The organism is Pseudomonas sp. KH_050, from assembly GCF_057838875.1.
The window spans coordinates 6,385,645-6,440,140 of record NZ_CM174478.1; the positions used below are offsets into that span (position 1 = coordinate 6,385,645).

Annotated in this window: 56 protein-coding genes, 1 other RNA gene and 1 pseudogene (2 of these 58 running past the window's edge); 23 read left to right on the forward strand and 35 right to left on the reverse strand. The window is 60.0% G+C overall.

What is annotated here, in order from left to right; translation table 11 throughout:
• From AC3IUA_RS29385 to AC3IUA_RS29405, 5 genes are all read right to left on the reverse strand, one after another.
• A protein-coding gene (locus AC3IUA_RS29385; RefSeq protein ID WP_489358279.1) for an extracellular solute-binding protein crosses the window boundary here: on the reverse strand, positions 1-823 show its 5' portion. 179 nt of this gene lie to the left of the window's left edge; only the first 823 of its 1,002 coding nucleotides appear in the window; its start codon is at positions 821-823; the stop codon falls past the left edge of the window.
• A 176-nt stretch (positions 824-999) separates the two neighbouring features.
• Complete coding sequence (locus AC3IUA_RS29390; protein WP_489362519.1) at positions 1,000-2,217, reverse strand: 2-octaprenyl-3-methyl-6-methoxy-1,4-benzoquinol hydroxylase; 1,218 nt, start codon at positions 2,215-2,217, stop codon at positions 1,000-1,002.
• A gap of 115 nt (positions 2,218-2,332) precedes the next feature.
• Positions 2,333-3,520 carry a 2-octaprenyl-6-methoxyphenyl hydroxylase gene (ubiH, locus tag AC3IUA_RS29395; protein WP_489358280.1) on the reverse strand — a complete coding sequence of 396 codons (1,188 nt, stop codon included), beginning with the start codon at positions 3,518-3,520 and terminating at the stop codon, positions 2,333-2,335.
• Complete coding sequence (gene pepP / locus AC3IUA_RS29400) at positions 3,517-4,851, reverse strand: Xaa-Pro aminopeptidase (protein WP_489358281.1); 1,335 nt, start codon at positions 4,849-4,851, stop codon at positions 3,517-3,519. The genes ubiH and pepP overlap by 4 nt, the downstream gene beginning before the upstream one ends.
• Before the next feature lie 27 nt (positions 4,852-4,878).
• On the reverse strand, positions 4,879-5,433 hold the full coding sequence (locus AC3IUA_RS29405; RefSeq protein WP_489358282.1) for a YecA/YgfB family protein: 555 nt from the start codon (positions 5,431-5,433) through the stop codon (positions 4,879-4,881).
• Between the two features lie 183 nt (positions 5,434-5,616).
• Between AC3IUA_RS29405 and AC3IUA_RS29410 the strand changes: the two genes are divergently transcribed.
• From AC3IUA_RS29410 to AC3IUA_RS29425, 4 genes are all read left to right on the forward strand, one after another.
• Positions 5,617-5,826, forward strand: a complete 210-nt coding sequence (locus AC3IUA_RS29410; protein WP_489358283.1) for a TIGR02449 family protein — start codon at positions 5,617-5,619, stop codon at positions 5,824-5,826.
• Entirely contained in the window at positions 5,823-6,140 is a 318-nt protein-coding gene (locus AC3IUA_RS29415; protein WP_150806133.1) for a cell division protein ZapA, read from the forward strand. Before AC3IUA_RS29410 ends, AC3IUA_RS29415 begins: the two co-directional genes overlap by 4 nt.
• Before the next feature lie 30 nt (positions 6,141-6,170).
• Positions 6,171-6,349, forward strand: a non-coding RNA gene (ssrS, locus tag AC3IUA_RS29420) — 6S RNA.
• Between the two features lie 92 nt (positions 6,350-6,441).
• The gene (locus AC3IUA_RS29425) at positions 6,442-7,047 is read left to right on the forward strand and encodes a 5-formyltetrahydrofolate cyclo-ligase (protein ID WP_489358284.1); all 606 of its coding nucleotides are present in this window, start codon (positions 6,442-6,444) and stop codon (positions 7,045-7,047) included.
• Between the two features lie 35 nt (positions 7,048-7,082).
• On the opposite strand, the gene AC3IUA_RS29430 is transcribed toward AC3IUA_RS29425, so the two are convergent.
• The gene (locus tag AC3IUA_RS29430) at positions 7,083-7,229 is read right to left on the reverse strand and encodes a hypothetical protein (protein ID WP_489358285.1); all 147 of its coding nucleotides are present in this window, start codon (positions 7,227-7,229) and stop codon (positions 7,083-7,085) included.
• A 194-nt stretch (positions 7,230-7,423) separates the two neighbouring features.
• Here AC3IUA_RS29430 and AC3IUA_RS29435 point away from each other — a divergent pair, with 194 nt between their 5' ends.
• Positions 7,424-7,873 (forward strand): EVE domain-containing protein, encoded by a 450-nt coding sequence (locus AC3IUA_RS29435; protein WP_489358286.1) that lies wholly within the window; start codon positions 7,424-7,426, stop codon positions 7,871-7,873.
• A 73-nt stretch (positions 7,874-7,946) separates the two neighbouring features.
• Here AC3IUA_RS29435 and AC3IUA_RS29440 read toward each other — a convergent pair whose 3' ends face one another.
• A complete protein-coding gene (locus tag AC3IUA_RS29440) occupies positions 7,947-8,354 on the reverse strand; it encodes a flagellar basal body-associated protein FliL (RefSeq protein WP_489358287.1) in 408 nt (135 codons plus the stop codon).
• A 158-nt stretch (positions 8,355-8,512) separates the two neighbouring features.
• Between AC3IUA_RS29440 and AC3IUA_RS29445 the strand changes: the two genes are divergently transcribed.
• Positions 8,513-9,490: an NADPH:quinone oxidoreductase family protein gene (locus tag AC3IUA_RS29445; RefSeq protein WP_489358288.1), complete on the forward strand. Its 978-nt coding sequence runs from the start codon at positions 8,513-8,515 to the stop codon at positions 9,488-9,490.
• 69 nt (positions 9,491-9,559) lie between these two features.
• On the opposite strand, the gene AC3IUA_RS29450 is transcribed toward AC3IUA_RS29445, so the two are convergent.
• Entirely contained in the window at positions 9,560-10,177 is a 618-nt protein-coding gene (locus tag AC3IUA_RS29450; protein ID WP_489358289.1) for an energy transducer TonB, read from the reverse strand.
• 329 nt (positions 10,178-10,506) lie between these two features.
• Between AC3IUA_RS29450 and glpT the strand changes: the two genes are divergently transcribed.
• Positions 10,507-11,856 (forward strand): glycerol-3-phosphate transporter, encoded by a 1,350-nt coding sequence (gene glpT / locus AC3IUA_RS29455; RefSeq protein WP_489358290.1) that lies wholly within the window; start codon positions 10,507-10,509, stop codon positions 11,854-11,856.
• Here glpT and AC3IUA_RS29460 read toward each other — a convergent pair.
• From AC3IUA_RS29460 to AC3IUA_RS29485, 6 genes are all read right to left on the reverse strand, one after another.
• The gene (locus AC3IUA_RS29460; RefSeq protein ID WP_489358291.1) at positions 11,832-12,500 is read right to left on the reverse strand and encodes a gamma-glutamylcyclotransferase; all 669 of its coding nucleotides are present in this window, start codon (positions 12,498-12,500) and stop codon (positions 11,832-11,834) included. The genes glpT and AC3IUA_RS29460 overlap by 25 nt on opposite strands.
• 229 nt (positions 12,501-12,729) lie before the next feature.
• Entirely contained in the window at positions 12,730-13,698 is a 969-nt protein-coding gene (locus tag AC3IUA_RS29465; protein ID WP_489358292.1) for a CDP-6-deoxy-delta-3,4-glucoseen reductase, read from the reverse strand.
• The gene (ubiD, locus tag AC3IUA_RS29470; protein ID WP_489358294.1) at positions 13,698-15,164 is read right to left on the reverse strand and encodes a 4-hydroxy-3-polyprenylbenzoate decarboxylase; all 1,467 of its coding nucleotides are present in this window, start codon (positions 15,162-15,164) and stop codon (positions 13,698-13,700) included. Before ubiD ends, AC3IUA_RS29465 begins: the two co-directional genes overlap by 1 nt.
• A gap of 143 nt (positions 15,165-15,307) precedes the next feature.
• On the reverse strand, positions 15,308-16,567 hold the full coding sequence (gene rho / locus AC3IUA_RS29475) for a transcription termination factor Rho (RefSeq protein WP_019694195.1): 1,260 nt from the start codon (positions 16,565-16,567) through the stop codon (positions 15,308-15,310).
• Between the two features lie 247 nt (positions 16,568-16,814).
• A complete protein-coding gene (gene trxA / locus AC3IUA_RS29480) occupies positions 16,815-17,144 on the reverse strand; it encodes a thioredoxin TrxA (protein ID WP_489358295.1) in 330 nt (109 codons plus the stop codon).
• A gap of 122 nt (positions 17,145-17,266) precedes the next feature.
• On the reverse strand, positions 17,267-17,974 hold the full coding sequence (locus AC3IUA_RS29485; protein WP_489358297.1) for a FadR/GntR family transcriptional regulator: 708 nt from the start codon (positions 17,972-17,974) through the stop codon (positions 17,267-17,269).
• A 254-nt stretch (positions 17,975-18,228) separates the two neighbouring features.
• Here AC3IUA_RS29485 and AC3IUA_RS29490 point away from each other — a divergent pair, with 254 nt between their 5' ends.
• From AC3IUA_RS29490 to ppx, 5 genes are all read left to right on the forward strand, one after another.
• Positions 18,229-19,014, forward strand: coding sequence for a transporter substrate-binding domain-containing protein (locus AC3IUA_RS29490; RefSeq protein WP_489358298.1), 786 nt, complete (start codon positions 18,229-18,231; stop codon positions 19,012-19,014).
• 21 nt (positions 19,015-19,035) lie between these two features.
• A complete protein-coding gene (locus tag AC3IUA_RS29495; RefSeq protein ID WP_489358299.1) occupies positions 19,036-19,704 on the forward strand; it encodes an amino acid ABC transporter permease in 669 nt (222 codons plus the stop codon).
• Positions 19,701-20,351 (forward strand): amino acid ABC transporter permease, encoded by a 651-nt coding sequence (locus AC3IUA_RS29500; protein WP_489358300.1) that lies wholly within the window; start codon positions 19,701-19,703, stop codon positions 20,349-20,351. Before AC3IUA_RS29495 ends, AC3IUA_RS29500 begins: the two co-directional genes overlap by 4 nt.
• Complete coding sequence (locus tag AC3IUA_RS29505; RefSeq protein WP_489358301.1) at positions 20,338-21,075, forward strand: amino acid ABC transporter ATP-binding protein; 738 nt, start codon at positions 20,338-20,340, stop codon at positions 21,073-21,075. The genes AC3IUA_RS29500 and AC3IUA_RS29505 overlap by 14 nt, the downstream gene beginning before the upstream one ends.
• A 314-nt stretch (positions 21,076-21,389) precedes the next feature.
• Positions 21,390-22,892 (forward strand): exopolyphosphatase, encoded by a 1,503-nt coding sequence (ppx, locus tag AC3IUA_RS29510; protein ID WP_489358302.1) that lies wholly within the window; start codon positions 21,390-21,392, stop codon positions 22,890-22,892.
• Between the two features lie 233 nt (positions 22,893-23,125).
• Here ppx and ppk1 read toward each other — a convergent pair whose 3' ends face one another.
• Together ppk1 and hemB are read right to left on the reverse strand one after the other, a co-directional pair.
• On the reverse strand, positions 23,126-25,345 hold the full coding sequence (gene ppk1 / locus AC3IUA_RS29515; protein WP_489358303.1) for a polyphosphate kinase 1: 2,220 nt from the start codon (positions 25,343-25,345) through the stop codon (positions 23,126-23,128).
• Between the two features lie 18 nt (positions 25,346-25,363).
• Positions 25,364-26,377: a porphobilinogen synthase gene (gene hemB, locus AC3IUA_RS29520; protein WP_489358304.1), complete on the reverse strand. Its 1,014-nt coding sequence runs from the start codon at positions 26,375-26,377 to the stop codon at positions 25,364-25,366.
• Between the two features lie 207 nt (positions 26,378-26,584).
• Between hemB and AC3IUA_RS29525 the strand changes: the two genes are divergently transcribed.
• Positions 26,585-27,208 (forward strand): DedA family protein, encoded by a 624-nt coding sequence (locus AC3IUA_RS29525; protein ID WP_489358305.1) that lies wholly within the window; start codon positions 26,585-26,587, stop codon positions 27,206-27,208.
• Here AC3IUA_RS29525 and AC3IUA_RS29530 read toward each other — a convergent pair.
• Positions 27,189-28,424 (reverse strand): sterol desaturase family protein, encoded by a 1,236-nt coding sequence (locus AC3IUA_RS29530; protein WP_489358306.1) that lies wholly within the window; start codon positions 28,422-28,424, stop codon positions 27,189-27,191. The two genes, AC3IUA_RS29525 and AC3IUA_RS29530, sit on opposite strands and share 20 nt — an antisense overlap.
• 114 nt (positions 28,425-28,538) lie before the next feature.
• Here AC3IUA_RS29530 and elbB point away from each other — a divergent pair, with 114 nt between their 5' ends.
• Positions 28,539-29,207 carry an isoprenoid biosynthesis glyoxalase ElbB gene (gene elbB / locus AC3IUA_RS29535; RefSeq protein WP_489358307.1) on the forward strand — a complete coding sequence of 223 codons (669 nt, stop codon included), beginning with the start codon at positions 28,539-28,541 and terminating at the stop codon, positions 29,205-29,207.
• Positions 29,208-29,288: 81 nt separating this feature from the next.
• Here elbB and AC3IUA_RS29540 read toward each other — a convergent pair whose 3' ends face one another.
• The 5 genes from AC3IUA_RS29540 to abc-f form a co-directional block, all read right to left on the reverse strand.
• Positions 29,289-29,744 carry a YaiI/YqxD family protein gene (locus tag AC3IUA_RS29540; protein ID WP_489358308.1) on the reverse strand — a complete coding sequence of 152 codons (456 nt, stop codon included), beginning with the start codon at positions 29,742-29,744 and terminating at the stop codon, positions 29,289-29,291.
• Positions 29,745-29,891: 147 nt separating this feature from the next.
• Complete coding sequence (locus tag AC3IUA_RS29545) at positions 29,892-31,790, reverse strand: FTR1 family protein (protein WP_489358309.1); 1,899 nt, start codon at positions 31,788-31,790, stop codon at positions 29,892-29,894.
• Between the two features lie 240 nt (positions 31,791-32,030).
• Positions 32,031-32,663 carry a LysE family transporter gene (locus AC3IUA_RS29550; RefSeq protein WP_489358310.1) on the reverse strand — a complete coding sequence of 211 codons (633 nt, stop codon included), beginning with the start codon at positions 32,661-32,663 and terminating at the stop codon, positions 32,031-32,033.
• Between the two features lie 102 nt (positions 32,664-32,765).
• Positions 32,766-33,359, reverse strand: a complete 594-nt coding sequence (locus AC3IUA_RS29555; RefSeq protein WP_489358311.1) for a mechanosensitive ion channel domain-containing protein — start codon at positions 33,357-33,359, stop codon at positions 32,766-32,768.
• Positions 33,359-35,269: a ribosomal protection-like ABC-F family protein gene (abc-f, locus tag AC3IUA_RS29560; protein ID WP_489358312.1), complete on the reverse strand. Its 1,911-nt coding sequence runs from the start codon at positions 35,267-35,269 to the stop codon at positions 33,359-33,361. Before abc-f ends, AC3IUA_RS29555 begins: the two co-directional genes overlap by 1 nt.
• A gap of 50 nt (positions 35,270-35,319) precedes the next feature.
• On the opposite strand from abc-f, the gene AC3IUA_RS29565 reads away from it, so the two are divergent.
• The gene (locus AC3IUA_RS29565; protein WP_489358313.1) at positions 35,320-35,784 is read left to right on the forward strand and encodes a TIGR02444 family protein; all 465 of its coding nucleotides are present in this window, start codon (positions 35,320-35,322) and stop codon (positions 35,782-35,784) included.
• On the opposite strand, the gene AC3IUA_RS29570 is transcribed toward AC3IUA_RS29565, so the two are convergent.
• The gene (locus AC3IUA_RS29570) at positions 35,781-36,878 is read right to left on the reverse strand and encodes an AlgP family protein (RefSeq protein WP_489358314.1); all 1,098 of its coding nucleotides are present in this window, start codon (positions 36,876-36,878) and stop codon (positions 35,781-35,783) included. The two genes, AC3IUA_RS29565 and AC3IUA_RS29570, sit on opposite strands and share 4 nt — an antisense overlap.
• Before the next feature lie 192 nt (positions 36,879-37,070).
• Here AC3IUA_RS29570 and AC3IUA_RS29575 point away from each other — a divergent pair, with 192 nt between their 5' ends.
• Complete coding sequence (locus tag AC3IUA_RS29575; RefSeq protein ID WP_489358315.1) at positions 37,071-37,736, forward strand: FKBP-type peptidyl-prolyl cis-trans isomerase; 666 nt, start codon at positions 37,071-37,073, stop codon at positions 37,734-37,736.
• Between the two features lie 73 nt (positions 37,737-37,809).
• Here the strand turns inward: AC3IUA_RS29575 and rsd are convergent, their stop codons facing one another.
• The 8 genes and pseudogenes from rsd to AC3IUA_RS29615 form a co-directional block, all read right to left on the reverse strand.
• Positions 37,810-38,268: a sigma D regulator gene (rsd, locus tag AC3IUA_RS29580; protein ID WP_489358316.1), complete on the reverse strand. Its 459-nt coding sequence runs from the start codon at positions 38,266-38,268 to the stop codon at positions 37,810-37,812.
• Between the two features lie 204 nt (positions 38,269-38,472).
• Positions 38,473-38,994 (reverse strand): disulfide bond formation protein B, encoded by a 522-nt coding sequence (locus AC3IUA_RS29585; RefSeq protein WP_489358317.1) that lies wholly within the window; start codon positions 38,992-38,994, stop codon positions 38,473-38,475.
• 237 nt (positions 38,995-39,231) lie between these two features.
• Positions 39,232-40,470: a heme biosynthesis protein HemY gene (locus tag AC3IUA_RS29590; protein ID WP_489358318.1), complete on the reverse strand. Its 1,239-nt coding sequence runs from the start codon at positions 40,468-40,470 to the stop codon at positions 39,232-39,234.
• Positions 40,467-41,606 carry a uroporphyrinogen-III C-methyltransferase gene (locus tag AC3IUA_RS29595; protein WP_489358319.1) on the reverse strand — a complete coding sequence of 380 codons (1,140 nt, stop codon included), beginning with the start codon at positions 41,604-41,606 and terminating at the stop codon, positions 40,467-40,469. The genes AC3IUA_RS29590 and AC3IUA_RS29595 overlap by 4 nt, the downstream gene beginning before the upstream one ends.
• Before the next feature lie 16 nt (positions 41,607-41,622).
• Complete coding sequence (locus AC3IUA_RS29600; protein WP_489358320.1) at positions 41,623-42,390, reverse strand: uroporphyrinogen-III synthase; 768 nt, start codon at positions 42,388-42,390, stop codon at positions 41,623-41,625.
• Positions 42,387-43,328 (reverse strand): hydroxymethylbilane synthase, encoded by a 942-nt coding sequence (hemC, locus tag AC3IUA_RS29605; protein WP_489358321.1) that lies wholly within the window; start codon positions 43,326-43,328, stop codon positions 42,387-42,389. Before hemC ends, AC3IUA_RS29600 begins: the two co-directional genes overlap by 4 nt.
• A 137-nt stretch (positions 43,329-43,465) precedes the next feature.
• Positions 43,466-44,212, reverse strand: a complete 747-nt coding sequence (locus tag AC3IUA_RS29610) for a LytR/AlgR family response regulator transcription factor (RefSeq protein WP_489358322.1) — start codon at positions 44,210-44,212, stop codon at positions 43,466-43,468.
• Positions 44,209-44,661, reverse strand: a pseudogene (locus AC3IUA_RS29615) (sensor histidine kinase); the annotation flags it as partial. The pseudogene AC3IUA_RS29615 and the gene AC3IUA_RS29610, both read right to left, overlap by 4 nt.
• A 183-nt stretch (positions 44,662-44,844) precedes the next feature.
• On the opposite strand from AC3IUA_RS29615, the gene argH reads away from it, so the two are divergent.
• Positions 44,845-46,239 (forward strand): argininosuccinate lyase, encoded by a 1,395-nt coding sequence (argH, locus tag AC3IUA_RS29620; protein WP_489358323.1) that lies wholly within the window; start codon positions 44,845-44,847, stop codon positions 46,237-46,239.
• A 135-nt stretch (positions 46,240-46,374) separates the two neighbouring features.
• On the opposite strand, the gene AC3IUA_RS29625 is transcribed toward argH, so the two are convergent.
• Positions 46,375-47,034: a glutathione S-transferase family protein gene (locus AC3IUA_RS29625; protein ID WP_489358324.1), complete on the reverse strand. Its 660-nt coding sequence runs from the start codon at positions 47,032-47,034 to the stop codon at positions 46,375-46,377.
• Positions 47,035-47,158: 124 nt separating this feature from the next.
• Here AC3IUA_RS29625 and AC3IUA_RS29630 point away from each other — a divergent pair, with 124 nt between their 5' ends.
• The 3 genes from AC3IUA_RS29630 to AC3IUA_RS29640 all read left to right on the forward strand — a co-directional run bounded on the left by AC3IUA_RS29630 (position 47,159) and on the right by AC3IUA_RS29640 (position 50,948).
• A complete protein-coding gene (locus tag AC3IUA_RS29630; RefSeq protein ID WP_150807552.1) occupies positions 47,159-47,443 on the forward strand; it encodes a hypothetical protein in 285 nt (94 codons plus the stop codon).
• Between the two features lie 228 nt (positions 47,444-47,671).
• A complete protein-coding gene (locus AC3IUA_RS29635) occupies positions 47,672-47,917 on the forward strand; it encodes a TIGR02647 family protein (RefSeq protein WP_489358325.1) in 246 nt (81 codons plus the stop codon).
• A 181-nt stretch (positions 47,918-48,098) separates the two neighbouring features.
• A complete protein-coding gene (locus AC3IUA_RS29640) occupies positions 48,099-50,948 on the forward strand; it encodes a class I adenylate cyclase (protein WP_489358326.1) in 2,850 nt (949 codons plus the stop codon).
• A gap of 6 nt (positions 50,949-50,954) precedes the next feature.
• Here the strand turns inward: AC3IUA_RS29640 and rnk are convergent, their stop codons facing one another.
• From rnk to cyaY, 3 genes are all read right to left on the reverse strand, one after another.
• Entirely contained in the window at positions 50,955-51,368 is a 414-nt protein-coding gene (rnk, locus tag AC3IUA_RS29645; protein WP_489358327.1) for a nucleoside diphosphate kinase regulator, read from the reverse strand.
• A 156-nt stretch (positions 51,369-51,524) separates the two neighbouring features.
• Positions 51,525-51,749, reverse strand: a complete 225-nt coding sequence (locus AC3IUA_RS29650; protein ID WP_489358328.1) for a DUF1289 domain-containing protein — start codon at positions 51,747-51,749, stop codon at positions 51,525-51,527.
• A gap of 4 nt (positions 51,750-51,753) precedes the next feature.
• Positions 51,754-52,086, reverse strand: coding sequence for an iron donor protein CyaY (cyaY, locus tag AC3IUA_RS29655; RefSeq protein ID WP_150803745.1), 333 nt, complete (start codon positions 52,084-52,086; stop codon positions 51,754-51,756).
• Between the two features lie 217 nt (positions 52,087-52,303).
• Between cyaY and lptM the strand changes: the two genes are divergently transcribed.
• The 3 genes in view from lptM to dapF are tightly spaced (at most 9 nt apart) and all read left to right on the forward strand, a layout consistent with a single transcriptional unit that may run on beyond the window.
• On the forward strand, positions 52,304-52,474 hold the full coding sequence (lptM, locus tag AC3IUA_RS29660) for an LPS translocon maturation chaperone LptM (protein WP_489358329.1): 171 nt from the start codon (positions 52,304-52,306) through the stop codon (positions 52,472-52,474).
• Positions 52,475-52,483: 9 nt separating this feature from the next.
• A complete protein-coding gene (gene lysA / locus AC3IUA_RS29665; RefSeq protein ID WP_489358330.1) occupies positions 52,484-53,731 on the forward strand; it encodes a diaminopimelate decarboxylase in 1,248 nt (415 codons plus the stop codon).
• Positions 53,732-53,735: 4 nt separating this feature from the next.
• Positions 53,736-54,496, forward strand: the 5' portion of a protein-coding gene (dapF, locus tag AC3IUA_RS29670; RefSeq protein WP_489358331.1) for a diaminopimelate epimerase. 70 nt of this gene lie beyond the right edge of the window; the window shows 761 of its 831 coding nt (coding positions 1-761); it begins with the start codon at positions 53,736-53,738; its stop codon lies off the right edge, out of view.

Below are 54,496 nucleotides of genomic sequence, written 5' to 3' on the forward strand. Positions count from 1 at the left end.
GGGTGGTCATCCACTCCACCAGCGCCTTGGCCGCTTCCGGGTGCGGGGCGTGTTTGGTCAGGCCGATGCCGGACAGGTTGACATGCACACCACGGTCGCCCTGGTTCGGCCAGAACAGTTTTACCGCCAGATCAGGCTTCTGCTTGTGCAGACGGCCATAGTAATAGGTGTTGACGATGCCGACGTCACATTGTCCGGCATTGATTGCTTCGAGCACCGCGACGTCATCGGAGAACACATCGGTAGACAGGTTGTTGACCCAGCCTTTGAGGATTTTCTCGGTCTTTTCCGCACCATGGACTTCGATCATCGTGGCGGTCAGCGACTGGTTGTAGACCTTTTTCGCCGTGCGCAGGCACACGCGGCCTTCCCATTGCTTGTCGGCCAACGCCTCGTAAGTGCTCAAGTCAGCCGGTTTTACCCGGGCAGTGGAATAGGCAATGGTCCGCGCCCGCAGGCTCAAACCGGTCCACTGATGGGCGGACGAACGGTATTGAAGCGGAATATTGGCGTCGATCACCTTGGAGGTGAAAGGCTGCAGGATGCCCATCTGCTCGGCTTGCCAGAGGTTGCCGGCATCGACGGTGAGCAGTAGATCGGCTGTGGCGTTTTCGCCCTCGGCCTTGATCCGCTGCATCAACGGTGCTTCCTTGTCGGTGATGAACTTCACCTGGACGCCGGTCTTCTGGGTATAGGCGTCGAATACCGGCTTGATCAGCTCATCGATGCGCGAGGAGTAAACCACCACCTCATCGGCCGCCTGGGCCGTGCTACCGATGAGTGTGAGTGCCAGGGCAGTCAGTAGACGCTTCGGTGCCAGCATGGGGGCGGTCTCTCGAAATAAGGGAAAATGAAATGATAGTGACTCGGATTTAGCTTCTCAACCGAACAGTCCGCCGAGGAGTTACCAGATGTTGCTGTGGAGCTGCCGAAGGCGGCGATCTTTTCCGGCGCACCGCTGATTGCGCAAGAGCAAAAGATCGCAGCCTGCGGCAGCTCCTACGCCTTGGCCAGCTCCGGCAAATCTCCGGTCAACCCTAGCGCTTGACGCACGAACAGCGCCTTGGCTTCAGGCATCTGATCGACCATCTTCAAGCCAGTGTTGCGCAACCAGCGCAGTGGCAAAGGATCGGCCTGGAACAATCGCTCCAGCCCTTCCATCGCCGCCATCAGCGCCAGATTGTGGGGCATGCGTCGGCGCTCGTAACGGCTGAGCACTTTGACATCCGCCAGGCGCTCGCCGCGGCTGGCCGCTTGCAGCAGCACTTCGGCCAGTACCGCGGCATCAAGGAAGCCGAGGTTGACCCCCTGCCCGGCCAACGGGTGAATGGTGTGGGCCGCGTCGCCGATCAGCGCCAGGCCTTCGGCCACATAGCGCTTGGCATGACGCTGACGCAGCGGCACACAGAGCCGTGGGTCAGTGCTCAACACCGTGCCCAAACGACCTTCGAAGTCTCGCTCCAGCTCGCGACAGAAGGTTTCATCGTCCAGCGCCATCAGGCGTTCGGCTTCAGCCGGGGTGGTCGACCAGACGATCGAGCACCAGTCGTGCCGGCCGTCGCGTTCCAGCGGCAGGAAGGCCAGCGGACCGTTGTCGGTAAAGCGCTGCCAGGCCGTCATTTGATGGGGCTGAGCACTGCGCACGCTGGTGACGATGGCGTGATGCAGATAATCCCACTCGCGGGTCGCGCAACCGGTCAGGCGGCGCACTGCCGAGTTGGCGCCATCCGCCGCGATCACCAAAGGTGCACGCAACATCCGGCCATCGGCCAGGGTCAGCAGCCAGTCGTCCCCGGAGCGACGCATCTGCTCCAGTCGCGCATTGGCCAGCAAGCCCATATCGCAGTCGTGCAAACGCTCGAGCAAGGCATCCTGCACCACGCGGTTCTCGACGATATGCCCGAGTACTTCGGCGTGCACACTGGCCGCCGAGAAGTGGATCTGCCCCGTGCCGCTGCCGTCCCAGACCTGCATTTCGGTATAGGGGCTGGTGCGTCGTTCAACGATACCGTCCCAGACGCCCAGACGCTCGAGGATCCGTTGGCTGGCTGCCGACAAGGCACTCACTCGCGGCTCGAAGGGCGCCTGCGCATCAAAGGGTTTGACGCTCAACGGGCTGCCATCGAGCAGCAGCACCTCCAGCCCGCTGTTTTGCAGCGCCAACGCCAAAGCGCTCCCGACCATTCCGGCCCCGACAATCAGCAGATCTGCGCGCATTTCCATGCTTTAAGCCTGTCTCGCTTGCGGCTTGAGCCGCACGTAAAGGGGTTTATCGAGCCGCGCCACCCGCGTGTCGCCGCTGTCACCAATCTCGAAACCGTGGGTTAGCCACTCATGCACCGGGACGGGTGCCCAGGCCCATGGCCTGTCGGGCGAACCAGCGTTTGGCCGGGGGCAGCAGGTCGAGGCCGAGCAAACCGATATTCCGGCCCAGAGCGACCAACGGTTGAGAGCTGCCAAACAAGCGGGTGACCTGATCGGAGAAGCCGATAGTCAGTTGCTGATCCAGCCGCTGCCGCTCCCGATAGGCCTGCAAGGTCGCGAAGTCGCCCGGCGCGCTCTCGCTGGCCAGCAAGGCATCGGCCAATGCCTGGGCATCACGCAGCGACAAGTTGTAACCCTGGCCGGCGATCGGATGCAGGCTGTGGGCGGCATTGCCCAGAATCGTCAGATGTGGGCGAACCTGTTCTTCGGCCTCCACCAGCGTCAATGGATAAAGGTGCCGCGCGCCAACCTGTTTGAGGGTACCCAGGCGATAGCCGAAAACGCCCTGCAACTCGCTGAGAAAGCTGCGTTCATCCAGGCTCGCCAGACGCTTGGCGTCCATGCCGATGCGAGTCCAGACCAGCGCACAGCGGTTATCCGGAAGTGGCAGCAAGGCCATCGGCCCGTCATCGGTAAAGCGTTCGAACGCCACGCCGTTATGGGACTCGCTCGGAGTAATGTTGGCGATCAGCGCGCTCTGGTTGTACGGACGCTGTTTGACACCGATCCCCAGTTGCTCGCGCAGCCCCGAACGGCCGCCATCGGCTAAAACGGCCAGATCGCAGTCGAGGGTGGTTTCATCATTGAGGGTCAGGCGGTAGCCATCTTCAAGTGGCTCCATTCCCGTGACTTCGGCAGGGCAGTGCCAACTGATCACGTCCTTGTCCAGACCTTGCCAGAGGCATTGGCCGAGCCAGGCGTTTTCCACCACATAACCGAGCGCCGGAACGCCCTCCTCCATGGCTGACAACCGCGCGGTGGAAAACCGCCCGCGATCGGAGACATGGATCTGTTTGATCGGCTCGGCACGCCGGGAAATTTCCTGCCACAGGCCCAACCGTTGATAAATTTGCCGGGCGCCGTATGACAGTGCCGAGGAGCGGGCGTCATAACTCGGTTGAAAGCTGTCGCCGGGCGCAAAAGGTTCGATCAGCACGATCTTCCAGCCGCGGGCTTTGGCTCCCGCCTGCAAGGCCAACGCCAGACTGGCGCCGACCAGGCCGCCACCGATGATTGCCAGATTGACTCGACTCATGCCGCCTGAACCCGGGCAGCCGCCATCAGGGCTTCAATCTCGGCCACCGTTTTGGGCACGCCTTTGGTCAGAATTTCACAGCCTTGTCTGGTCACCACCACGTCATCCTCGATGCGCACGCCAATGCCGCGCCATTTCTTCGCTACATTCTGATTGTCCGGCGCAATGTAGATGCCCGGCTCGACCGTCAGCGCCATGCCGACTTCCAGCACCCGCCATTCGCCGCCGACCTTGTACTCGCCGACGTCATGCACATCCATCCCCAGCCAGTGACCGGCGCGATGCATGTAAAACGCCTTGTAGGCTTCGCTGGCGATCAGCTCGTCGACGTCACCCTGCAACAAACCAAGGTCCACCAGGCCCGCGGTAATTACCCGAACCGTGGCTTCATGGGCCTGGTTCCAGTGCTTGTTCGGAGCGATTTGGGCAAACGCGGCCTCCTGGGCAGCCAGCACCAACTCGTAGATCGTCTTCTGCTCAGGGGAAAACTTGCCGCTGACCGGCCAGGTCCGGGTGATATCACTGGCGTAGCAGTCGATCTCGCAGCCGGCATCGATCAACACCAGATCGCCATCCTTGAGCAGGGCATCGTTCTGCTGATAATGCAGGATGCAACTGTTGCGCCCCGAGGCAACGATCGAGCCATACGCCGGCATTTTCGCCCCGCCCTTTCGGAACTCGTAGTCCAGCTCCGCTTCCAGGCTGAACTCAAACAACCCGGCACGGCTGGCCTGCATCGCCCGAACATGCGCCTGAGCAGAAATCCGCGCGGCTTCGCGCATCACCTTCACTTCTGCCGCCGATTTATACAGACGCATGTCATGCAGCAGATGATCCAGAGCAACGAATTCGTTCGGTGGCTGGGCGCCGAGGTGCGCTTTAGAGCGGATTACATTGATCCAGTCCATCAGGTGGCGGTCGAATTCGGGATTGCTGCCCATGGCCGAATAGACCCGGTCGCGGCCTTCGATCAGGCCCGGCAGGATGTCGTCGATGTCAGTGATCGGAAAGGCGTCATCGGCGCCGAAGTCGCGGATCGCGCCTTCCTGCCCGGCGCGCAAGCCGTCCCATAACTCACGTTCGGCGTTGCGCTCACGGCAGAACAGCAGGTATTCGCCATGTACACGCCCTGGCATCAGGACCAGCACTGCCTGAGGTTCGGGGAAACCGCTGAGGTACTGGAAATCGCTGTCCTGACGGTAGACGTGCTCGACATCACGGTTGCGAATCGCCACGGCCGCGGCTGGCAGAATCGCGATGCTGTTGGGTTCCATCTGCGCCATCAGCGCCTTGCGGCGCCGGCTGTATTCCGATTTCGGGATATGAATCATGGGCAGATGGATTTCCCTGGCAAACAATTAGTGCAGTGAAGGCTTGGCAACCGGTTCAACCGTTTTTTTGATCTCGGTGAACAGCAGCAATGGCGCGACTCGCAGATACTCCATGACTTCCATGTAGTCACTTTCACCGTCGTCGGATTCTTCCAGGGCGTCTTGCACTTGGGCAATGGCCGCGAGATCCTGCAAGACTTCCGTGGCTTCAGCGCTCAAGGCATTGTCACGGTAGGTCAGACCGAAGCCGGCGAGGAAACCCTGGCACCACTGGCCGAGGGCCTCGGCACGCTCGGCCAGCGGCGCGTCATCGGATGGCAACAGCAGCACAACGGTCATGTCGTCACTGGTCAGTTCGCCTTTGACCATCTCCTGCAGGCCGATCAAGGCGTTGCGGACGTTGTCTTGTGGCTCGCCTTCAAGCAGTTCGGCAGCATCCGCCAGCCAGCTGTCGGCTTCAAAACCGGCGCCGGCGCAGCTGCGCCCCAGCAACAGGCCATGCAATTCGGCAGGCGAGACAGGATGGCCGCTGGTGTTGAGCAGGGTGGCGAAGGCGTGATACGGAGAATTCTGAATGGGCATGGGCTGCTAGGCGCCAAGCGGCGCAATGTCTAGAATGAAGGCCTTGTATCGTAGCATCGGCAGACGCGCCAAGACTATCGAGGGCGCCAACTCGTTTGCCTAGGGTCTGTTGACACGTGGTTCGTTACCTCGCGTCAACGGCCCTAGCCAGTGCCATTCATCAGACAAATCCAGTGGAACCCAATGGAAGACACCGACCTGCAAGCGCTGATGGCCAGACTCGAACTGCTAATTACCAGGGTCGAGCAACTAAAGACCCAGAACGCACTCTTATTAGCTCAGGAAAAGTCCTGGCGCGAGGAGCGTGCGCACCTCATTGAAAAGAACGAAATCGCCCGGCGTAAGGTCGAATCCATGATTTCGCGCCTCAAGGCCCTGGAGCAAGACTCATGAGTTCAAACAATAGCGTTACCGTGCAGATCCTCGACAAAGAGTATTCGATCATCTGCCCCCAGGAAGAGCGCAGCAATCTGGTGAGCGCCGCCCGCTATCTGGACGGAAAGATGCGCGAAATCCGCAGCAGCGGCAAAGTCATCGGCGCCGATCGCATTGCGGTGATGGCTGCGCTGAACATCACCCATGACCTGCTGCATAACCAGGAACGCTCGGAGGTGCAGGCCAGCGGTTCGACCCGCGAGCAGGTACGTGACCTGCTGGAACGTGTCGATTTGGTGCTCGCCACTGATACGGATGTCACCAAGGGCTGATTCCTGTGGGTGGTTGCGGTATACTCGCGCCACTCCCTGGGGTGCTTGCCAGTTGGCGATGTCCCTGAGCCGATTCGCACTACCCTGGAGGTTGCACGTTGGGCCGGTGTGCATGTCCGCTAGACGGAAAGCCTTAAGGCCTACTGCATCTTCCACCTTGAACTTTCGGGTTCAAGGGCTAAGTCGACAGCGGTTCATCCGGGGAGCCTGAATTCCTGCCCATTGCCAGTTTCTGCAAACTGGCAATGGCTTTTAACGAGTACGCCACCCTGCCGCGCTCGATTCTGATCAGCCCACAGCCATGACCGAACCTGCGCCGCTTTCCCGCCCGCAACTTCGCAGCATGCTGCGCAAAGCCCGTCGGGCGCTGACGCCTTGCGAACAACGCGAAGCGGCCCGCGGACTTTACCGCCAACTGGCACAGCACCCGCTGTTTCGCCGGGCCAGACACATATCGCTGTATCTACCCAACGACGGTGAAATCGATCCGGGTCTGTTGCTGCGTGCGGCGCAGCGTCGGGGCAAGATTACCTACCTGCCGGTGCTCAGCGCCTGGCCGAGCACCAGGATGGTGTTCCAGCGTATTCGTCCCGGAGACAAGTTTCGGCCCAACCGCTTCGGCATTCCCGAGCCACGATTCAACACAGCCCGGCAACGCAAGGTCTGGGCGCTGGATCTGGTGTTGTTACCGCTGGTGGGTTTTGATGACGCCGGTGGTCGTCTGGGCATGGGCGGTGGCTTCTACGACCGCAGCCTGGCCTATCTGGCGCGCCGCAAAACCTGGCGCAAGCCGACGCTACTGGGACTGGCCCATGAATGTCAGAAAGTCGCAAGACTGGATCAGGCGAGCTGGGATGTACCGCTGCAAGGAACGGTCACGGATAAGCAGTGGTATTTCGCCGGGTAGACGCCACTGGAGTCAGCGGCGTCCGGTAATCACTGTCAATGCTTGATGGGTTGCTGCTGCGTCGCTACGGCAATCGGTGCCTCGATCTGGGGCGACCACAGACTCTGCGCATAACCCGTGGTCACGACGCCCAAACCGAACAAAATAACCAAAATCCATAGTAAATCCGGTTTGCGTTTCATCGATTGCCCCCCTTCAGGCAAATCACACGCGATGACAGCAGCGGTTTTTTATAGGCCGTGCAGCAGCGTCAAGCTAAGAAGGCCGGCATTCTGCGGTAACGTGAACCGACACGCAAATGCTGGCGTCAACCGACTGTCGGTTTGTCATAAAATTGCCGGACAACCTGTCCACTCCCCCTCCAGGAGCAAAAACGATGGCCTATTGGCTAATGAAATCCGAGCCGGAAGAACTCTCGATCAAGGACCTGGAGGCCCTCGGGGAAGCGCGCTGGGACGGTGTGCGCAATTACCAGGCACGCAACTTTCTGCGGGCCATGGCGACAGGCGATGAGTTTTTCTTCTATCACTCCAGCTGCCCCGAGCCGGGTATTGCCGGCATCGGGCGCATTGCCCAGGCAGCTTATCCGGACCCGACCGCACTGGAACCGGAAAGCGTGTATTTCGATCCGAAAGCCAACGCAGAGAAGAATCCGTGGAGCGCGATAAACGTCGCCCATGTCGAAACCTTCCCTAAAGTGCTTGGGCTGGGTTACCTGAAACAGCAAACCGCGCTGGCCGAGTTGCCTCTTGTACACAAAGGCAGTCGGCTGTCAGTGATGCCGGTGACAGGCGAGCAATGGGCGGCGGTTTTGGCGTTGCGCTAGAAAGTACTCGGCTGCTTGTACTGGCCTCATCGCGAGCAAGCTCGCGATAGCGTCCGCCCAGACACTGAAAACCCTATTGAATAATCAGGTTATTGAACAACAGATCCTCGACCATCGGCTTGCCGGTTTCGTCGCTCATCACCTGCTGGGTCTGCTTCAAGGCTTCCTGGCGGAGCTTTTCCTTGGCTTCGACGTTACTCATGGCCTCGGTGGTTTGCTGGGAAAACAGCGCCACCAACTGATTGCGGATCAAGGGTTGATTGGCCTTTACCGCCTGGGCCGCCTCATCACCGGTCACCCGCAAGGCCACATCGGCCTTGAACACCTTGAGTTTCGGGCTGCCATCCAGGCCATAGTTCCCAACGAAGGGCGGGCTCAGGTTGATGTAGCTGACTTTCGGTACCGTCGCCTCTTTGGCTTCTTCGGCCATCGCTGCCATTGGCAGAGACAGGGCCAGCATCAACATGGTCCACGCTTTCACAGTTCGCTCCTTATCCGGTTTGCGCCATAGCATAGCTATCGGCCTGCGCGAGCCCAAGCACAAAGCTTATGGCTGGCTATCAGGGCGGGGCATGCTCGTTGACCGCTTGACTCACACACCTACACTTATCGGCCACCACTCCCAAAGGAATAGCCCCGATGAAAGCCGTGCTGTGCAAAGCCTTCGGCCCTGCCGAATCGCTGGTGCTGGAAGAAGTCGCCAGTCCTCAAGCGAAGAAGAACGAGATCCTGCTGGACGTGCATGCCGCCGGGGTGAATTTCCCCGACACGCTGATTATCGAGGGCAAGTACCAGTTCAAGCCGCCCTTCCCGTTTTCCCCCGGCGGTGAAGCGGCTGGCGTGGTCAGCGCGGTGGGCGAAAAGGTCAGCCACCTCAAGGTCGGCGATCGGGTGATGGCGCTCACCGGCTGGGGCAGCTTTGCCGAACAGGTCGCAGTGCCCGGCTATAACGTGTTGCCGATTCCCGCGGCCATGGACTTCAACACCGCCGCCGCATTCAGCATGACCTACGGCACCTCGATGCACGCGCTGAAACAACGCGGCAATCTGCAACCCGGTGAAACCCTGCTGGTGCTCGGCGCTTGCGGAGGAGTCGGTCTGGCCGCCGTGGAAATCGGCAAAGCCATGGGCGCCCGGGTTATCGCTGCCGCCAGCAGCGCCGAGAAGCTCGCCGTGGCCAAGGCCGCCGGGGCCGATGAGCTGATCAACTACAGCGAAATCAGTCTGAAAGACGAGATCAAACGTCTCACCGACGGCCAGGGCGCCGACGTGATCTACGACCCGGTCGGCGGCGACCTGTTCGACCAGGCCATCCGCGCCATCGCCTGGAACGGTCGCCTGCTGGTGGTCGGTTTCGCCAGCGGGCGCATCCCGGAACTGCCGGTCAACCTGGCGTTGCTCAAAGGTGCAGCGGTAGTCGGCGTGTTCTGGGGTTCGTTCGCCCAGCGCCAGCCCCAGGACAACACAGCGAACTTCCAGCAATTGTTTGGGTGGTTTGCAGAGGGCAAGTTGAAGCCGCTGGTGTCGCAGGTGTATCCGTTGGTTGAAGCGGCCCAAGCCATCAATGTTCTCGGCCAGCGCAAGGCGGTCGGGAAGGTGGTGGTGCAAGTACGCTGAATTTGCGCAAACGGTCTGAACGTTCGATGACGTCGTTCAGACCGCGGTAACGCTTTTCATAGACCACCACTACAGCAATTTGCGGATTTCCTCCGGCAGGAAACGCACATATCTGGAGGTAGGACTGGTGCTGCAACGCCTCACAATTGTCGGAACACTTTTATTCAGCCGGGCGATCAATGCCAGACGTTCTGCATCCGGTAATTGCGTCGAGTGAAACGCGTTCGACAGATACGCTCGGGTGTAATGGAACGCAGGCATATCGACCCACGATGACTCCGGGTAATGAAGCGCGGCCTCACTAAAGTCTCGGCATTTCCACTTCTTGATCGATTTGTTGAAGTGAATGGGTAAATCCAGGTCGAGTCGAAAATCCATCGGCGCGACAACCTCCACTTCGGCGGGGTTGTCGCTATCGACCGTCCACGGCCTGAAGCGCCACTGGCTCACGGCGGCCAAGGCGGCCTCGGCCAGTTGTGGATGAGAGTTCTCCAGCGTCTTCACCTTGCTGATGGAGCCATCGGCATTGGCGGTGAACGCAACCCGGACGACACCCGTGACGCCTTTCCTGAACAACTCTGCAGGATAATCCGGCTTGGGGGTGTGCTCTGGAATCAGGAAAACCTCCGCCGCCGCGCTATCGATAAAAATACAAAATCCTAAAACAAACCCAAGCCAACCCTGCATAACCGCCACCCTTCGCGCCTTTGCTGCCAAACCTGGCAGCGGTGGTAAAGGTTAAAGCCGCATGGCGATACAGCAAATGCCATGGCTTCTCATTTGAGTGAAGGAAATTTCCCAACGGCAAACCCCTTGCTGCCCTTAAGCCTTCTAAAACCGACAGAGTGGTAACACTTCCTACACTGCCCTCCTCTTACACCTGAGCGACATGTTCGTAAAAGAACATGCAATCCCCCTGATTTCCATTGTTTCGCGGATGATAAGCGGTGCTATTTTCGGTAACGAAACTGTAACATTCGCATCCGCAGTCAAAACAAGAAATCTGGAGCCTTTGAATGTTTGCTTTCTTTCGTCCTGCCGCACATCAGGCTCCATTGCCTGAAGAAAAAATAGACAGCACCTACCGCCGCTTGCGCTGGCAGATCTTCGCCGGGATTTTCATCGGCTATGCGGGTTATTACCTGCTGCGCAAGAACTTCTCCCTGGCCATGCCGTACCTGATCGATGAAGGCTATACCCGTGGCCAGCTGGGGCTGGCGATGTCGGCGATTGCCATCGCCTACGGCTTGTCCAAGTTCCTCATGGGCCTGGTGTCCGACCGGTCCAACCCGCGCTACTTCCTGCCATTCGGCTTGTTGGTATCGTCCGGGGTGATGTTTGTTTTCGGGTTCGCGCCTTGGGCAACGTCCAGCGTGACCATGATGTTTATTCTGTTATTCATCAACGGCTGGGCTCAGGGCATGGGCTGGCCACCGAGTGGCCGAACCATGGTGCACTGGTGGTCGCAGAAGGAACGCGGCGGCGTGGTGTCGGTATGGAACGTTGCGCATAACGTCGGCGGCGGGCTGATCGGCCCGCTGTTCTTGCTCGGCATGGGCTTGTTCAACGACTGGCATGCGGCGTTTTATGTGCCGGCGGCCGTCGCCTTGCTGGTGGCAGTGTTCGCTTTTATTACCATGCGCGACACCCCGCAATCGGTCGGCCTGCCGCCAATCGAGAAGTACAAGAACGATTATCCGGAAGGCTACGATGCCAGCCACGAAGACGAATTCAGCGCCAAGGACATCTTCGTCAAATACGTGCTGCGCAACAAAATGCTCTGGTACATCGCCATGGCCAACGTCTTTGTCTACTTGCTGCGCTATGGCGTGCTGGACTGGGCGCCGACCTACCTCAAGGAAGCCAAAGGCTTCACCGTGGATAAAACTTCCTGGGCCTACTTCTTCTACGAATGGGCAGGGATCCCCGGCACGCTGCTGTGCGGCTGGATGTCGGACAAGGTTTTCCGTGGCAACCGCGGCCTGACCGGCATGGTGTTCATGGCGCTGGTGACTGTGGCAACCCTGGTGTACTGGCTCAACCCGGCGGGCAATCCAATGGTCGACATGATCGCGCTGTTCTCCATCGGCTTCCTGATCTACGGCCCGGTAATGTTGATCGGCCTGCAGGCTTTGGAGCTGGCACCGAAGAAAGCCGCGGGTACCGCTGCCGGCTTCACCGGCCTGTTCGGTTATCTGGGTGGTTCCGTCGCGGCCAGTGCAGCCATGGGCTACACCGTGGACCATTTTGGCTGGGATGGCGGATTTGTGCTGCTGGTCAGTGCCTGCCTGTTGGCCATGGCCTTCCTGGCGCCGACCTTGTGGCACAAGCAAATCGCCAGTCAGAGCCGCGAAGCGATCGCCTGATCCGCCGTTGATTTGCAGCGTTTGAGCCGCGCCTCCAGATTCCGGTCTGGCATGGCGTGACTACGCAGGGCGCTGGCGGTCTGCTCGACATAATCGCGGGTGGTGCCATAACGTCCGCTAGCGCTTTCGAACACCTGGCTCAGCACATGATCCGGCAAATTGCCGGCATAGCTGGGCAGGTGCCGTTCCAACACAAATCCCAAGGCCTGAACCTGACTTCCGTCCTCGAGACGGCAGTTGAGCCAGTGTGGGCGATAGGACGGGAAAGGCATCTCGCGCTGCCACAGGGCGTAGAGCGACACGTCCAGCTGATCTTCCGGCAATCGATAGGCGAAGCCACTGCAAGAGCCGCCACGATCCAGACCGAATACCAGCCCTGGCATTTCCGGAGTGCCGCGGTGCTCATGAGACCACAGGTACAAGCCACGGTGATAACCATGCACGCGCCCGCGTACCCGTTCGACCGCCGAGCATTCAGGACGCCAGATCAATGAGCCGTAGGCAAACAACCAGACCGCCCCCCCCTTGTGCCGGCGCATGGTGGCCTGCATCGAGCTCATTAACTGTTCGTGAGTGAGCTGCGGTCCCAGATCGAGCCGCGGCGGGTAAGGCGGATGCAAAAAAGCAGGTTCGATGGCTGTCATGGCGAATAGCGTTCAGCTCCTCGCGTAATAAGAGTTACTTAATAGAACGCGCCGCTGTAACCCTGAGGCACATAGATTTCAACGCAAGTTGAGTGCCAATCACTTCGCGAACGACTGCATATACCCTAACGGTATTTATCCTTTGTGGATAAATACCGATGGGCTATATAAGGAGTTATATGGGCATTGGCGACCGAGCTGAATCAAGATTGCGGATCAAAATCGCGGATCAAGATCGAGGCGCGTATGCAAAGACATCCGCGCGCATCTGATGCGCATCCATTCCAGCGTTGACCAACGCGTCCAGGGTGCCATAGACCATAGCCGGCGAGCCGCTGGCATACACATGCACCGACTTCAGATCGTCGATGTCCTCGCAGACCGCCTCATGCAACATGCCGCAACGCCCTTCCCAGCCACACAGATCGCTGACGACTTTGTGCAGGAACAGATTGGGCAACCTATCCCACTCATCCCAGTGCTCGATTTCATAGAAATCTTCCGGCCGCCGTACGCCCCAATACAGATGCACCGGGTGTTTGAAGCCCTCGGACCGGCAATGCTCTATCAGGCTATGGATCTGTCCCATCCCGGTGCCAGCGGCGATCAGCACCAATGGGCCGTCCGGCAGTTCAGCCAGGTGCGTATCGCCAAACGGCATCTCGATCCGCACCATGGCGTTGCGCTGCAGCTGCTCGATCAGACTCAGCGCACTGCTTTCGCGCGCCAGCACGTGGATTTCCAGATCCCGTCCGGAATGCGGCGCGGAGGCCAGCGAGAAAGCGGATTTTTCGCCATTCTCACGTTCGATCATCAGGTACTGGCCGGCGTGATAGCGCGGCGGCTTGCCGGCGGGCGCCCGTAGTCGAACCCGCCAGGTATCACCGCCGACTTCAATGCATTGAGTGATCTGACACGAGAAACTGCGCACCGGCAATTCTCCCAGCGCGAGCACGCCATCCCACAGCACGATGCAGTCTTCCAGCGGCTCTGCTATGCAAGTGTAGAACTCGCCGTGATCACGAACATCACCAGCCTGTTCGACCCGCCCTTCAACCAGCAGCGCACCACACACATGGCAATTGCCATTGCGGCAGCTCTGCGGGCATTCATAGCCCAGGCGCCGTGCCGCATCGAGAATCCGCTCGCCGGGCAATATCTCAAGCACTGCTCCGGACGGCTGCAAGGTTACACGCATCAATCTATTCCTAACTGATTCCAGATGGCATCGACCCGGCGGGTGACCGCCTCATCCTTGACGATAACCCGGCCCCACTCGCGAGTGGTCTCACCGGGCCATTTATGCGTGGCATCGAGCCCCATCTTCGACCCCAGGCCGGAAACCGGCGAAGCGAAGTCGAGGTAGTCGATCGGCGTGTTGTCGATCATCACCGTATCGCGCTTGGGGTCCATGCGCGTGGTGATAGCCCAGATCACGTCGTTCCAGTCGCGGGCGTTGATATCGTCATCAGTGACAATAACGAACTTGGTGTACATGAACTGTCGCAAAAACGACCAGACACCGAGCATTACCCGCTTCGCATGGCCAGGATACTGCTTCTTCATGGTGACGATGGCCATGCGGTACGAGCAACCTTCCGGTGGCAAGTAGAAGTCGGTGATCTCGGGGAACTGCTTCTGCAGGATCGGCACGAACACTTCGTTCAGCGCCACGCCAAGAATCGCCGGCTCATCCGGTGGACGACCTGTGTAGGTGCTGTGGTAGATCGGTTTGATTCGATGGGTGATGCGCTCGACGGTGAACACCGGGAAGCTGTCGACTTCGTTGTAGTAGCCGGTGTGGTCACCATACGGACCTTCGTCAGCCATCTCGCCAGGGTGGATCACGCCTTCCAGAATGATCTCGGCGGTCGCCGGGACTTGCAGGTCGTTGCCACGGCACTTCACCAGCTCGGTACGGTTGCCGCGCAGCAGACCCGCGAAGGCGTACTCCGAGAGGCTGTCCGGCACCGGCGTGACCGCACCGAGAATGGTCGCAGGATCCGCCCCCAGCGCCACGGAAACCGGGAATGGCTGGCCCGGATGCTTCTCGCACCACTCACGGTAGTCCAGCGCGCCGCCACGATGGCTCAACCAGCGCATGATGACTTTGTTGCGCCCTATGACCTGCTGGCGATAAATGCCGAGATTCTGCCGGTCCTTGTTCGGGCCTTTGGTGACTGTCAGGCCCCAGGTGATCAGCGGGCCGACATCGCCTGGCCAGCAGGTCTGCACTGGCAACATGGCCAGATCGACGTCATCCCCTTCGATGACCACTTCCTGGCAGACCGCGTCTTTGACAACCTTCGGCGCCATGGCAATGATCTTGCGAAAGATCGGCAGCTTCGACCAGGCATCCTTCAAGCCTTTCGGCGGCTCCGGCTCTTTCAGGAAGGCCAGCAGCTTGCCGATTTCCCGCAGCTCGCTGACCGCTTCGGCGCCCATGCCCAAGGCAACACGGTGGGGTGTACCGAACAGGTTGCCGAGTACCGGAATGTCATAACCCGTTGGCTTTTCGAACAGCAGGGCCGGACCTTTGGCGCGCAAGGTGCGGTCGCAGACCTCGGTCATTTCCAGCACTGGGGACACCGGTACCTGGATGCGCTTGAGTTCACCGCGCTGTTCCAGACCGCTGATAAAGTCGCGCAAGTCGCGATACTGCATGCATGAGCCTCGTTTTGGCCGTGGCGTTCGGGGGCATGAGTTTAGCGCCGAACCCACCGGTTCAGAATAGTGACCTGCCCGGATCATGAATAATCAGACAGCAAAAAGCCGGGTCTCCCCGGCTTTTGCTGACTTTCTGCGATTTACTTGCGTTTCATCGACAGGAAGAATTCATCGTTGGTCTTGGTCTGCTTGAGCTTGTCGACCAGGAACTCGATGGCCGCGACTTCGTCCATCGGGTGCAGCAGCTTGCGCAGGATCCACATGCGCTGCAACTCGTCGTCAGCGGTCAGCAACTCTTCACGGCGGGTGCCGGAGCGGTTGATGTTGATCGCCGGGAACACGCGTTTTTCAGCGATCTTGCGATCCAGAGGCAGTTCCATGTTGCCGGTGCCTTTGAATTCTTCGTAGATCACTTCGTCCATCTTCGAGCCGGTTTCAACCAGCGCGGTGGCGATGATGGTCAGCGAGCCGCCTTCTTCGATGTTTCGCGCAGCGCCGAAGAAACGTTTAGGTTTCTCCAGGGCGTGAGCATCGACACCACCGGTAAGGACCTTGCCGGAGCTCGGGATAACGGTGTTGTAGGCACGAGCCAGACGGGTGATGGAGTCGAGCAGGATCACCACGTCTTTCTTGTGTTCGACCAGGCGCTTGGCCTTTTCGATCACCATTTCGGCAACCTGCACGTGGCGGGTTGGCGGCTCGTCGAACGTCGAGGCAACCACTTCGCCGCGCACGGTGCGCTGCATTTCGGTCACTTCTTCCGGACGCTCGTCGATCAGCAGAACGATCAGGTGAACTTCCGGGTTGTTCCGGGCGATGTTCGCTGCGATGTTTTGCAGCATGATCGTTTTACCGGCTTTCGGCGGAGCAACGATCAGGCCGCGCTGGCCTTTACCGATCGGTGCACACAGGTCGATCACACGGCCGGTGAGGTCTTCGGTGGAACCGTTGCCGGCTTCCATTTTCATCCGCACGGTCGGGAACAGCGGGGTCAGGTTCTCGAAGAGAATCTTGTTTTTCGCGTTCTCGGGACGATCGTAGTTGATCGTGTCGACCTTCAGCAGGGCGAAATAACGCTCGCCTTCCTTTGGAGGGCGGATCTTGCCAACGATGGTGTCACCGGTGCGCAAGTTGAAGCGACGGATCTGGCTCGGCGAGACGTAGATATCGTCTGGGCCGGCAAGATAGGAAGCGTCAGCAGAGCGGAGGAAGCCGAAGCCGTCCTGGAGAATCTCCAGCACGCCATCACCGGAGATTTCCTCACCGCTTTTAGCGTGCTTTTTGAGCAGGGAGAAAATCACGTCCTGCTTGCGCGAACGGGCCATATTTTCTATGCCCATCTGTTCGGCCAATTCGAGCAGTTCGGTAATCGGCTTTTGCTTGAGTTCAGTCAGATTCATATAGGAATGACGTAATCATTTATGGAGGGGGGAAATTAAGCTTTTGGCTTAATGAGGCCGCGCCGCAGAGAAGGCGACAGGATCGCGTACTAATCGAAAAGGAGAGCGTCGGCGACGGCTTGCAGGGGGCAAAGGAGAAACCAGTGCGGGGCCGAATGTACCACCTGAGTTTCAGAGCGTCTAGCCCTCTCTCATGAAAAAGCCCCGCAATTTGCGGGGCTTTTTCATGACGCCATAACAACGACGCTTAGATGTTGGCGTCGAGGAAGGCAGCCAGTTGCGACTTCGACAGCGCGCCGACCTTGGTGGCTTCGACGTTACCGTTCTTGAACAGCATCAGCGTAGGAATACCACGCACGCCATGCTTGGCCGGAGTTTCCTGGTTTTCGTCGATGTTCAGCTTGGCGACGGTCAGTTTGCCAGCGTAGGTGCTAGCGATTTCGTCCAGAACCGGGGCGATCATTTTGCAAGGACCGCACCATTCAGCCCAGTAATCGACCAGCACAGGGCCGTCGGCTTTCAGTACTTCCTGCTCGAAGCTAGCGTCGGTGACGTGCTTGATAAGATCGCTGCTCATGGATGTCTCCGGGGTTGTAAGCGAAAAAAACGTTGCCCATCATAGCCGCCCTTCCCGCGTTCAGGAAGCCGCAGGTGATTGACTCTCACTATGGTGGCGCACGAGTTTGTGTATAGCTCAACTCAGGACGCTGCGGGAGTCACGATGGCAATCCCGGTGCGCAGGGCAGCGTTACGCACATGCCCTTGCATGGCCTTCTGCGCAGCGCCGGACGCCCGGCGCGCCAAGGCCCGGAGGATCTTGCGGTGTTCCTGCCAGGTTTCCATGGCCCGCTCGGGCCGGATGAACGGTAGCTTCTGACTCTCCAGAAACAGCTCGGCGCTGGTACTGAGGATGCTCGACATCGCTTGATTGCCGCTGGCCAGCAAGAGGGTGCGGTGAAACTCGAAATCCAGACGCGCCGCGGCGTCGAAATCCTCGGCCAGCAGTTTCTTACGCATTGCCTCGACATTGTCCTCCAGGGCATCCAGTTCATCCGCTGTCAGCGTCACCGCCGCCAGCCCCGCGGCAAAACCCTCCAGGGCATAACGCAACTGGAAGATGTCCACCGGTGAGGCCTGGGCTGCGAAAGGCCAGGAGCCAGCCGATTCGCTGCGGGGCAGGTCGATCAGCGACTGCACGAACACGCCTTTGCCCGGCTGTACTGTGATCACCCCCAGCGCGCTCAAGGACGATAAAGCCTCACGCAACGACGCCCGACTGACACCCAGCTGCAACGCCAGATCCCGCTGCGAGGGCAGCACGTCCCCTGGGCCGAAGCCTTGTTCGGTGATCAGTTTTCGAATGGCTTGCAGGGCCACTTCGGGTACGGCGCGGGAGATAGAATTCATGGTTTTTTCAGAGAATCAGGCCATTGACCGGCTAGTTGTAAAGCTATTGGCGCTTCACGGCAAGTCACGCCCCAAGCAGGTTCAAGCCTGTCGGTCGATGCTCCTTAACGGCGCGAAAAGCGCTACAACTGTTCAGACCAGTAAGACCGCTTAACTCCAGACAAACCCTGCTCGCCAGCGCATTTCGCGGCAACTGGCATGGGCTGTGCAAAGTCCGAACTCAGAAATCACTTCCCTGGATTCGGAGAATTGCCATGACCAAGCGTTGCAGCGCCCTACTCACTGCCCTGTTGGCCAGCCTGATGCTGAGCCAGGCTCCCGCCTATGCCGATGGCCTGGAAGAGGTGGTCAAGCGCGGCACCCTAAAGGTCGCAGTGCCCCAGGATTTCCCGCCCTTCGGCTCGGTCGGGCCGGACATGAAGCCCCGTGGCCTGGACATCGACACCGCTGCGCTGCTCGCCGAGCAACTCAAGGTCAAACTTGAGCTGACCCCGGTCAACAGCACCAACCGGATTCCGTTCCTGACCACCGGCAAGGTTGATCTGGTGATCTCCAGCCTCGGCAAAAACCCTGATCGCGAAAAAGTCATCGACTTCTCCCACGCTTACGCACCCTTTTATCTCGCGGTGTTCGGCCCGCCCGATGCAGCCATCAATAACCTGGACGACCTCAAAGGCAAAACCATCAGTGTCACCCGCGGCGCCATCGAAGACATCGAGCTGACTGCCGTGGCCCCCCAAGGCGTGACCATCAAGCGCTTCGAAGACAACAACTCGACCATCGCCGCCTACCTCGCCGGCCAGGTGGACCTGATCGCCAGCGGCAACGTGGTGATGGTCACCATCAGCGAACGTAACCCCAAGCGCATTCCCGCCTTGAAAGTGAAACTCAAGGACTCGCCGGTCTACATCGGCGTGAACAAGAACGAGCCGGCGCTGCTGGAGAAGGTGAATCAGATTCTGGCCACCGCCAAAACCGACGGCAGCCTGGAAAAACATTCGCAGCGGTGGCTCAAGCAGCCGTTGCCGGCCGATCTCTGATCGCTGTCAGGGAGGTTAGCCATGGCTTATCAATTCGATTTTTTACCGGTGCTGGAAAACACCGGGCTATTGCTGCGCGGAGCGCTGTTCACCCTTGAGCTGACAGCCATCGGCGCAGCACTCGGGATCAGCCTGGGAATCGTCGGCGCAGTGGTTCGGGCCTGGCAGATCAAGCCGTTCGCCGCCATTTTCGGGGTGTATGTCGAGTTGATCCGCAACACGCCGTTTCTGGTGCAGCTGTTTTTCATTTTCTTTGGCCTGCCCTCCCTCGGCGTGCAGATTTCCGAATGGCAGGCCGCCGTGCTGGCGATGGTGATCAACCTTGGTGCCTATTCCACGGAGATCATTCGAGCGGGAATTCAAGCGATTCCACGCGGACAGCTGGAAGCGGCAGCCGCGCTGGCGATGAGCCGCTTCGAAGCCTTTCGCCATGTGGTGCTGCTACCGGCGCTGGGCAAGGTCTGGCCGGCACTGAGCAGCCAGATCATCATCGTCATGCTCGGCTCGGCGGTATGTTCGCAGATCGCCACCGAGGAACTGAGCTTCGCCGCCAACTTCATTCAGTCGCGCAACTTCCGCGCGTTCGAAACCTACGCCCTGACCACACTGGTGTACCTGTGCATGGCGCTGATGATCCGCCAACTGCTGAACTGGGTCGGTCGGCGCTACATCGCCCGGAGCAGCCAATGAACGATTTCACTTTGCTGGACGTCGTGCGCAACCTGCTCACCGGTCTGCAATGGACCCTCGCGCTGTCGCTGGTGGCGTTCATCGGTGGCGGACTGATCGGCTTGCTGATCATGACCCTGCGAATTTCCGACAAGGCGTTCCCTCGGGCGTTAGCTCGCACCTACATCGAGCTGTTCCAGGGCACACCCCTGTTGATGCAGCTGTTTCTGGTGTTCTTCGGCGTGGCGCTGCTGGGATTGGATATCTCGCCCTGGCTGGCGGCAGCGATTGCCCTGACGCTGTTCACCAGCGCCTACCTGGCGGAGATCTGGCGCGGCTGCGTCGAATCGATTCCCCATGGCCAGTGGGAAGCCTCCTCGAGCCTGGCGCTCAATCCCCTGGAACAACTGCGTTACGTGATCCTGCCGCAAGCGCTACGCATTGCCGTGGCACCTACCGTGGGTTTCTCGGTGCAAGTGGTCAAAGGCACTGCGGTGACGTCGATCATCGGCTTCACCGAACTGACCAAGACCGGAGGCATGCTCGCCAATGCGACCTTCGAGCCTTTCATGGTCTACGGCCTGGTGGCGCTCGGTTACTTCCTGCTCTGCTACCCCCTGTCCCTTAGTGCGCGCTACCTGGAAAGGAAACTGCATGCCTCTGCTTAGAATTACCGCCCTGCATAAATACTACGGCGAGCACCATGTGCTCAAAGGCATCGACCTCAGCGTCGAGGAAGGCCAGGTGGTGGCGATCATCGGCCGCAGCGGCTCGGGCAAAAGCACCCTGCTGCGAACCTTGAACGGCCTGGAATCGATCAACGACGGGGTGATTGAAGTCGATGGCGAATACCTGGACGCCGCTCGTGCCGATTTGCGCAGCCTGCGGCAGAAGGTCGGGATGGTGTTTCAACAGTTCAACCTGTTCCCGCACCTGACCGTCGGTGAAAACGTCATGCTCGCGCCACAGGTGGTGCAAAAAGTACCTAAGACCAAGGCTGCCGAACTGGCGCGACAGATGCTAGAGCGGGTAGGCCTCGGAGAAAAGTTCGAAGCCTTCCCCGATCGTTTGTCCGGCGGCCAACAGCAGCGCGTGGCCATTGCCCGGGCGCTGGCCATGTCACCGAAAGTCTTGCTCTGCGACGAAATCACCTCGGCCCTGGACCCGGAATTGGTCAACGAGGTGCTCAGCGTGGTCCGGCAATTGGCCAAGGACGGCATGACGCTGATCATGGTCACCCACGAAATGCGCTTTGCCCGCGAGGTGGGAGACAAGCTGGTGTTCATGCATCAGGGCAAGGTGCATGAGGTCGGTGATCCGAAACTGTTGTTCGCAAGGCCGCAAACGGCAGAGTTGGCGAATTTTATCGGGACGGCTGAAACCGCAGGTTGAGCTATTCCTGGGTTGCCGAGGAACCCCTGTGGCGAGGGAGCTTGCTCCCGCTCGGCTGCGCAGCAGGCGCAAAACCGGCGGATGAGGCCTGTCTTTGAAACCTAGGTTGCCGGTTTTAGGACCGCTTCGCGCTCCAGCGGGGGCAAGCCCCCTCGCCACAGGGGAGCAGCGTTCGGCCAGAGTTTTGATCGATTTCCACGCTCGCCGGGGAGAATGATCAATCAAAAGATCGCAACCTTCGACAGCTCCTGCGCGTTGGCGTCAGCGTTTGATCGTGGCAGGATGGCAAGGTTATCGACCGAGACCCCTTAACCATGCCGCAATCCCAAGCCAAGAATCTGTCCCTGATCGCCGCCATCGACCTGGGCTCCAACAGCTTCCACATGGTCGTGGCCAAGGCCCAGAACGGTGAAATCCGTATTCTGGAGCGGCTCGGCGAGAAAGTTCAGCTGGCCGCCGGGATCGATGAAGAGCGTCAACTCTCAGAAGAATCCATGCAGCGCGGGCTCGATTGCCTGAAGCGTTTCGCTCAACTGATCAGCGGTATGCCCCCGGGCGCGGTCCGTATCGTCGGCACCAACGCCCTGCGCGAGGCGCGCAACCGTGCCGAATTCATTCGCCGCGCCGAAGAAATCCTCGGCCACCCGGTAGAAGTCATCTCCGGCCGTGAAGAAGCCCGACTGATCTACCTCGGCGTTTCCCACACTCTCGCCGACACCCCGGGCAAGCGCCTGGTGGCCGACATCGGCGGTGGCAGTACCGAATTCATCATCGGCCAGCGCTTTGAACCGCTGCTGCGCGAAAGCCTGCAAATGGGCTGCGTCAGCTATACCCAGCGCTATTTCCGTGACGGCAAGATCACCCCGGCCCGCTACGCCCAGGCTTACACCGCGGCGCGGCTGGAGATCATGAGCATCGAACACGCCTTGCATCGCCTGACCTGGGATGAAGCCATCGGCTCCTCGGGAACCATCCGCGCCATTGGCCTGGCATTGAAAGCCGGCGGGCACGGTACCGGCGAGGTCAATGCCGAAGGCCTGTCCTGGCTCAAACGCAAGCTGTTCAAGCTTGGCGATGTCGAAAAAATCGACTTCGAGGGCATCAAGCCCGACCGCCGGGCCATCTTCCCGGCCGGCCTGTCGATTCTCGAAGCGATCTTCGATGCTCTCGAACTGCAACGCATGGACCACTGTGAAGGCGCTCTGCGCGAAGGCGTGCTGTATGACCTGCTGGGCCGCCATCACCACGAAGACGTCCGTGAACGCACCCTCAGCTCGCTGATGGAGCGTTATCACGTTGATCTGGACCAGGCGGTACGGGTCGAGCGCAAGGCGCTGCACGCCTTCGATCAGGTGGCAACCGATTGGGATCTGGATGACGGCGTCTGGCGCGAACTATTGAGCTGGGCGGCCAAGGTCCATGAAGTCGGGCTGGACATTGCCCACTATCAGTACCACAAACACGGCGCCTACCTGATCGAGCACTCCGACCTGGCCGGCTTCTCCCGCGAAGACCAGCTGATGCTGGCGCTGCTGGTGCGTGGCCACCGGCGCAATATTCCCAAGGACAGGTTCGCCGAGTTCGGCGATGACGGCATCAAGCTGATTCGCCTGTGCGCATTGCTGCGATTTGCGATTCTGTTCCATCACATCCGCGGCACCCAGGAGATGCCGCAGGTGACACTGCATGCCACTGGCGACAGCCTGGATGTGCTGTTCCCGGAAAACTGGCTGGACGAGAACCAGCTGACTCAGGCCGACTTCGCGCTGGAAGCGGAGTGGCTGACCCGAGTCGGCTTCGTGCTGAACGTTCGCTAACCAAAAACGCCGAAAAACACCCCACAGGATCTGCGTAGGAGCTGCGTAGGAGCTGTCGAGTGAAACGAGGCTGCGATCTTTTGATCTCGACGTCCATCCAGACAACGAGCCGTCTGCTGGAAAGATCAAAAGATCGCAGCCTACGGCAGCTCCTACACGGACCAGTCAGCATTTGAAAGTTGTGTTTCCCGGACAACCCTCGAGAAGAGTTGTCCGGAAGACAGCGTCCCGCCTCAGCGTACGCTCAGGATCGGACTGCCCAAACGCTCCAGCAGCGTTGCCTGGGCACTGCGCGGGTTCTGGTTGCCGGTCGGCGAGTTGCGTATGTAACGGCCGTCCGCCTGCAGGCTCCAGCTATGAGTGTTATCGGTGAGATAAAGCTCCAGCTCTTTCTTGACCCGCAGAATCAACTTCTTGCCCTCGACCGGGAAGCAGGTCTCGACGCGCTTGTCGAGGTTGCGTTCCATCCAGTCGGCGCTGGACAGGAACATCTGCTCTTCGCCACCGTTAAGGAAGTAGAACACCCGCGTGTGCTCCAGGAAGCGACCGATGATCGAGCGCACATGGATGTTGTGCGAGACCCCGGCGATACCCGGTCGCAGGCAGCACATGCCACGTATCACCAGATCGATACGCACTCCGGACTGACTGGCCTTGTACAGCGCGCGGATGATTTTCGGATCGGTCAGCGAGTTGAACTTGGCGATGATGTGCGCCGGTTTGCCGTCGAGGGCGAACTGGGTTTCCCGGGCAATCATGTCGAGCATGCCCTTCTTCAGGGTGAACGGCGCGTGCAGCAGCTTCTTCATGCGCAAGATCTTGCCCATGCCGATCAACTGGCTGAACAACTTACCGACGTCTTCACATAGCGCGTCATCGGACGTCAGCAGGCTGTAGTCGGTGTACAAACGGGCGTTGGCGGCGTGGTAGTTGCCGGTCCCCAAGTGGGCGTAACGGACGATCTCCCCGGCTTCGCGACGCAGAATCAACATCATCTTGGCGTGGGTCTTGAAGCCGACCACGCCATAGATCACCACCGCGCCGGCCGCTTGCAGACGACTGGCCAGCTGCAGGTTGGACTCTTCGTCGAAGCGCGCGCGCAATTCGATCACCGCGGTGACCTCTTTGCCGTTTCGCGCCGCATCGACTAACGCATCGACGATTTCCGAGTTCGCGCCGCTGCGGTACAGGGTCTGACGGACCGCCAGTACATGGGGATCCTTGGCCGCCTGACGCAGCAGGTCGACCACCGGCGTGAAGGACTCGAACGGGTGCAGCAGCAGGATGTCCTGCTTGCTGATCACACTGAAAATGTTCTCGCTGTTCTGCAGCAGCTTGGGAATCTGCGGGGTGAACGGCGTGTATTGCAGCTCTGGATGGCTGTCCAGGCTGGTGATGCTGAACAGGCGCGTCAGGTTGACCGGGCCGTTGACCTGATACAACTCGGTCTCATGCAAGTTGAACTGTTTGAGCAAGTAGTCGGACAGGTGTTTCGGGCACGTGTCAGCCACCTCCAGACGCACCGCGTCACCGTAGCGACGGGAGAACAACTCGCCACGCAGGGCGCGGGCCAGGTCTTCTACATCTTCGGTATCGACTGACAGATCGGCGTTTCGGGTCAGCCGGAACTGGTAGCAACCCTTGACCCTCATGCCCTGGAACAGGTCATCGGCGTGGGCGTGGATCATCGACGAGAGGAACACGTAGTTGTCGCCGGTACCGCAGACCTCTTCCGGAACCTTGATCACCCGCGGCAGCAGGCGCGGCGCCGGGATGATCGCCAGACCGGAATCGCGACCGAAGGCGTCGATGCCTTCGAGCTCGACGATAAAGTTCAGGCTCTTGTTCACCAGCAGCGGGAACGGGTGCGTCGGGTCCAGACCGATCGGGGTGATGATCGGCGCGATCTCGTCGCGGAAATAACGGCGCACCCAGGTCTTGAGTTTAGTGGTCCAGTGGCGTCGACGAATGAAGCGGACCTGATGCTTCTCCAGCTCCGGCAACAGAATGTCGTTGAGGATCGCGTACTGGCGGTCGACGTAACCGTGTACCTGCTCGCTGATACGCGCCAGCGCCTGATGCGGTTGCAGGCCATCGGCACCGGCCTGCTCACGGGCGAAGGTGATCTGTTTCTTCAGACCGGCGACACGAATTTCGAAGAACTCGTCCAGGTTGCTGGAGAAGATCAGCAAAAACTTCAGCCGCTCCAGCAACGGGTAGGACTCATCCAGCGCCTGTTCCAGCACGCGGATGTTGAACTGTAGTTGCGACAACTCGCGATGGATGTACAGGCTACTGTCATCCAGGCTTGGGACCACAATCGCCGGTGCCGCGGGCTGCGGCTCGACCACCGCCGGCGGTGGAATTTCCAGCTCCGGCAGGATTTCGACGATTTGCTCGACCACCGGTTGAGCGTCAGTTACTTCAACTTCAAGAAGTCCTTCGGTATTCATCGCGTGTTCCTGGGAGGGCTATTTTCGCTCTCGTAACAATTGAGCAGCACGAACGGCAAAGTAGGTCAGGATGCCATCAGCACCTGCACGCTTGAAAGCGGTCAGGGATTCAAGAATAACCCCTTCGCTCAGCCAGCCATTCTGGATTGCCGCCATGTGCATGGCGTATTCACCGCTGACCTGATAGACAAAGGTCGGCACTTTAAATTCTTCTTTGACCCGATAAAGGATGTCCAGGTACGGCATGCCAGGCTTGACCATGACCATATCCGCGCCTTCTGACAAGTCGGCGGCCACTTCATGCAGGGCTTCGTTGCTGTTGGCCGGGTCCATTTGATAGGAAGCCTTGTTGGCCTTGCCCAGATTCAGCGCAGAACCAACGGCGTCGCGGAACGGTCCGTAATAGGCGCTGGCGTACTTCGCCGAATAGGCCATGATCCGCACGTTGACGTGATCGGCCAGTTCGAGGGCTTCGCGGATCGCCTGGATCCGGCCGTCCATCATGTCCGACGGCGCCACCACCTGAGCACCGGCAGCGGCATGGGACAGCGCTTGCTTGACCAGCGCGTCGACCGTGATGTCGTTCTGCACATAGCCTTCTTCGTCGAGGATACCGTCCTGGCCGTGAGTGGTGAACGGGTCCAGTGCCACGTCGGTGATCACCCCCAGTTCAGGGAAGCGCTCGCGCAGCGCACGGGTCGCACGCTGGGCGATGCCGTCCGGGTTCCAGGCTTCGGCGGCGTCGAGGGATTTGAGTTCAGGCGGGGTTACCGGGAACAGTGCCAGCGCAGGAATCCCCAGCTCGACCCACTTCGCCGCTTCTTCGAGCAGCAAATCGATGGTCAGGCGCTCGACGCCCGGCATCGAAGCCACTGCCTCGCGACGGTTCTCACCGTCCAGCACAAAAACCGGGAGGATCAGGTCATCGACAGTCAGGACGTTTTCACGCACCAGACGACGCGAGAAATCATCACGACGGTTGCGACGCAGGCGGGTTGCAGGGAACAAACGATTGGCGGGGGTAAAGCTCACGGCAGACTCCTGAGCCCGCACTGGCGGGCGAGTGTGACAGTTATAAGCCGACATTATGACTAAGTCATTACAGTCGTGCTTACCCCTGTGACCGGTAGTCGCAGCCATTGTCCTTGTAGGAAATGTTCACGTCGAGACACATTTGGATACTTTCCTGAATGTGTCTGAAGGGTTAGGCTGCGCGTTCATTTCGCCAGCATCCAGACAATGCTCCAACAACTTCTTCAGGAATTCGGCTACTTCGCCCTCTTTCTCGGCACGTTCTTCGAAGGCGAAACCATTCTGGTGCTCGCAGGCTTCCTCGCGTTCCGCGGATACATGGATATCAACCTGGTGGTGGTCGTGGCCTTTCTCGGCAGTTATGCCGGTGATCAGCTGTGGTACTTCCTGGGGCGCAAGCACGGCCGCAAATTGCTGGCGCGCAAACCGCGCTGGCAACTAATGGGCGATCGGGCGCTGGAGCATATCCGCAGGCACCCGGATATCTGGGTGCTGAGCTTTCGCTTCGTCTATGGCCTGCGCACGGTAATGCCGGTAGCGATCGGTCTGTCCGGCTATCCACCGGGACGTTATCTGCTGCTCAACGGGATTGGCGCCGCGATCTGGGCCACCGCCCTGGCCGCCGCCGCTTACCATTTTGGCGCGGTGCTCGAAGGGATGCTCGGCAGCGTCAAGAAGTACGAGCTATGGGTACTGGGTGCGCTGCTGGTGCTGGGTTTCGGCCTGTGGCTGCGCCGGCGCCTGAAGAATGCCCGACTGGCGAAAAAGATCTACGAAGAGGAACAGGCCGAATACGCCAAATCCAGCAAACCTACGACGCCAGGCGAGTGAGTCGGCTTCTGCAGCAGTAGAGACCGATACCACTGAGCAGGCTGTAACTGAGCAGGCCGATCCAGCCCACCGCGCTGGCCGGCCATAGCCCCAGCAACGGCGCCAGCCATACCAGCGGTACGTTCAGTGCCAGGCGCAACAACTCCAGCTTCAACGCCCATGGGCGATTCTCCAGGGCCACGCCCAGCACAAACAGACCGAGCGCTACGGCGCTCCAACCCAAGACCAGTGCGGCCGTTGGCAAACTGTCAGCCAGGTTCATCAGGTAGCTGCCAAGCGCGATATAGACGGTGAACTGCAGTGCGACGTACCACTGCTGTCGCCCATCCAGTGGCACCTCGAACTTGCGGAACTGGCTCAGGTCCGGCTTGTTCAGCGGGTACCTCGCCGCCACGTCCGCCGGGCGCCAGCCAGTTGGCATGAACCAGATCCGCAGCTTGTCCTTCCAGCGTTCGGTGCTACGCGCATCGCTCAGCAACTGCGCATAGAACTGCACATTGGCCCACAACGGGTTCCAGCTCGCCAGCGGCGTGGTCACACCGAAAATGACCGGCTCGTTGTCGTCCTCTTCCTGGAATGAACCGAACAATCGGTCCCAGATAATGAACACCCCGCCGTAGTTGCGATCCATGTAGAGAGCATTCTGTGCATGGTGGGCTCGATGATTGGACGGCGTGACGAAAAACCATTCGAACCAGCCGAGCTTGGGTATGTGCCGGGTATGCACCCAGAATTGATACAACAGGTTCAGTGCCGCGACACTGACGAACACCAGCAACGGCACACCGAATACTGCCATGGGCAGGTAGAAGATCCAGCTCAACAGGAATCCGGTACTGGTCTGGCGCAACGCCGTGGACAGGTTGTAGTCCTCGCTCTGATGATGCACCGAGTGCGCCGCCCAGAGGATGTTGCGCTCATGCCCCAGGCGATGCAGCCAGTAGTAGCAGAAGTCATAGAAGACAAAGGCAAACACCCAGACCCAGACGCTCTCTGCCGGCAGCTCGAACAGCGCCAGATGCTGCAGGGCGAAGGCGTAGGTGATCAGCCCGACGCCTTTGGTCAACAGCCCGGTGGTGGTCGACAACACGCCGGTACTGAGGCTGTTGATCGCATCCGCCACGCGATAATTACTCACACCCCGCCACCGGTCGGCCAACAGCTCGACGGCTATCAGCACAAAGAAAAACGGCACTGCATAAAGGATGAAGTTCATGACGCGACCTGATCAGAATCTTTACCCGCAGATTAGGTGTACTCGCGAAATAACCCTATGGCAACGAGTGACAAATTAGTGGACATTTAACGCCATGAACCTGGAGAAAAAACCATGAGTAAAAAAGTTGCAGTGATACTTTCCGGCTGTGGCGTCTATGACGGCGCCGAGATTCATGAAAGCGTGATCACCCTGTTGCGCCTGGATCAGCGCGGCGCGCAAGTGCAGTGCTTTGCACCTGACATTGCGCAATTGCACGTGATCAACCACCTCACGGGCGAAGAAATGCCTGAATCGCGCAACGTGCTGATCGAATCGGCGCGCATTGCCCGCGGCCAGGTAAAGGATATTCGCGAAGCCGACGTATCCGACTTCGACGCGCTGATCGTGCCCGGCGGTTTCGGCTCGGCGAAAAACCTCTCCAACTTCGCCATCGAAGGCGCCGGTTGCAGCATCCAGCCAGAAGTCCTGGCCCTGACGGAAGCCTTTGCCGAAGCCGGCAAACCGGTCGGGCTGATCTGCATTTCGCCAGCCCTGGCTGCCAAGATCTATGGCCCCGGCGTGACCTGCACCATCGGCAACGATGCCGAGACCGCCGCAGCCATGACCAAAATGGGCGCCACCCACGCAGAGTGCGCCGTGAGCGACATCATCGAAGACAAAGCACGCAAACTGGTCAGCACCCCGGCCTACATGCTGGCGCAATCCATCAGCGAAGCGGCTTCAGGGATTAACAAACTGGTCGATCGGGTGCTGGAGCTGACTCACGAGAATGATGTGTAAGCAAATCAAAAGATCGCAGCCTTCGGCAGCTCCTACGCCGACCGTGCTCGACTGTAGGAGCTGCCGCAGGCTGCGATCTTTTCAGGCGTTACGCATCAACCGGGTAAGGATCCGGTCCAGCGAATTGGCGAACGCCTGCTTCTCGCGCTCACCATGGGGCGGCGGGCCGCCCCCCATCTGGCCCTGATCGCGCAGGTCGGTGAACAGGTTGCGCACCGCCAGCCGCTCACCCATGTTCTGCGGGTCGAACTCCTTGCCACGTGGATCGAGGGCGGCGACGCCCTTCTTGATCAGCCGATCGGCCAGTGGCACATCACTGCAAATCACCAGTTCGCCGGGCAATGCGTGTTCAACCAGATAGTCATCGGCCGCATCCGGGCCACTGGGCACCACGATCAACTTTACGCAGGCATAGCCCGGCTTGATCTGGCTCTGCCCCGCCACTAGCAGCACTTCGAACTGGCGCTTCAAGGCAAACTTGATCACTTGCTCCTTCGCCGCCTTGGGGCAGGCATCGGCATCGATCCAGACACGCATGGTTTGTTGCCCTCAAAAAAATCAAAAGATCGCAGGCTGCGCCAGCTCCTACGGATTGTCGTTCACACCCTACAACGTGTGTACGCGGTCCATGTAGGAGCTGGCGCAGCCTGCGATCTTTTCGCCATCACACCGACCGGGATTCGATCAAGACGCCCGCATCCGCCGCTTCTCTGCCATGCGACTACGGCTGTAAAGCACGACGATCGCCAGAATCGCCACGGCCTGAGCACTCAGCGAATAGGCATCAGCGTGGATCCCCAGCCAGTCAAAGTCAAAAAACGCCACCGGCCGGGTGCCAAAGATCCCGGCTTCCTGCAAGGCTTTGACCCCATGCCCGGCAAATACCACCGACAGCGCGCACAACAGCGCGGCGTTGATCCCGAAGAACAGCGCCAGTGGCAATTTCGCCGAGCCGCGCAAAATCACCCAGGCCAGACCGATCAACAGCACCAGCGCCGTTGCACCACCGGCCAATACGGCGTTATGACCCGCCGGGCCCGACTGCAGCCAAAGGGTTTCGTAGAACAGGATCACTTCGAACAACTCGCGGTAAACCGAGAAGAACGCCAGGATCGCAAAGCCGAAACGCCCGCCGCCGCTGACCAGGCTGCTCTTGATGTAATTCTGCCAGGCCGCCGCATGACGGCGGTCGTGCATCCACACGCCGAGCCAGAGCACCATGACGCTGGCGAACAACGCCGTGCAACCTTCCAGCAATTCACGCTGGGCACCGCTGACATCGATCACGTAAGCCGCCAACGCCCAGGTCGCCAGACCGGCCACCAGCGCCAGACCCCAGCCGACGTTGACGCTGCGCACTGCCGATTGCTGACCGGTGTTACGCAGAAACGCCAGGATCGCCGCCAGTACCAGAATCGCTTCCAGGCCTTCGCGCAGCAGGATCAGCAGGCCGGAAATATAGCTCAGGGACCAGCTCAAACCATCGCTGCCCAACAGGCCGGCAGATTGCTTCAACCTGGCTTTCGCTGCTTCCAGACGCTGCTCGACCTGGGCTACCGGCAAACCGTCCTGCAGCGACTGACGGTAAGCCATCAGCGATTTCTCGGTGTCCTTGCGCACGTTGGCGTCGACGTTGTCCAGGGAGCTTTCGACCAACTCGAAGCCTTCCAGATAGGCCGCTACCGACAGGTCATACGCCTGTTCGTGTTCGCCGGCGCGATAGGCTGCCAGGCTTTTGTCCAGGGTCGACGCTGTGTAGTCGAGCAACTGAGCCGGGCCGCGCTTGACCTGTGGAGGCTGAGCCCGTTGAGCACGGAAGGTAGCCGCGGCTTCAGGGCCTTCGGCGGCCAGCACTTCACCCGGGGTTTGCCGGGCCAGGTCGGCAAGGTTGAAGGTCTTCTGGTTTTTTGCCGTAACCGGGGCGGCGCTGAAACTGGCAATGTAGGTCGCCAGATCCCAGCGCTGACGGTCGTCCAGTTGATCGGCGAAAGACGGCATGTCCGTGCCTTCAACGCCCAGCCCAAGGGTGTTGTAGAGCCCGTAGAGGCTTAAGCGATCCAGGCGTGAGGCATCGCGCAGGTTGGCCGGTGGCGGCGTCAGACCAACGCCTGCCGGGCCCTCGCCCGCGCCGCTGTCACCGTGGCAGACCGAGCAATGCTGAGCGTAGAGCGGCGCACCGCGAGTCGGGTCCGGGGTGATGATCGGCGCTTGGCTGACCTCGTAGGCCACCGCCAGCTTCGCCCCCAACTGCCGCGCCTGGCGGGCGACCGTCGCTCCGTCCTGGCGAGCGGTGATGGCGGCGCGCAGGCTGCTGACACCCTGCTCCAGCTCGGCCCGCTCAGGCTTGGCCGGCAAACCGCCAATCAACCCCTGCAGAACACCGAGAAATTCCAGCTGTTCGCTGTACTCGGAGGAATCGACAACCTTGCCCGCCTGGACCGAGGCCGGGTAATCCGCACCAATGTAGTCGAGCAAATGCAGCGCCTGGGGAGCGCCTTCCACAGTGTCGGCCAGCAGATTGAAACTGCATAACGCAAACACCGGCAACACTAACCAGGCCAGGAAACGGGACGAGGCACTCATGAACGAATCTCAATTGGAAACAAGAAGTAACACATTGTTCACTTCGAATGCGTTTCGCTCAAGCGTTGTCGTTCATTCAAACCTGGCAGCAGGAGTCGGACATAGCCCCACAATGCCCGCTCGCACTAGGCTTGGAGAGGTTTTTCGGTAGGTACGAAATGTGTAACGAGAACGCCCCCGTAGCAGCTGCCGAAGGCTGCTACGGTTGATCGGCATTGACCGCAGGGAGTAGTGCTGCGCTTAAACCGCTGAGCGGCGAATGGTCGCCAGCAACCCTGCCGCGCCAATGAACAAACCGGCAAAGGTGCGGTTCATGCGGCGCTGCTGTTTCGGTGTACGCAGCAGGCGCAGGACCTTTGAAGCAAGCCCGGTGTAGCCCGCCATCACGATCAGATCGACGATGATCATGGTCACGCCGAGGATCAGGTACTGGGCCACCAGTGGCGCGTGGGGGTCGATGAACTGTGGCAATACCGCGAGCATGAACACCAACGCCTTGGGGTTGCTGACGTTCACCAGGAACCCGCGAAACACCAGCGCCAGCGGCTTGCCGATCTGGCGGATGGCCGCGTCGTCATTCAGGTCGCTGGGCAGCGCGCGCCATTGCTTGACCGCCAGATAGACCAGATAGGCCACGCCGAACCACTTGATCGCATAGAAGGCCGTGGACGAAGCCGCGAGAATGGCCCCGACACCTGCGGCGACAATCGCGATCTGCATCGCCAGACCCAGTTGCAGGCCCAGGGCGTTCCAATAGCCGCGCCAGAAGCCGTACTGCAAACCACAGGACATCGACGCAATGGCGCCGGCACCAGGAGAAAGACTGATCACCCAGCAGGCGGCAAAAAACGCCAGCCATGTTTCAAGCACCATCGCACACCTCACTCAGACTCGTTGCAGACGTCTAAACTAATGCGCCTTCTGGCGAATGACTACCGATTTTTTGAAAGACTTGAGCCCTGCCGACCAGCGTTATCAGCTGCCCGGCAGTTTTTCGCTAGCGCTCAACGGGAATACATCACTGCCGCGCCAGCGGCGGACCGAGCGCTGGAAGAACAGGCTGTTCGGCACTTGTACCATGGCGCTGCCGTTGCCTGCCTCAGCGGACTCGATCAACGTGGTGTAGAGCAGATTGATCGCCACCACCCGACCTTTGACGCCCGGTTTGTCGGTGGTGTCCACCAGCTCGACCACATCGCCCAGGCGGAACGGCCCGACAGTGAAGATCAGAATCGCGCAGAGCAGGTTGGACAGCACACTCCACATGGCGAAGAACGCCACTGCCGCTACCGCGACAAACCCGGACAACGCCGTCCACAGCACGGTTGCAGAAACGCCCAGGCGCTCCAGCACAAAAATCAGCGCGCTGCCCATGATCAGCCAGCGCAAGCCACCGCGCAGCGGCATCAGCAATTGCGGCGGGAACGGATAGCGCTGACCCAGGCGGGTCAGGCCCCTGGCCACGAAACGCTGGGCCAGATAACCGGCCAGCAGGATCAGCAGAATTTGCCCGACAAACAGCAGCGGCTCGATCCACACGGCAGACATTGGCAGCTTGAACGCCTCCATCAGGACAGCGCCTCCAGCTCCGACTGCAGGCTCTCGAGTTGCTCCAGGGCTTCCATCCAGGTCTCTTCCAGCTCGGCTTCACGAACTTTCAGCCGGGCCTGTTCGGCCAGCAGTTCGCGCAGTTCATCCTTGCGGGCCGCTTCGTAAACCGCACTGTCGCCGAGGCTGGTTTCGATTTTCGCGAGTTTTTCGTGGAGCTTGCCCAGCTCGACTTCGAGCTTGTCGGCTTCACGCTTATGCGGCGCCAGTTGCTGACGCAATGCAGCGGCTGCCTGGCGCTGGGCCTTCTTGTCGGTTTTGTCGGGATTGACCGGCGAGTTATTGACCGGCGCATTGCGCAGTCGATAGTCAACCAGCCAGCGGGCGTAGTCTTCCAGGTCGCCGTCGAATTCCTCAACCTTGCCATCGGCAACCAGCAAGAATTCATCGGTGGTGCTTTTCAGCAAGTGCCGATCATGGGAAACCACCAGCACCGCACCGGTGAACTCCTGCAAGGCCATGGTCAGCGCCAGGCGCATTTCCAGGTCGAGGTGGTTGGTCGGTTCGTCGAGCAACAGCAGGTTTGGCCGACCCCAGGCGATCAATGCCAGTGCCAGACGGGCCTTCTCGCCACCGGAAAAATTCAGCACCGGCTCATCGATGCGCGCACCACGGAAGTCGAAACCACCGAGGAAATCGCGCAGGGTCTGCTCACGCTCGGTCGGCGCCAGACGCTGCAAATGCAGCAGCGGGCTGGCCTTGGAATCGAGAGAGTCCAACTGGTGCTGGGCAAAGTAGCCGACCACCAGGTTCTCACCGCGCACCAGTCGACCGGCCAAGGGCTCCAGCTCACCGGAGAGGTTCTTGATCAGCGTCGACTTGCCTGCGCCGTTCGGACCAAGCAGGCCGATCCGGGCACCCGGAGTCAATTGCAGCTTGACCTTCTCCAGCACGGTCTTCTCGCCGTAACCCAAACGGGCATCGGAGAGATCGAGCAACGGACTGGAGATCTTCGCCGACTCGCGGAACACGAAATCAAAGGGCGAGTCGACGTGGGCGGCCGACAACTCTTCCATGCGCTCCAGGGCCTTGATCCGGCTCTGGGCCTGACGAGCCTTGGTGGCCTGGGCCTTGAAGCGGGCAATGTAGCTTTCCATGTGCGCACGCTGCGCCTGCTGCTTCTCGTAGGCTTGCTGCTGCTGGGCCAACCGTTCGGCGCGAGCGCGTTCGAAAGCACTGTAGCCACCGCGATAGAGGGTGATTTTGCGCTGTTCGACGTGGGCCACATGGTCGACCACGGCGTCGAGGAAGTCGCGGTCGTGAGAGATCAGCAGCAACGTGCCGGGGTAGCTCTTGAGCCAGTCTTCGAGCCACAGAATGGCGTCGAGGTCCAAGTGGTTGGTCGGTTCGTCGAGCAACAACAGGTCTGACGGGCACATCAGTGCCTGTGCCAGGTTGAGGCGCATTCGCCAGCCACCGGAGAAATCACCGACCTGGCGATCCATTTGCTCGTTGGTGAACCCCAGTCCGGCGAGCAGCTTGCGCGCCCGGGCATCGGCGGTGTAACCGTCGGCGCTATCGAGCTCGGCATGCAGGCGCGCCTGAGCGGCACCGTCATGGGCCGCTTCGGCGTCCGCCAGCTGCTGCTGCACCTGACGCAGTCGCAGGTCGCCATCGAGCACGTAGTCGACCGCTACCCGTTCAAGGGTATCGACCTCCTGGCGCATATGGGCGATACGCCAGTCCGCCGGCAGGAAGCAGTCGCCCGAGTCAGGGGTCAATTCCCCCTGGAGCAAGGCGAACAGGCTGGATTTACCGGCGCCGTTGGCACCGATCAGGCCGGCTTTGTGACCGGCGTGCAGGGTCAGCTCGGCGTCTTCTAGCAGACGTTGCGGGCCACGCTGTAATGTTAGGCTTTGAAGTCGGATCATAATGGCGGCGGAGTCTACCAGCTTCGCTCGCAACTGGCGCGAGTAGGAATATGTCCTCTGACCTGTGGAGCTCTACCCTGACGACCTACGCTCGACCCGGTGTCGAACGGGCCTGCCTGGAACTGCAGAGTGCGGGCGTCAATGTCTGCCTGCTGTTGTGCGCGGTCTGGCTTGGCCAGCGTGGCGTGGCCTGTAATGCCCAGCGCCTGCAGCAACTGCAGCAGGTGGCCGGCCCCTGGCATGACGATGTCGTGCAACCCCTGCGGCAACTGCGCAAGCAATGGCGTTCGGCGGCCCTTGAGGATGCACAACTGGCTATTCTGCGCGAACAGGTCAAGGCGCTGGAGCTCGAAGCGGAGCGACAGCTGTTATTGCGGCTGGAGACGACGGCACGAGACTGGCCAGAAGAGGGGGTAAAGGATTTACCAGCCTGGCTGGAAGGAGTGGCGGTGCAAGCTGCCACCCTGAACCGCGACGCGCTGAATGAACTGCACGTCGCGGTAACCGGAGCTTAGGAAGCGCTGGTTGGGGTGGTGCTGCTCGCAGAGGCTGCTGGCGTTGTTACTGAAGACGCTGCAGGCGTGCTCGCAGTCGGTGCCGGCGATGCTACTGGCGCTGGAGTCGCAGGCTTGGCCGCGACAACAGCCGCTGCTGGTTTAGCGACGGCAGCCGGCTTTTTCACGGCGGGTTTGGCTGCCGGCCTGGCAGCAGATTTGACTGCGGGTTTCGCTGCGGCCGGTTTGGCGGCTGCCGAAGTAGCCGGTTTGGCTGCAGCAGGTTTCGCTGCCGGTTTTGCTGCGGCTTTGGCAGGTGCTTTAGCGGCAACTGATTTCGCCGCGGCAGGTTTGGCCGCTGGTTTTGCAGCAGCGGTTTTAGCTGCGGCAGGTTTGGCTGCTGGCTTGGCCGTCGCAGGTTTCGCGGCAGCAGTTCTGGCTGCTGGTTTGGCAGCCGTCGCTTTCGCCGCTGCGGGTTTGGCAGCAGCAGTTTTAGCAGCAGGCTTGGCCGCCGGTTTTGCAGCGGCGGGTTTGGCAGCAGTGGATTTAGCGGCGGGCTTGGCAGCGCTGGCAGCGACTGGTTTTTTCACCGCCGGGTTTGCAGCGGGTTTGCCAGCTGCTTTGACTGGAGCCTTGGCAGCTGGTTTGGCCGGCGCTTTGGCAGCAACCGGTTTGGCCGCGGGCGTTTTCGCCGGGGCAGCAGCAGGTTTGGCGGAACGCAGAGTCAGCACTTTGCCGACAGCTTCTTTCACTCGACCAACACCTTGCGCCAGTTTCAGGCTTTCCTGGGCATCGCGCTTAAGTTGAAGAATGTAGCTGCGGGTTTCGGATTGACGATCCTTGAGTGCATCAAGCAGCTCTTCAAGTTCCTTCACTGCGTCCTTGGCTTTGGCTTGTGCCTTGGCTTTGCCGGCCGATGCAGCGTCCTGCAATTTGGTACGTGACTTGTGCAGTTTTTCTTGCGCTTTTCCGCGTTGTTTTTCCAGCTTGGCGAGCAGTTTTTCAGCATCAGCCAAGGCTTGGGAGCAGGCGTTTTCCAAATGCTCGAGCAAGCTGCCCGAGAGCTGTTGGAGTAAATGCAACGGAGTATTTACAGGCTTCTTATTGGCCGACATGGTTTACCTCCTGGCTTACGTTATTGCGGCTCATACTAGACCTCTGCTGCTACCGCCGCTAGGGCATGTTGACAGTATCGAAAGCTCTACGTTGCAGTAGATTGAAAATGTTCTTCGTGGCGCTGAAATCAGCGCAGCCACCAACGCATTCGCACTGGCATAATCCCTCGCATCTCAGGCCGGAGCGTGCCCATGTCGCGTTATCTTTTTTTATCGTTGTGGCTGTTTTTTTCCTTGGTTCAAGCCGCTGAAAAATCCACGGAAAATGACTCCCGCGAGCTCGCTTACAGCCTTGGCGCCAGCCTCGGCGAACGCTTGCGCCAGGAGATTCCCGATCTGCAAATTCAAGCGTTGCTGGAAGGTTTGCAACAGGCTTATCAAGGCAAGCCGCTGGCACTCAAAGATGAACGAATCGAACAGATTCTTGCCCAGCATGAGAAGCGGGCCGCAGAGAAATCCACACGGCCGCACAGTGAGATTGCCCTCGAAACGGAGAGCCGTTTTCTTTTAGCTGAAAAAGCCAGGCCAGGCGTTCGTGAATTGGCGGATGGAATACTGCTGACCGAACTGACTCCAGGCACCGGTCCAAAGGCGGGCCCGAATGGCAACGTCCAGGTTCGCTACATCGGTCGTCTGCCCGATGGCACGGTGTTCGATCAGAACGATCAGGCGCAGTGGTTTCGCCTCGACAGTGTGATCAATGGATGGCGCAGCGCATTGCCGCAAATGCCCACCGGTGCGAAGTGGCGGCTGGTCATTCCTTCGGTTCAGGCGTACGGCGCCGACGGCGCGGGTGACTTGATTGCGCCCTACACTCCACTGGTGTTCGAAATTGAGTTGCTCGGCGTCGCTGGCTGAGTCAAGGCCCAAACAAAAAAACGGCGCGCATGGCGCACCGTTTTTTGATGATCTTTTTCGCGTAAGCGAATACTCAGGCTTGAGCCGGAGCCTCTTCTTTGTGAGCCGTGTGCAGCACTTCGATCAGGCAATCTTCCAGCTCGAAGCGTTCGTGCAACAGACCGCCCAACTCTTTGAATTTTTCCGCGGCACACTTTCCAGCGTCACAGAGATCGTTGAACGCCAGCAGCTTCTCGGTGATCACATCAATACGCGGGTAAATCGTCTCGGCCAACTCCAGCCCACGGGTGTCGCCAAAAGCCTTGGCTTCGCCGGTCAGCTGTTCGTAGATTTCGAAATGCCCGGCCGAAACGTAATCAACCAGGACCCCGCAGAATTCCTGCAATGGCTTTCGGTTCTCGCCCAGCGCTTCTGGCTTGGCGCCGAGAGCATCATAGGCCCGAACCAGTTCGTGACGCTCCTGCAACCAGCGATCGATCAGCAGATGCACTCCACCCCAGCGTTCCTGAGCATTCTGACAACTTTCGAGCATGGTCTCTCTTCCCTTATGGGTCGTGCCGCCCTACACCCGCCGCAAGACTTGAATGATCAAGATTCGGCCAAGCAGGACGCCACTGAGCAACATAATTCCAATAACACGTGCGGGCCAGATTATGCCCGCGCGACAACTGCATCAAGGTACGCAGGCGATAAAGTTCATACAAGCGTTTAATCTCCAAGGATCGCCGAGCCACAATCATCCTTTATCAGCTATCCAGCAGGTTGAGCGCAGGAGCCGCAGCATCTGATAAATGCCCAGGCTGATCATCCCGACGAAAAACAGCAGGCTCCACTCGGGGATGCTCATATCGAACAACGTCCATGAAATTCGTGTGCATTCGGCACTTCCCTGGAAGACCTGTGTCAACGCACAACGCCAGGACATCGTGCTCAGCAGGTACTCCACGCCAGGCGAACATGCCAGCCAGCGTTCCGCAGGCTCATTTTGCAACAGCACATGGCGCCATGCAGTGACCATCCCGGCCAGACAACTGACAATGCTCAACAGCCAATACACATAACAACCCGTGCGTTTTGGCCCATGCACGGTTGCGATCAGGCAAACCGCCGTGAACAGGATCAAAAAGAACCGCTGCACCGTACACAAGGAGCAGGGTTCGAGCCCGACCACATATTCCAGATACAGCGAGGCGCCCAAGGCCAGAGCACCTGCGGTAAACGCCAAGAAGAACAAGGAGCGTGAGCGGGCCAAAAACATGGCTTATCCGTAACAGAAGAGACAGGCAGTTACGGTAGAGGAAAGCGCGCAACCCTTACAAGGCGGGCCTTAGCGGACACTTCCTCAATGCTGTAGGGAATTGCCGACAGGAACAAGAGGATAAAATGTAGTCCCGCGTAGGACGCAGGACTGAGGGACACAATGCGCGGAAAACTCCGGCACTCCTGAAGTGGCCGGCCCCACCCTGACAGGAGAGCCAGCCATTCACAGTTCTGCTTACACGCGAGCCGGTACGGGCAGAGGCGAGGCCAGCAAGCGCTCGTCCAACAACCCCAGGCCTTCCTGAAACAGCTGATTGCTGCGCTCGGTATCACCCAATTGGGCTAGCAAGCGCGCGAGCTCGGCGCAAGCTTCCGGATTACGCTGTACTCGCAAGCTGCTCTCCAGATAGTCCTTTGCCTTGCCCCACAGGCTACTCTGCAAACACAGACGCCCCAAGGTCAGCAGCAGGCTGGGATCCACCGGATGATCTTTCAACCAACCCTCGGCGAGGTGCAATTGCCGCGAGGGATCACTGCCACGAAGTAACCCGTAAAGCCGGACCAGATGACTGTCGTATTGGCGTTTGAGGGCAACGCGCAGGACCTCCTCAGCCTCGACCTCGGCACCCAGTTGCCGCAGTTGCTCGGCATAGGCCAGCACCAATTGCGGTTCCTGGCGCTGAGCGGAAGTGAGTTGCTGCCAGGCCCGATTGAGCGATTGCAAACCCGCCGTGTCGTCCTCTTCCCGTCGAGCCGCCAATGTGAGGTTTTCACCCCAGGCCCTGCGTTCCAGTTCGATGAGCTCGCCGGGAGGCAGCACCTTGTCCTTGCGCAATTCCGGCAGCAGACGGATCACCGACGACCAATCGCCGCGCTGCTGATGCAGGCGCTGCAACTGGCGCAGGACCTGAACACTGCGCGGATGACGCTCATGCATGGTTTCCAGCGTGACCAGTGCGCCGTCGGTATCACCGCGATCGATCTGCAACTGGGCGTGACTCAAGGCGATCGCCAACTCGGCCTGAGGCTGACGCTCAAGGGCCCGTTCCAGCAAGTTGTCGCATTCTTCGTAAAGCCCCTGTTCGTTCGCCGCCCGCGCAGCGCCCAGGTAATACAGCAACGGTTGGCGCTCGGCTTCGGCAGCCCGCTGCAGGTGGCGCTGCGCGCTGGCCCAACGACCTTCGGCGAGGTCCAGCTGGCCGTGCTCGATCGCCACTTGTACCCGGCGACTGCGGTTGCGTCGCGACCAGGGATTGACCACGCCACCGGAGGTCGTCAGCAGCTCGATCAGCAACTTCACCCCCCAGCCCACCAGCCAGATGATCGCCAGCAGTGCCAGGGTCGCCCACAGGCTCGACTCATAACGAAAGCTCTTGTAGGCGATCAGCACATAGCCGGCGTGCTCGGCGATGGCCAGCCCCAGCAACGCTGCGGCGGCAATGACCAGGAACAGGATCACGTAGAGGCGTTTCATGGGCTGGTCTCCTGCGCTGCATTCGCGGCAGGTTTGGCAGAGGTATTCACCGGTTCCTCGACACTCGGGTTCCGACGTTCCAGATAGGCCTGGACAGCGCTCAAGGTCGTCGTCAGATCAGGGGTAATCACCGTAACCGGTTGCTTGCTCAGTTCGCCGACCCGCTCCAGCATCAATTTGCTTTGCGGGTTGTCCTGATTGAAGTTGCTTTTGAGAACATCCCGCGCCTCGGCCAAGGCCTGGGTATACACCGCCGCCTGCCCATTGAGCGCAGCCCATTGCGCCTGTTCGAGCGCCAGGCTGAGTGCCAGCCGGACTTGAATCAGGCTCTGCCCCGCCAGTAATGGCCGGATATTCTTGTCGGCATTGAAGTCGATGCGGATGTACCGCGAGATTTCATCCCACCACTGCGCCCAGCGACTGGCACCGTCGCCATCGGCCGTCAGACCCAGCAGCGACTCGCCACGGTCCTGATATTCAGGCGCCAGCGCGCTGAGTTCGACCACCTGATCGCGCAAGGCCCCCAGTTGCAGGAATAGCCCGGTACGGTCCGGCTGCTCGGTACTGCGCAGCGCCGCCAGGCTTTTTGCCAACTGCTCGCGAGCGGCGAAGGATGCAGGGTCATTCTGTTCGCGGAGGATCTCATCGGCGCCTTGCACCAGGGCCTGGGCGCTGCTGATGTCCTGCAACGCCGACAGACGCAGGCTGGCCAGACGCAGCAGGTGTTCGGCTTCGGCCAGGCGCCAGTCCTTGCGGCTGGCGCCCAGCACGGCTTCGAGTCGCTGATTCAAGCGTTGCTGATCACCTTGCAACTGCGCCACCAGACGCCGCCGATCTTCCAGCTCCTCGGCGGCCGGCAATTGCTCCAGTCGCGCCGTCAGTCGTTGCTCGTTGAGCTTGAGGGTCTGGGCTTGATCACCCAGTGCTTGCAACTGCCCCAGCTGTTGCTGGTTATTGGTTTGCAGGCTGCGAACCTGCCAGACCCCCCAACCGCCAACAGCGACACCCGCCGCTCCCAGCAACAAGGCCAGAATCACCAACCCATTGCCCCGGCGTTGCGGGGTGGTGGTCGCAGGCTCAGCCGGCGCTTCAAACGCTGGCTGGACTTCATCTTTAGGCAAGGTTGTTTCGCTCACGTATCCATCCTTTGCGTTAGAGAACGGGCACGGGGTGCTCCCGTAACGCCGTCAGCAAAGCCGCGGCACTGGCGCCGCGACAATCCACAACTGTTTGGGCGCCGGCAGCACGCGCCATCTCGGCGACCCGAGGGCTTGGTACAAACAACGGCAACCGCGCCAACTCGGGCCAGGCCGTGCCTGCCAATTGATGCAGGTGCTCAAACCCCTGCCCACTGCTGACCACCAGCCCGTTCAAGCGTTGCGCGGCAATCCGCGCAGGCAGGTCCGCTGATGCATACTGCGGCAGGCAGCGACGGTAGAGTTCCAGATAATCGACACTAGCACCTTGCTCGCGTAAACGCTCCGCCAGCAGCTCCCGCCCGCCTTCACCGCGCATGATCAATACCCGTGCGTCTGGCTGCGCGATAGCCTCGTGTAACTGTGGCAGTTCAAGCAAGGCTTCGCTGTCATCGCCCGCCTGGGGGTTGCTCACATCAAGACCGTAATCGGCGAGAATCTGTGCGGTGGCTGCGCCCACACTGAACCAGCGCTGGATCGGCGGCTGCGGCCAATACTGGCCGAGCAGATCCACACCCAGGCGGGCAGCAGGTTTGCTGACCACAATCACCGCACAGTAGCGATCCAGCTCGAGAATCATCGCGCGCTGAGTCCCGCAAACCGGTAGCGCTTCGATTTCCAGCAACGGCAGACTGCTACTGAAAACGCCCACCTCAGCCAGGACCGTGGCCAGCGCTGCCGACTCCTCCGTCGGCCGAGTCAGCAGCAGACGCCAGCCCTTCACTCTTCGCCGGCCTCGCCGTAGACCCTTTGCAGTATTGCATCGGCCCCTTGAGCCAGCAGGTCTTCAGCCACTTGCACACCCAGTGCCGCCGCTGCGCTTTGTGGACCTCGGGCCTCGGCGCTCAGCAACAAGCTACCATCTGGATCTCCGACCAGGCCGCGCAACCAGATCTGCTCGCCTTCCAGCACCGCATAGCAGGCGATCGGAACCTGGCAGCCGCCATTCAAGTGCTTGTTCAGCGCACGCTCGGCAGTGACCCGAGTGGCAGTGTCCTGATGGTGCAGAGGCGCGAGCAAGGCATGAATCCCGGTGTCGGCGCTACGGCATTCGATACCGACTGCGCCCTGGCCGCCTGCCGGCAGACTGTCGTCGACACTGATCGAGGAGCTGATGCGATCTTCGAAGCCCAGGCGAATCAAGCCGGCGGCCGCCAGAATGATTGCGTCGTACTCGCCGGCATCCAGCTTCGCCAGACGGGTATTGACGTTGCCGCGCAGGAAGCGGATCTGCAGATCCGGACGGCGGGTCAGCAACTGAGCCTGGCGACGCAGGCTGGAGGTACCGACCACACTGCCCTTGGGCAGGTCATCGAGACTGGCGTAGGTATTGGAGACGAAAGCATCGCGCGGGTCTTCGCGCTCGCAGATGCAGAACAGACCGAGCCCTTCGGGGAAGTCCATCGGCACGTCTTTCATCGAATGCACGGCAATGTCGGCCTGGTCTTCAATCAGAGCGGTTTCCAGCTCTTTGACGAACAGGCCCTTGCCACCGATTTTCGACAGTGGAGAGTCAAGCAGCTTATCGCCACGGCTGACCATGGGCACCAACGTCACGACCAGGCCGGGATGGGCTTCTTCCAGGCGGGCTTTGACGAATTCGGCCTGCCACAAGGCCAGGGCACTTTTGCGGGTAGCGATGCGAATTTCGCGAGGGGACATGGATCAATCCGTACTGAATAGATACGGGATATAATAACAGCTCAGCCAAATCAGCTTTGACTTGAATCAGAAAGTGCGTGGCCTCCCTGGCCTTGCATACTTGGCACCGGCAGCTAAATCCGCGTGCAGGCGCCGGACTAAAGCTGCTGCATCATTTTGCGTACGCCGGCCACATGACGTCGGCTGACAATCAGCGCATCGCCGTTGAGACCTTTTAGAAACAGCTGGAAATGCCCCAGCGGCGTACGCTGCAGGCGCTCGATACGCTCGCGGGCCACCAGGGCATTGCGATGGATGCGCACAAAGCGGTCGCCGAATTCATCTTCGAGCGCCTTGAGCGGTTCGTCCAGCAGGACTTCGCCGCCCTCATGGCGCAACGTCACGTATTTGTGATCGGCAATGAAATAGACCACCTGATCCAGGGGAATCAATTCGATGCCTTTACGGGTTCGCGCGCTGATATGGCTGCGCGGACCATTGCCACTTTCCGCTGCCGGACGGGTCAGGGCAGCGAGCTGGATACGGTTGGGGCGTTCGGCCTTTTTCAGCGCTTCAATCAATTGCTCGGCGCGTACTGGCTTGATAAGGAAGCCCACTTCGCTGACCTGCAACGCTTCCAGGGCAAATTCGTCATGGGCGGTGCAAAACACCACTGCTGGCGGTGCCTCGCGTTCACACAATCGAGCCGCGACCTGCAAGCCGTCGAGGCCAGGCATACGAATGTCGAGCAGCACGACATCCGGCCTGAGGCTGTCAATCAGGGCCAACGCCTCTTCGCCATTGGTGGCGCTGGGCTCCAGGACATTGTATCCCTCGAGGTCGCTGACCATACGGCTCAGTCTCTCGCGGGCCAAGGGTTCGTCATCAACGATCAGGACATTCATATTGCGCTGGATTCCTGCGTGAGTCTCGCACAAGGATAGCGTAGACAGGTGACGTGACATCCGTCACGACGATCCACGCTAAGAGTAGCGCGAGGGCCAAAAAGTGCCCCGAGTCGGGAACCTATATTTACCAGTGCCTGCCAATGACTGTTCCAAGTCTGTTCTGGCGCGGCATCATTGTAGGGATTGCTGATACACAATACGCACTCCCCCCTCTTTATAGCTGGCTTGCACCCTGCTCACATCGCCAACGATTCGCGGCGCGACATCCTCGATCAGAGCGTTTGTAACAACGGTTGCACGGTCAGTTACCGGGCAGGCAAATCGCCTGCATTTACGCTGACCCTCTAGTGCTACTGTAGACGTTCGCCAAGACGATATTGCTCAATCGAAAAATATCGTTTCGCCAGCGCCCGCTCATAACGCCAACGCGGCAGGTTCGCAGGTCTGGTTCAGCGTCTCGGCCTCATAGGCTCCCAGTCTCTGCGCGCAGGGATTCAACGGCAAGGCGCCAGGCAACGCATGGAGAAATAAAAACCTGCCGACCAGTGTCAGCGCCAGCCCTGGCAACCCTGTTATTATCCGCGGCAACTTTTCACGCCATCTTCCTTCAGCAAATCACGAGCGAATTCATGAGCACTGACAAGACCAATCAGTCCTGGGGCGGCCGCTTCAGTGAACCCGTCGACGCCTTCGTCGCCCGCTTCACCGCCTCCGTCACTTTCGACCAGCGCCTGTATCGCCACGACATCATGGGGTCGATTGCCCACGCCACGATGCTGGCCAAGGTCGGCGTTCTGACCGATGTCGAGCGCGACAGCATCATCGACGGTCTGAAGACCATCCAGAGCGAAATCGAAGCCGGTACGTTCGATTGGCGCATCGATCTGGAAGATGTGCACATGAACATCGAAGCCCGGCTGACTGACCGCATTGGCGTCACCGGCAAAAAGCTGCACACCGGCCGCAGCCGCAACGACCAGGTAGCGACCGATATCCGCCTGTGGCTGCGCGATGAGATCGACCTGATCCTGGCGGAAATTACCCGCCTGCAAAAAGGTCTGCTGGAACAGGCCGAGCGCGAAGCCGCCACCATCATGCCTGGCTTCACTCACCTGCAAACCGCACAACCTGTGACCTTCGGCCATCATTTGCTGGCCTGGTTCGAAATGCTCAGCCGCGATTACGAGCGTCTGGTGGATTGCCGCAAGCGCACCAACCGCATGCCACTGGGCAGCGCGGCACTGGCGGGCACCACCTACCCGATCGATCGCGACCTGACTTGCGAGCTGCTGGGCTTCGACGCCGTCGGCGGCAACTCCCTGGACAGCGTTTCCGATCGTGATTTCGCCATCGAATTCTGCTCTGCGGCGAGCATCGCGATGATGCACTTGTCGCGTTTCTCCGAAGAGCTGGTGCTGTGGACCAGCGCGCAGTTCCAGTTCATCGATTTGCCTGATCGCTTCTGCACCGGCAGCTCGATCATGCCGCAAAAGAAAAACCCCGACGTGCCAGAACTGGTGCGCGGCAAGAGCGGCCGGGTGTTCGGCGCACTGATGGGCCTGCTGACCTTGATGAAAGGCCAACCTCTGGCTTACAACAAGGACAACCAGGAAGACAAGGAACCTCTGTTCGACGCCGCCGACACCCTGCGCGATTCGCTGCGGGCCTTTGCCGACATGATCCCGGCGATCAAACCCAAGCACGCCATCATGCGTGAAGCGGCGCTGCGCGGCTTCTCCACCGCCACCGACCTGGCCGACTACCTGGTGCGCCGCGGCCTGCCGTTCCGTGACTGCCACGAAATCGTCGGCCACGCCGTGAAGTACGGTGTGGACAGTGGCAAGGACCTTGCGGAAATGAGTCTGGAAGAATTGCGCAAGTTCAGCGACCAGATCGAGCAGGACGTGTTTGCCGTGCTGACTCTGGAAGGTTCGGTCAATGCGCGCAACCACATTGGTGGTACGGCACCAACGCAGGTCAAGGCTGCAGTGGTTCGCGGCCAGGCGTTGCTCGCCAGCCGCTAAAAGCATAGCGAGCAAGCTCGCTCCCACAGGGTTCCCGGCTGGCCACAAATTTGTGATCAGCACAGGTCCAGTAGTGGGAGCGAGCGTGCTCCGGGCGGCGTTCCGACGATGATTGACTCCAAAGCGCTACAAAACCTACTTCTTACCCGCGACCATCGCCAAAAACTGTGGCATCGCCGCATCCTTTTCCGCAGCGATCCGCTGCACATTCGGATTCTGTTCCAGCAGCTCCAACAGCGCCTTGGCCTGTGGGAAATCAGCCAACAGATCGACATCGAACAGCTTCTTGCCCACAGCACGGGCCAGCGGCACGCTGTACAGAAAGTACAGATCCGCAATACTCAGCGTTTCACCCGCCACGTAAGGGGCGAACTTGCCGTGCCTGCCCAGGGAGGCAACACCCAGCAGCAACTCGGCCTTGGTCTTGTCCTTGATCGCGTCCGGCACCTTCATGCCGAAAAACGCCTCGGCGTAACAGGCGCGAGCCGGCAATTCAATGTACAGCTCGATTTCCCTGGCCAGTGCCAGCACCTGGCTGCGCTGGAACGGATCGCTCGGTAGCAGCGCCGGGCCTGGCTGGGTTTGCTCGAGGTACTCGAGGATCACACTGGTTTCATTGATGAACCCTTGCTCAACACCCAGCACCGGGACTTTTCCCCGTGGGCTGACGGCAAGTGCTTGCGGGCTTTGACCGGCATAAAACGGCACTTCTTCAAACGGCAGTCCCTTCTCCAGCAACGCCAGCTTGACCATGTTGTAGTAGTTGCTGACGGAAAATCCGTAAAGCTTGAGCATCACAAAGCCTCCAGGCCGTGTAGGGGTTGGCAGCGCCAGTTATAGAACCTCAGGTGACATCTGACCAGCAGCATCAAAACGCTGAATGCAGTTAAACTGGCCGCCTTTCCTTGAGGAGCCTGCCATGAGCGAGCCCACCGATATCGACAACGACGAAGAAGATTTCACCGAAACCACGCTGATCGAAGCGATCGAGAACCAGATCGAAAGCGACAACCCGCCAGCAGCCAAGGCAACGCTCAACAAACTGACCCTGGTCGGTTATGAGCGCGAAGAAATCCTGCAACTGATGGCCCACGTACTGGCCGTCGAAATCGATGCAATCCTCGAAGAAGACCGGCCGTTCAATACCGAGTGGTACGAGGCTGCGTTGCGGGCTCTGCCAGAACTGCCGCCAGAGAAGAAGTAACTCTCCCCTTCCTCGGACGGGCTTTAGTCAGGGTTTTGGGTTGTCAATCCAGCATTTCTCCAGACCCTGACTACACTGGTAACACCCCGCAGCCACACGACCCACGGGGTTGCCGCGACCGCCTGCTGCCCCAGGCAAAAAAAGCGCTCAGCGAACACTGGACAGCTCGCACAAGTGCGGTCACCTTAGGAGCGCTACCGTCTAATTCCTAGAAAGTCTGGAGTCCTTATGTCGCTTACCCCTGAGTTGGTTGCCGAACTGGAAATCCTTGCACTCTTCAACCTGGACAGTTCCCAGGAAGGCCTGAAAATCCATCAGACCGCTGCCCCGAAAGCCATTGCTGCCGCACAGCGGCTGTTCGACAAAGAACTGATCACCCAGGTCGATGGTGGTTATCTGACCAGCCTGGGCCGGGACGCCGCGCAGCAAGTGCAAACCTTGCTGACTATCCTGACCGTTCAAGAAACCGCATAAGCACCCGCGCATTGCCCACGGAATCCCCTTTGATGGATTCCGCGGGCACACTTCGCCACGCCGATAAAAATTTGACGTCAAAAACAAAATTCGGCTTAAAGGTCCAGACCTCGAGGCTGTAAACTGCTTACCGCCCTGAGACCTTCCACGTTCGAGCTTCGCGAGCCGGTTTGAGTTTGCAATGACCCGCACCCATGAAATCCGCCCTGATCTGGATGAAGGAATCGATCGCAAGGTTCTGGTTCAGCTGCGCGCTCGTTTTCTGAAGCTCAACGAGGGCCGCATGGCCCGAGCCATGGAAGGGTTGTCGCCACGCCAGCAAGTGGTGTTGACCTTGTTGCCGCTGTTCTTTCACGTCAACCATCCGCTGTTGCCGGGCTATGTTTCAGGCAGCACGCCGGCCGGGCTGTCGAATTTCGAGCCCGACGGTCAGGCCCTCGCCGAAGCCCAGCGCCTGACCCGCTCCTTTTCCTACAAAGCTCGCCACGGCAATGCGCCGCGGCCGATCCATGGGCTGTTTCTGATGGGCAGCCTGGGCACTCTGGCCCAGGCCGACCAAAGCGACATGGATGTGTGGGTCTGCCACGCACCGGACCTGAGCGAGAGCGAACTCGCCGAACTGCGCAAGAAATGCCAGCTGCTGGAAGCCTGGGCCGCGGGCCAGGGCGCCGAGGCACACTTCTTTCTGATCGACACGAGCCGCTTCGTGCGGGGCGAACGCGATACCCAGTTGAGCTCGGAGGACTGCGGCACGACCCAACACTACTTGCTCCTGGATGAGTTCTACCGCACCGCCATCTGGCTGGCCGGACGCACCCCGCTGTGGTGGCTGGTGCCGGTGTACGAAGAGGCGCGTTACGACCAGTACACCCATACACTGCTGTCAAAACGCTTTATCCGCGCCGATGAAACCCTTGATCTTGGCCACTTGGCGCACATCCCGCCCGGCGAATTCATTGGTGCCGGGCTCTGGCAGTTGTACAAAGGTATCGAGTCGCCCTACAAGTCGGTGCTCAAGTTGTTGCTGACCGAGGTCTATGCCAGCGAACACCCGCAGGTCCAATGCCTGAGCCTGCGCTTCAAGCAGGCGGTGTTCGCCAATCACCTCGATCTGGATGAGCTGGACCCCTATATCGTGGTCTATCGGCGTATCGAGGAATACCTCAAGGCTCGCGGCGAGCCGGAACGCCTGGAACTGGTACGCCGTAGCCTGTACCTGAAGGTCAACCGCAAGCTCACCGGCAACCCCATCCAGCGCAACAACAACTGGCAGCGGCTGTTGCTTGAGCGTCTGGCCCACGAATGGGGCTGGGATCAACGCCAACTGGCGATGCTCGACAGCCGCAGCCAATGGAAAGTCCGCCAGGTCAATGCCGAGCGCCGGGCCCTGGTTAACGAATTGAACTACAGCTATCGCTTCCTGACTCAGTTCGCCCGCACCGAGCAAACCGCCAGCCTGATCACCAAGCGAGATATCAATGTGCTCGGACGACGCCTGTATGCGGCCTTCGAGCGCAAGGCCGACAAGATCGAGTTCATCAACCCCGGCATCGCCCCGGACTTGGCCGAAGACACCCTGACGCTGGTGCAGTCGCCCAATCGCCAGGAGCCAGGACAAGTCCACTGGTGCCTGTACAACGGCAGCCTGAACGCTCTTGAGTGGGAGCATTTCGCGCCGATCAAGCGCAACCGTGGGTTGTTGGAATTATTGACCTGGTGTCATCGCAACGGCGTGATCGACAGCAGCACCCGCCTCGCCCTGCACCCTGGCAGCAGCGATTTGAGCGAGTTCGAACTGTTCAACCTGCTGGGCAGCCTGCAGCAGACCATTGCCTTGCCGCTGACCTGTGTCGGCGAGGTACAGTTGCTGCAGGCCAGTGTGCCGAGCGAAGTGCTGATTCTGGTGAATGTCGGGATCGATCCGCTCAAACACCATCGCGACCTGAATATCCTGATGACCACCGAGCGCACGGACTCATTGAGCTACGCCGGGGTCCGGGAGAATCTGGTGCTGACCCTCGACCAGGTCACGCTCAACAGCTGGAACGAGGTATTGGTCAGCCGCTACGACGGCGCGCACGCGCTGCTCGATTGCCTGCGCGACTACCTCAACAATCTGCCGAGCGAAGCACAGCAGCCCCGCTTGCGGGTTCGTTGCTTTAGCCATAACCGCGCCCAATTCATTGCCCGGCGAGTGGAAGAGATCTTCGATACCGCGCAGAACCTGCTGCTCGGCAAGCTCAACCATCGTTACCTGTTTCAGGTCCAGCAGCACTATCACGTGCTGGAACTGGTCCCGGGCCAAGTCAATCATGTGGCTCTGGACAACCTGCCAGCGCTGCTCGACTACCTTGGCGAAGAGCAGCCACGTTACAGCCCGCTGCACCTCGATCCGATGGCTTTGGAGGAGCACGATCTGGCGCTGATCCTGCCCATGGGACTGGCGGAATGCATCCAGGTGTTCTTCCGGATCAACGAGGCCCAGGCCGATCTGTATGTGCTGGATGAGTGCAACGCCCTGTGGCAGCAACGCGTGCCCTATCACGATGAGCAGAGCCTGCTGGTGCCACTGCAGCGCTTCCTGCAATCGATTGTGTTTCGTCGCGATGCACTGTTGCCGCTGGATGCCGCCCGGCCCATGGCGACCCTGGAGACCCTGTATTACCAGCTGTTGCCATCCGGAACCGGGCGTGCTCGACGGGTCGAACCGCGCCCTGCCCCACAAACGCTGGCGAACAAACCTTTTTATGAAGTCCAGGCGATTATCGGCAAAGCCGTGCATGGGCAGGTGCAGGTCACCCTGTATTGCGATCAGCGAGAGTTTTGCGAACTGGAGTACGGCGACCAGCTGTTCAGCGTGGTCGCCAAGGAAATCCTCGGGCAGCGCCGCGAGGCGCAACGCTACCGTTGCTACATCACCGACCTGGACCTGTCGGGCCTGCTCGGTGATGTGCAAAGCCCAAGCAATCTTTACCTGCGATACAAAGCGGACCTGGAACGTGCGCTCAACGAGGCGCTCGATCAGGCCTGAGGCAAGTCAGAACGTGCAGGGGCCGCCATCCTTGGGCTGGAACTCGACCTCAAGCAGCTTCAACTTGAGGGTTTTGCCGCCCGGAGCCGGCCAGTCGATATGTTGACCCGCCTGCAAACCGAGCAGCGCGCTGCCGACCGGCGCGAGAATCGAGATCTTGCCTTTGTCGGCATCAGCATCCTGTGGATAAACCAGGGTCAGGTGGTAGTCCTTGCCACTGCTTTCTTCACGGCAGTGCACACGCGAATTCATGGTAACGACATCCGCTGGGACTTCATCGTGACCAACCAGGGTTTCAGCGCGATCCAGTTCGGCTTGCAGCGCGATGACGCCCGGCAGCGAGTCGTCCAGGCTATCGATCAGGCGCTCGAGACGTTGCACGTCCAGGCGGGTAAGGATGATGGAAGGTGCGGTGCTCATGATCCAGGCAGACTCCTTTTTTCTGCACAAAAAAAGCAAAACCCCGCCAGAAAAAGGCGGGGTTTTCACGGGCCTCGATGAGTTGAGGCGTATCCGGACACTATCACAGCTCAATAAATATACAAGCGGGGCACAAATAGCTGCTGGCGCGCTTTGTTACGGGTGGCTCGTGGCTTTGCGTTGCGCGGCCTGCGCGCAAATCACCCGGCGCCGTTCGTCGTCGGCCGAACGCCACTCGCGGATGTCTTCGACATGGCGAAAGCACCCCAAGCAGACTTTCTGCTCATCCAGACGGCAGACGCTGGTACACGGCGAAGGCACGGCCGGGCTGACGTTGCTGTACAGCGGCTTGGCCGCACGCACTGGAGCAGGCTGCGTCACGACCTCAGAGACCTTCGAAATCAAGTTCCACATCGGCCTGCTCAAGCACGATGCGCTCCAGCATTTCACCCAGCTGCTCTTCGCTTTTGTCGCACATCCAGCGTTCGCTCTCTTCGTCATAGTCGAAGTGAAAACCACCGGAACGGGCGGCCAGCCACAGCTGACGCAAGGGCTCCTGGCGGCTGAAGATCACCTGGCTGCCGTTTTCGAACTTGACGGTGAGCACACCGGCCGAGCTCTCAAGATCCACATCCAGTTCACTCTCATCGAAAATATCCTCCAGCGTCTGTTGGGTGGCATCGACCAGATCGTGGAAGCGGGCTTCAGTCAAACTCATTGCGAGAACCTCAAAAAGTGTCTACTTACGCTCAAGCGCCGCAAGATACGGGCGCATCCGAACGAATGCAAAGGATACTGATCAAGCGCCCGGCACTGGCATAAATTATCCGCCGAGGCACGTCAAACCCCCGCCGGACGGCCAGCCGCCCACATAGGCAAGCTGTCGGGTGGCCGGTATACTCCGGCGCAATTAACGCATTTTCAAGGATTTCGCCATGAAGCGCCTGATCTCTTCCCTTGCTGCGCTCGTCGCGGTTGCCTGCCTTGTGTCGGCCTGTGGCCAAAAAGGCCCGCTGTACCTGCCGGATGATAAGCAAGATCCTGCAGAGCAGGCCAAGTCTTCGCAACAGTCGCCTTCCACATCGCACAAGCACGACGTTTACTAAGGGAACTCCATGGACGCTTTTAACTACCGTGACGGTGAGCTGTTCGCGGAAGGTGTTGCCCTGTCCGCCATCGCCGAACGCTTTGGCACACCGACCTACGTCTACTCCCGCGCTCATATCGAAGCCCAATACCTGGCTTACGCCGATGCGCTGGCCGGCATGCCGCACCTGGTCTGCTTCGCAGTCAAGGCCAACTCCAACCTGGGTGTACTGAATGTCCTGGCGCGTTTGGGCGCTGGTTTCGACATCGTCTCCCGTGGCGAGCTGGAACGTGTTCTGGCTGCGGGCGGCCAGGCTGACAAGATCGTCTTCTCCGGCGTCGGCAAGACCCGTGACGACATGCGTCGGGCACTGGAAGTCGGCGTGCACTGCTTCAACGTCGAGTCCACCGATGAGCTGGAGCGCCTGCAAGTGGTGGCGGCCGAGCTGGGCGTTCGCGCGCCGATCTCGCTGCGGGTCAACCCGGACGTCGATGCCGGTACCCACCCGTACATCTCCACCGGTTTGAAAGAGAACAAGTTCGGCATCGCCATCGCCGATGCCGAAGACGTGTACATCCGCGCCGCGCAACTGTCAAACCTGGAAGTGGTCGGCGTCGATTGCCATATCGGTTCGCAACTGACCACCCTGGCACCGTTCATCGATGCCCTCGACCGCCTGCTGGCACTGGTCGATCGTCTCGGCGATTGCGGAATCTACCTGCGTCACATCGATCTCGGTGGCGGCCTCGGCGTGCGTTATCGCGATGAAGAGCCGCCACTGGCTGAAGACTACATCAAGGCCGTGCGCGAACGTCTGGATGGCCGCGATCTGGCGCTGGTGTTCGAACCGGGCCGCTTCATTGTGGCCAACGCCGGGGTGCTGTTGACTCAGGTCGAATACCTCAAGCACACCGAACACAAAGACTTCGCTATTGTCGACGCCGCCATGAACGACCTGATCCGCCCGGCGCTGTACCAGGCCTGGATGGATGTCACCGCTGTGCGCCCACGCGCCACTGCACCCCGTGCCTACGACATCGTCGGGCCGATCTGCGAGACCGGCGACTTCCTCGCCAAGGACCGTCAGCTTGCGCTGGAGGAGGGCGACCTGCTCGCCGTGCATTCGGCCGGCGCCTATGGGTTTGTCATGAGCTCCAACTACAACACCCGCGGCCGTGCCGCCGAAGTGTTGGTGGACGGTGATCAAGCATTTGAAGTGCGTCGCCGTGAGACGGTAGCCGAGTTGTTTGCTGGCGAAAGCCTGCTGCCGGAGTAAAACCATGCTGCTGCGTTTTACCAAGATGCACGGCCTGGGCAACGACTTCATGGTCCTCGACCTGGTCAGCCAGCACGCGCACATTCTGCCCAAGCACGCCAAGCAATGGGGAGATCGGCACACCGGAGTCGGCTTCGATCAACTGCTGATCGTCGAAGCGCCGAGCAACCCGGACGTGGACTTCCGTTACCGGATCTTCAACGCCGACGGGTCCGAAGTGGAGCAGTGCGGCAACGGTGCGCGCTGCTTCGCGCGCTTCGTGCTCGATAAACGCCTGACCGCAAAACGGCAGATCCGCGTCGAGACCAAAAGCGGCATCATTGAACTGGATATCCGCAGCGACGGCCAGATCAGTGTCAATATGGGACCGCCGCGCCTGGTTCCGGCCGATATCCCCTTCCAGGCCGAGGCTCAGGCCAAGAGTTATCCGCTTGCGGTAGACGGCCAGACCGTCGAGCTGGCCGCGGTGTCCATGGGCAACCCGCACGCGGTGCTGCGCGTGGACGACATCAACAACGCGCCGGTGCATGAACTGGGGCCGAAAATCGAAAACCACCCGCGCTTCCCGGCCCGGGTCAACGTCGGTTTTCTCCAGGTCATCGACCGGCAGCGCGCGCAGTTGCGCGTCTGGGAACGCGGCACTGGGGAAACCCAGGCCTGCGGGACCGGCGCCTGCGCCGCCGCAGTGGCTGCGATCAACCAGGGGTGGATGGACTCGCCACTATTGATCGACCTGCCCGGCGGGCGCCTGTCCATTGAATGGGC

What these genes read in the sequence shown, in the direction of transcription:
- AC3IUA_RS29405 (WP_489358282.1), bottom strand. Translation starts at nt 5,433, where the DNA reads ATGCCCATTCAGAATTCTCCGTATCACGCCTTCGCCACCCTGCTCAAC.
- lysA (WP_489358330.1), top strand. Translation starts at nt 52,484, where the DNA reads ATGGACGCTTTTAACTACCGTGACGGTGAGCTGTTCGCGGAAGGTGTT.
- AC3IUA_RS29415 (WP_150806133.1), top strand. Translation starts at nt 5,823, where the DNA reads ATGAGTTCAAACAATAGCGTTACCGTGCAGATCCTCGACAAAGAGTAT.
- AC3IUA_RS29490 (WP_489358298.1), top strand. Translation starts at nt 18,229, where the DNA reads ATGACCAAGCGTTGCAGCGCCCTACTCACTGCCCTGTTGGCCAGCCTG.
- AC3IUA_RS29550 (WP_489358310.1), bottom strand. Translation starts at nt 32,663, where the DNA reads ATGGTGCTTGAAACATGGCTGGCGTTTTTTGCCGCCTGCTGGGTGATC.
- ubiH (WP_489358280.1), bottom strand. Translation starts at nt 3,520, where the DNA reads ATGAGTCGAGTCAATCTGGCAATCATCGGTGGCGGCCTGGTCGGCGCC.
- ppk1 (WP_489358303.1), bottom strand. Translation starts at nt 25,345, where the DNA reads ATGAATACCGAAGGACTTCTTGAAGTTGAAGTAACTGACGCTCAACCG.
- AC3IUA_RS29575 (WP_489358315.1), top strand. Translation starts at nt 37,071, where the DNA reads ATGTCGCGTTATCTTTTTTTATCGTTGTGGCTGTTTTTTTCCTTGGTT.
- abc-f (WP_489358312.1), bottom strand. Translation starts at nt 35,269, where the DNA reads ATGATCCGACTTCAAAGCCTAACATTACAGCGTGGCCCGCAACGTCTG.
- AC3IUA_RS29410 (WP_489358283.1), top strand. Translation starts at nt 5,617, where the DNA reads ATGGAAGACACCGACCTGCAAGCGCTGATGGCCAGACTCGAACTGCTA.
- ppx (WP_489358302.1), top strand. Translation starts at nt 21,390, where the DNA reads ATGCCGCAATCCCAAGCCAAGAATCTGTCCCTGATCGCCGCCATCGAC.
- AC3IUA_RS29390 (WP_489362519.1), bottom strand. Translation starts at nt 2,217, where the DNA reads ATGCGCGCAGATCTGCTGATTGTCGGGGCCGGAATGGTCGGGAGCGCT.
- AC3IUA_RS29570 (WP_489358314.1), bottom strand. Translation starts at nt 36,878, where the DNA reads ATGTCGGCCAATAAGAAGCCTGTAAATACTCCGTTGCATTTACTCCAA.
- AC3IUA_RS29505 (WP_489358301.1), top strand. Translation starts at nt 20,338, where the DNA reads ATGCCTCTGCTTAGAATTACCGCCCTGCATAAATACTACGGCGAGCAC.
- rsd (WP_489358316.1), bottom strand. Translation starts at nt 38,268, where the DNA reads ATGCTCGAAAGTTGTCAGAATGCTCAGGAACGCTGGGGTGGAGTGCAT.
- AC3IUA_RS29465 (WP_489358292.1), bottom strand. Translation starts at nt 13,698, where the DNA reads ATGCGTGTAACCTTGCAGCCGTCCGGAGCAGTGCTTGAGATATTGCCC.
- hemC (WP_489358321.1), bottom strand. Translation starts at nt 43,328, where the DNA reads ATGTCCCCTCGCGAAATTCGCATCGCTACCCGCAAAAGTGCCCTGGCC.
- AC3IUA_RS29590 (WP_489358318.1), bottom strand. Translation starts at nt 40,470, where the DNA reads ATGAAACGCCTCTACGTGATCCTGTTCCTGGTCATTGCCGCCGCAGCG.
- AC3IUA_RS29530 (WP_489358306.1), bottom strand. Translation starts at nt 28,424, where the DNA reads ATGAACTTCATCCTTTATGCAGTGCCGTTTTTCTTTGTGCTGATAGCC.
- ubiD (WP_489358294.1), bottom strand. Translation starts at nt 15,164, where the DNA reads ATGCAGTATCGCGACTTGCGCGACTTTATCAGCGGTCTGGAACAGCGC.
- AC3IUA_RS29630 (WP_150807552.1), top strand. Translation starts at nt 47,159, where the DNA reads ATGAGCGAGCCCACCGATATCGACAACGACGAAGAAGATTTCACCGAA.
- AC3IUA_RS29525 (WP_489358305.1), top strand. Translation starts at nt 26,585, where the DNA reads ATGCTCCAACAACTTCTTCAGGAATTCGGCTACTTCGCCCTCTTTCTC.
- AC3IUA_RS29545 (WP_489358309.1), bottom strand. Translation starts at nt 31,790, where the DNA reads ATGAGTGCCTCGTCCCGTTTCCTGGCCTGGTTAGTGTTGCCGGTGTTT.
- lptM (WP_489358329.1), top strand. Translation starts at nt 52,304, where the DNA reads ATGAAGCGCCTGATCTCTTCCCTTGCTGCGCTCGTCGCGGTTGCCTGC.
- AC3IUA_RS29640 (WP_489358326.1), top strand. Translation starts at nt 48,099, where the DNA reads ATGACCCGCACCCATGAAATCCGCCCTGATCTGGATGAAGGAATCGAT.
- trxA (WP_489358295.1), bottom strand. Translation starts at nt 17,144, where the DNA reads ATGAGCAGCGATCTTATCAAGCACGTCACCGACGCTAGCTTCGAGCAG.
- AC3IUA_RS29625 (WP_489358324.1), bottom strand. Translation starts at nt 47,034, where the DNA reads ATGCTCAAGCTTTACGGATTTTCCGTCAGCAACTACTACAACATGGTC.
- AC3IUA_RS29635 (WP_489358325.1), top strand. Translation starts at nt 47,672, where the DNA reads ATGTCGCTTACCCCTGAGTTGGTTGCCGAACTGGAAATCCTTGCACTC.
- AC3IUA_RS29495 (WP_489358299.1), top strand. Translation starts at nt 19,036, where the DNA reads ATGGCTTATCAATTCGATTTTTTACCGGTGCTGGAAAACACCGGGCTA.
- AC3IUA_RS29565 (WP_489358313.1), top strand. Translation starts at nt 35,320, where the DNA reads ATGTCCTCTGACCTGTGGAGCTCTACCCTGACGACCTACGCTCGACCC.
- AC3IUA_RS29585 (WP_489358317.1), bottom strand. Translation starts at nt 38,994, where the DNA reads ATGTTTTTGGCCCGCTCACGCTCCTTGTTCTTCTTGGCGTTTACCGCA.
- AC3IUA_RS29500 (WP_489358300.1), top strand. Translation starts at nt 19,701, where the DNA reads ATGAACGATTTCACTTTGCTGGACGTCGTGCGCAACCTGCTCACCGGT.
- AC3IUA_RS29425 (WP_489358284.1), top strand. Translation starts at nt 6,442, where the DNA reads ATGACCGAACCTGCGCCGCTTTCCCGCCCGCAACTTCGCAGCATGCTG.
- elbB (WP_489358307.1), top strand. Translation starts at nt 28,539, where the DNA reads ATGAGTAAAAAAGTTGCAGTGATACTTTCCGGCTGTGGCGTCTATGAC.
- AC3IUA_RS29460 (WP_489358291.1), bottom strand. Translation starts at nt 12,500, where the DNA reads ATGACAGCCATCGAACCTGCTTTTTTGCATCCGCCTTACCCGCCGCGG.
- AC3IUA_RS29430 (WP_489358285.1), bottom strand. Translation starts at nt 7,229, where the DNA reads ATGAAACGCAAACCGGATTTACTATGGATTTTGGTTATTTTGTTCGGT.
- rho (WP_019694195.1), bottom strand. Translation starts at nt 16,567, where the DNA reads ATGAATCTGACTGAACTCAAGCAAAAGCCGATTACCGAACTGCTCGAA.
- AC3IUA_RS29450 (WP_489358289.1), bottom strand. Translation starts at nt 10,177, where the DNA reads ATGCAGGGTTGGCTTGGGTTTGTTTTAGGATTTTGTATTTTTATCGAT.
- AC3IUA_RS29610 (WP_489358322.1), bottom strand. Translation starts at nt 44,212, where the DNA reads ATGAATGTCCTGATCGTTGATGACGAACCCTTGGCCCGCGAGAGACTG.
- AC3IUA_RS29485 (WP_489358297.1), bottom strand. Translation starts at nt 17,974, where the DNA reads ATGAATTCTATCTCCCGCGCCGTACCCGAAGTGGCCCTGCAAGCCATT.
- pepP (WP_489358281.1), bottom strand. Translation starts at nt 4,851, where the DNA reads ATGATTCATATCCCGAAATCGGAATACAGCCGGCGCCGCAAGGCGCTG.
- AC3IUA_RS29555 (WP_489358311.1), bottom strand. Translation starts at nt 33,359, where the DNA reads ATGGAGGCGTTCAAGCTGCCAATGTCTGCCGTGTGGATCGAGCCGCTG.
- rnk (WP_489358327.1), bottom strand. Translation starts at nt 51,368, where the DNA reads ATGAGCACCGCACCTTCCATCATCCTTACCCGCCTGGACGTGCAACGT.
- glpT (WP_489358290.1), top strand. Translation starts at nt 10,507, where the DNA reads ATGTTTGCTTTCTTTCGTCCTGCCGCACATCAGGCTCCATTGCCTGAA.
- AC3IUA_RS29540 (WP_489358308.1), bottom strand. Translation starts at nt 29,744, where the DNA reads ATGCGTGTCTGGATCGATGCCGATGCCTGCCCCAAGGCGGCGAAGGAG.
- cyaY (WP_150803745.1), bottom strand. Translation starts at nt 52,086, where the DNA reads ATGAGTTTGACTGAAGCCCGCTTCCACGATCTGGTCGATGCCACCCAA.
- AC3IUA_RS29435 (WP_489358286.1), top strand. Translation starts at nt 7,424, where the DNA reads ATGGCCTATTGGCTAATGAAATCCGAGCCGGAAGAACTCTCGATCAAG.
- argH (WP_489358323.1), top strand. Translation starts at nt 44,845, where the DNA reads ATGAGCACTGACAAGACCAATCAGTCCTGGGGCGGCCGCTTCAGTGAA.
- AC3IUA_RS29445 (WP_489358288.1), top strand. Translation starts at nt 8,513, where the DNA reads ATGAAAGCCGTGCTGTGCAAAGCCTTCGGCCCTGCCGAATCGCTGGTG.